General features: G+C 63.9%; 44 protein-coding genes, 2 tRNA genes and 1 pseudogene. 34 read left to right on the forward strand and 13 right to left on the reverse strand.

Translation table 11 applies throughout. The features are described from left to right. Positions 1-3: 3 nt before the first annotated feature. Positions 4-79: transfer RNA gene (locus HV744_RS31995), tRNA-Asn, on the reverse strand. Between the two features lie 116 nt (positions 80-195). After that, positions 196-519, reverse strand: coding sequence for a ferredoxin FdxA (fdxA, locus tag HV744_RS32000; RefSeq protein ID WP_006052862.1), 324 nt, complete (start codon positions 517-519; stop codon positions 196-198). A gap of 294 nt (positions 520-813) precedes the next feature. Between fdxA and pncB the strand changes: the two genes are divergently transcribed. The 5 genes from pncB to HV744_RS32025 all read left to right on the forward strand — a co-directional run bounded on the left by pncB (position 814) and on the right by HV744_RS32025 (position 6,821). Further along, entirely contained in the window at positions 814-2,010 is a 1,197-nt protein-coding gene (gene pncB / locus HV744_RS32005) for a nicotinate phosphoribosyltransferase (RefSeq protein WP_175153329.1), read from the forward strand. Between the two features lie 164 nt (positions 2,011-2,174). Beyond that, positions 2,175-2,837 (forward strand): LutC/YkgG family protein, encoded by a 663-nt coding sequence (locus HV744_RS32010; RefSeq protein WP_175153330.1) that lies wholly within the window; start codon positions 2,175-2,177, stop codon positions 2,835-2,837. 64 nt (positions 2,838-2,901) lie between these two features. Continuing rightward, the gene (locus HV744_RS32015; RefSeq protein ID WP_175153331.1) at positions 2,902-4,332 is read left to right on the forward strand and encodes a sodium:proton antiporter; all 1,431 of its coding nucleotides are present in this window, start codon (positions 2,902-2,904) and stop codon (positions 4,330-4,332) included. Positions 4,333-4,386: 54 nt separating this feature from the next. Then, positions 4,387-5,376 carry a 2-hydroxyacid dehydrogenase gene (locus HV744_RS32020; protein WP_175153332.1) on the forward strand — a complete coding sequence of 330 codons (990 nt, stop codon included), beginning with the start codon at positions 4,387-4,389 and terminating at the stop codon, positions 5,374-5,376. Then, a complete protein-coding gene (locus HV744_RS32025; RefSeq protein ID WP_175153333.1) occupies positions 5,373-6,821 on the forward strand; it encodes a DNA recombination protein RmuC in 1,449 nt (482 codons plus the stop codon). The genes HV744_RS32020 and HV744_RS32025 overlap by 4 nt, the downstream gene beginning before the upstream one ends. A 40-nt stretch (positions 6,822-6,861) precedes the next feature. On the opposite strand, the pseudogene HV744_RS32030 reads toward HV744_RS32025, so the two are convergent. The 6 genes and pseudogenes from HV744_RS32030 to HV744_RS32055 all read right to left on the reverse strand — a co-directional run. Next, positions 6,862-7,182, reverse strand: a pseudogene (locus HV744_RS32030) (GNAT family N-acetyltransferase); the annotation flags it as partial. After that, complete coding sequence (locus HV744_RS32035; RefSeq protein ID WP_074764961.1) at positions 7,182-7,457, reverse strand: hypothetical protein; 276 nt, start codon at positions 7,455-7,457, stop codon at positions 7,182-7,184. The gene HV744_RS32035 and the pseudogene HV744_RS32030, both read right to left, overlap by 1 nt. A gap of 79 nt (positions 7,458-7,536) precedes the next feature. Beyond that, on the reverse strand, positions 7,537-8,841 hold the full coding sequence (gene moeA / locus HV744_RS32040; protein ID WP_175153334.1) for a molybdopterin molybdotransferase MoeA: 1,305 nt from the start codon (positions 8,839-8,841) through the stop codon (positions 7,537-7,539). A 60-nt stretch (positions 8,842-8,901) separates the two neighbouring features. Further along, positions 8,902-9,528, reverse strand: a complete 627-nt coding sequence (gene mobA / locus HV744_RS32045) for a molybdenum cofactor guanylyltransferase MobA (RefSeq protein WP_175153335.1) — start codon at positions 9,526-9,528, stop codon at positions 8,902-8,904. 11 nt (positions 9,529-9,539) lie between these two features. Continuing rightward, on the reverse strand, positions 9,540-10,649 hold the full coding sequence (gene moaA, locus HV744_RS32050) for a GTP 3',8-cyclase MoaA (RefSeq protein WP_175153336.1): 1,110 nt from the start codon (positions 10,647-10,649) through the stop codon (positions 9,540-9,542). A gap of 210 nt (positions 10,650-10,859) precedes the next feature. Beyond that, complete coding sequence (locus HV744_RS32055; RefSeq protein ID WP_175153337.1) at positions 10,860-14,138, reverse strand: Rne/Rng family ribonuclease; 3,279 nt, start codon at positions 14,136-14,138, stop codon at positions 10,860-10,862. A gap of 731 nt (positions 14,139-14,869) precedes the next feature. On the opposite strand from HV744_RS32055, the gene HV744_RS32060 reads away from it, so the two are divergent. From HV744_RS32060 to HV744_RS32075, 4 genes are read left to right on the forward strand one after another with little or no spacing between them, the layout of a single operon-like run. Then, positions 14,870-15,895: an RluA family pseudouridine synthase gene (locus HV744_RS32060; protein WP_175153338.1), complete on the forward strand. Its 1,026-nt coding sequence runs from the start codon at positions 14,870-14,872 to the stop codon at positions 15,893-15,895. Beyond that, positions 15,888-16,547 (forward strand): HAD-IA family hydrolase, encoded by a 660-nt coding sequence (locus HV744_RS32065; protein ID WP_175153339.1) that lies wholly within the window; start codon positions 15,888-15,890, stop codon positions 16,545-16,547. The genes HV744_RS32060 and HV744_RS32065 overlap by 8 nt, the downstream gene beginning before the upstream one ends. Then, entirely contained in the window at positions 16,544-16,948 is a 405-nt protein-coding gene (locus HV744_RS32070) for a Rieske (2Fe-2S) protein (protein WP_175153340.1), read from the forward strand. Before HV744_RS32065 ends, HV744_RS32070 begins: the two co-directional genes overlap by 4 nt. 33 nt (positions 16,949-16,981) lie before the next feature. After that, positions 16,982-17,986, forward strand: a complete 1,005-nt coding sequence (locus tag HV744_RS32075; protein ID WP_175153341.1) for a S49 family peptidase — start codon at positions 16,982-16,984, stop codon at positions 17,984-17,986. An 85-nt stretch (positions 17,987-18,071) separates the two neighbouring features. On the opposite strand, the gene HV744_RS32080 is transcribed toward HV744_RS32075, so the two are convergent. Both HV744_RS32080 and HV744_RS32085 read right to left on the reverse strand, forming a co-directional pair. Further along, positions 18,072-18,791 (reverse strand): SAM-dependent methyltransferase, encoded by a 720-nt coding sequence (locus HV744_RS32080; RefSeq protein ID WP_175153342.1) that lies wholly within the window; start codon positions 18,789-18,791, stop codon positions 18,072-18,074. Next, complete coding sequence (locus HV744_RS32085) at positions 18,792-19,406, reverse strand: Maf-like protein (RefSeq protein WP_175153343.1); 615 nt, start codon at positions 19,404-19,406, stop codon at positions 18,792-18,794. A gap of 259 nt (positions 19,407-19,665) precedes the next feature. On the opposite strand from HV744_RS32085, the gene HV744_RS32090 reads away from it, so the two are divergent. The 22 genes from HV744_RS32090 (at position 19,666) to nagZ (ending at position 39,898) form a co-directional block, all read left to right on the forward strand. After that, entirely contained in the window at positions 19,666-20,310 is a 645-nt protein-coding gene (locus HV744_RS32090) for a DUF177 domain-containing protein (protein WP_175153344.1), read from the forward strand. 101 nt (positions 20,311-20,411) lie between these two features. Next, the gene (rpmF, locus tag HV744_RS32095; protein ID WP_006401275.1) at positions 20,412-20,591 is read left to right on the forward strand and encodes a 50S ribosomal protein L32; all 180 of its coding nucleotides are present in this window, start codon (positions 20,412-20,414) and stop codon (positions 20,589-20,591) included. A 171-nt stretch (positions 20,592-20,762) separates the two neighbouring features. Continuing rightward, a complete protein-coding gene (gene plsX / locus HV744_RS32100; RefSeq protein ID WP_175153345.1) occupies positions 20,763-21,869 on the forward strand; it encodes a phosphate acyltransferase PlsX in 1,107 nt (368 codons plus the stop codon). After that, a complete protein-coding gene (locus HV744_RS32105) occupies positions 21,869-22,858 on the forward strand; it encodes a beta-ketoacyl-ACP synthase III (RefSeq protein WP_175153346.1) in 990 nt (329 codons plus the stop codon). The genes plsX and HV744_RS32105 overlap by 1 nt, the downstream gene beginning before the upstream one ends. Before the next feature lie 103 nt (positions 22,859-22,961). Beyond that, a complete protein-coding gene (gene fabD / locus HV744_RS32110) occupies positions 22,962-23,897 on the forward strand; it encodes an ACP S-malonyltransferase (RefSeq protein WP_175153347.1) in 936 nt (311 codons plus the stop codon). Positions 23,898-24,022: 125 nt separating this feature from the next. Further along, a complete protein-coding gene (gene fabG / locus HV744_RS32115) occupies positions 24,023-24,769 on the forward strand; it encodes a 3-oxoacyl-ACP reductase FabG (RefSeq protein ID WP_175153348.1) in 747 nt (248 codons plus the stop codon). 153 nt (positions 24,770-24,922) lie between these two features. Further along, on the forward strand, positions 24,923-25,162 hold the full coding sequence (acpP, locus tag HV744_RS32120; protein ID WP_004197638.1) for an acyl carrier protein: 240 nt from the start codon (positions 24,923-24,925) through the stop codon (positions 25,160-25,162). Between the two features lie 219 nt (positions 25,163-25,381). After that, positions 25,382-26,620 carry a beta-ketoacyl-ACP synthase II gene (fabF, locus tag HV744_RS32125; RefSeq protein WP_175153349.1) on the forward strand — a complete coding sequence of 413 codons (1,239 nt, stop codon included), beginning with the start codon at positions 25,382-25,384 and terminating at the stop codon, positions 26,618-26,620. 116 nt (positions 26,621-26,736) lie between these two features. Continuing rightward, a complete protein-coding gene (locus tag HV744_RS32130; protein WP_175153365.1) occupies positions 26,737-27,120 on the forward strand; it encodes a hypothetical protein in 384 nt (127 codons plus the stop codon). A gap of 101 nt (positions 27,121-27,221) precedes the next feature. Beyond that, entirely contained in the window at positions 27,222-27,821 is a 600-nt protein-coding gene (gene rpoE / locus HV744_RS32135; protein WP_006051939.1) for an RNA polymerase sigma factor RpoE, read from the forward strand. An 82-nt stretch (positions 27,822-27,903) separates the two neighbouring features. Continuing rightward, positions 27,904-28,530 (forward strand): sigma-E factor negative regulatory protein, encoded by a 627-nt coding sequence (locus HV744_RS32140; RefSeq protein WP_175153350.1) that lies wholly within the window; start codon positions 27,904-27,906, stop codon positions 28,528-28,530. Between the two features lie 4 nt (positions 28,531-28,534). Continuing rightward, entirely contained in the window at positions 28,535-29,578 is a 1,044-nt protein-coding gene (locus HV744_RS32145) for a MucB/RseB C-terminal domain-containing protein (protein ID WP_175153351.1), read from the forward strand. A 35-nt stretch (positions 29,579-29,613) separates the two neighbouring features. Beyond that, positions 29,614-31,131: a DegQ family serine endoprotease gene (locus tag HV744_RS32150; RefSeq protein ID WP_175153352.1), complete on the forward strand. Its 1,518-nt coding sequence runs from the start codon at positions 29,614-29,616 to the stop codon at positions 31,129-31,131. Then, positions 31,128-31,391 carry a glutaredoxin family protein gene (locus HV744_RS32155; RefSeq protein WP_175153353.1) on the forward strand — a complete coding sequence of 88 codons (264 nt, stop codon included), beginning with the start codon at positions 31,128-31,130 and terminating at the stop codon, positions 31,389-31,391. The genes HV744_RS32150 and HV744_RS32155 overlap by 4 nt, the downstream gene beginning before the upstream one ends. A 203-nt stretch (positions 31,392-31,594) precedes the next feature. Then, entirely contained in the window at positions 31,595-33,388 is a 1,794-nt protein-coding gene (gene lepA / locus HV744_RS32160) for a translation elongation factor 4 (RefSeq protein ID WP_175153354.1), read from the forward strand. Positions 33,389-33,406: 18 nt separating this feature from the next. Continuing rightward, on the forward strand, positions 33,407-34,300 hold the full coding sequence (gene lepB, locus HV744_RS32165; protein ID WP_175153355.1) for a signal peptidase I: 894 nt from the start codon (positions 33,407-33,409) through the stop codon (positions 34,298-34,300). Positions 34,301-34,474: 174 nt separating this feature from the next. Next, positions 34,475-35,704: a ribonuclease III gene (rnc, locus tag HV744_RS32170; RefSeq protein WP_175153356.1), complete on the forward strand. Its 1,230-nt coding sequence runs from the start codon at positions 34,475-34,477 to the stop codon at positions 35,702-35,704. Positions 35,705-35,758: 54 nt separating this feature from the next. Then, positions 35,759-36,658 carry a GTPase Era gene (gene era / locus HV744_RS32175; protein ID WP_175153357.1) on the forward strand — a complete coding sequence of 300 codons (900 nt, stop codon included), beginning with the start codon at positions 35,759-35,761 and terminating at the stop codon, positions 36,656-36,658. Next, on the forward strand, positions 36,645-37,562 hold the full coding sequence (gene recO, locus HV744_RS32180; RefSeq protein ID WP_175153358.1) for a DNA repair protein RecO: 918 nt from the start codon (positions 36,645-36,647) through the stop codon (positions 37,560-37,562). Before era ends, recO begins: the two co-directional genes overlap by 14 nt. Next, the gene (pdxJ, locus tag HV744_RS32185; RefSeq protein ID WP_175153359.1) at positions 37,559-38,323 is read left to right on the forward strand and encodes a pyridoxine 5'-phosphate synthase; all 765 of its coding nucleotides are present in this window, start codon (positions 37,559-37,561) and stop codon (positions 38,321-38,323) included. The genes recO and pdxJ overlap by 4 nt, the downstream gene beginning before the upstream one ends. 26 nt (positions 38,324-38,349) lie before the next feature. Beyond that, a complete protein-coding gene (acpS, locus tag HV744_RS32190) occupies positions 38,350-38,799 on the forward strand; it encodes a holo-ACP synthase (RefSeq protein ID WP_175153366.1) in 450 nt (149 codons plus the stop codon). Between the two features lie 70 nt (positions 38,800-38,869). Beyond that, the gene (gene nagZ / locus HV744_RS32195) at positions 38,870-39,898 is read left to right on the forward strand and encodes a beta-N-acetylhexosaminidase (RefSeq protein ID WP_175153360.1); all 1,029 of its coding nucleotides are present in this window, start codon (positions 38,870-38,872) and stop codon (positions 39,896-39,898) included. A gap of 112 nt (positions 39,899-40,010) precedes the next feature. On the opposite strand, the gene HV744_RS32200 is transcribed toward nagZ, so the two are convergent. The 3 genes from HV744_RS32200 to earP all read right to left on the reverse strand — a co-directional run bounded on the left by HV744_RS32200 (position 40,011) and on the right by earP (position 44,238). Further along, positions 40,011-41,393: a sigma-54-dependent transcriptional regulator gene (locus HV744_RS32200; protein WP_175153361.1), complete on the reverse strand. Its 1,383-nt coding sequence runs from the start codon at positions 41,391-41,393 to the stop codon at positions 40,011-40,013. Between the two features lie 676 nt (positions 41,394-42,069). Continuing rightward, a complete protein-coding gene (efp, locus tag HV744_RS32205; RefSeq protein ID WP_012433870.1) occupies positions 42,070-42,627 on the reverse strand; it encodes an elongation factor P in 558 nt (185 codons plus the stop codon). 405 nt (positions 42,628-43,032) lie between these two features. Continuing rightward, positions 43,033-44,238, reverse strand: coding sequence for an elongation factor P maturation arginine rhamnosyltransferase EarP (gene earP / locus HV744_RS32210; protein WP_175153362.1), 1,206 nt, complete (start codon positions 44,236-44,238; stop codon positions 43,033-43,035). Positions 44,239-44,503: 265 nt separating this feature from the next. On the opposite strand from earP, the gene uvrC reads away from it, so the two are divergent. From uvrC to HV744_RS32225, 3 genes are all read left to right on the forward strand, one after another. Beyond that, positions 44,504-46,693 carry an excinuclease ABC subunit UvrC gene (uvrC, locus tag HV744_RS32215; protein WP_175153363.1) on the forward strand — a complete coding sequence of 730 codons (2,190 nt, stop codon included), beginning with the start codon at positions 44,504-44,506 and terminating at the stop codon, positions 46,691-46,693. 189 nt (positions 46,694-46,882) lie between these two features. Then, the gene (gene pgsA / locus HV744_RS32220; RefSeq protein ID WP_175153364.1) at positions 46,883-47,476 is read left to right on the forward strand and encodes a CDP-diacylglycerol--glycerol-3-phosphate 3-phosphatidyltransferase; all 594 of its coding nucleotides are present in this window, start codon (positions 46,883-46,885) and stop codon (positions 47,474-47,476) included. A 217-nt stretch (positions 47,477-47,693) separates the two neighbouring features. Then, positions 47,694-47,769, forward strand: a tRNA-Gly gene (locus HV744_RS32225).

A 47,769-nucleotide genomic window follows, 5' to 3' on the forward strand; every position in this document is an offset into this window, starting at 1 on the left:
TCTTGGCTCCTCGACCTGGGCTCGAACCAGGGACCTACGGATTAACAGTCCGGCGCTCTACCGACTGAGCTATCGAGGAACAGAACAACAACAGCAGAGAAGCGAAATTGTAGAAGCAGCTTAAGCGCCTGTCAATACCCTGCGTTCATCTTGATTTCATTCGATTCCGGCGGGGTGCGTGATGGGCGGCCGCGCTCAACGTACGAGCAGCGCGAGCTTTTCCTTCACGTCCTTGAACTCGTCGGCTTCCGGCAGCGGCGCCTTGGTCTTGGTGATGCTCGGCCAGTTCTTCGCCAGATCGGCATTCAGCTCGATGAAGTTCTGCTGGTCGCCCGGCACGTCTTCTTCGGCATAAATGGCGTTCACCGGGCACTCGGCTACGCACACGGCGCAGTCGATGCATTCGTCGGGGTCGATCGCGAGGAAGTTGGGACCTTCGCGAAAGCAGTCCACCGGGCACACATCGACACAGTCGGTATAGCGGCACTTGATGCAGCTTTCGGTCACAACGTGAGTCATTCAGGCAGCTCCTGCATGCGGAATCAGGGAAGGCGCAAGCGCCAAAAGCGCTATTGTAACGTAACGTCAAGAGGCGCATGCAGCATCGGGCAATGCCTTTTATATGTTTTCGTGATTAGTTTATGACGCGCCGCAAAGGGCACTTCCTTCGAGGCGCGTGGCGCGAGAGCCCGGCGGCGCGCTGAATCCGGACGCATTCGGGTAACATGCGTCAGGTCGGCGCGCACGGGCGTGCCACGTGCGCATGGGTTGAGTCAGCCCTTGCGTTTTTCCAGCGGTCCAGTTCGCACCATCATGATTATTACTTCGCTGCTCGATACCGATCTGTACAAGTTCACGATGATGCAAGTGGTGTTGCATCATTTTCCCGCCGCGAACGTGGAGTACCGTTTCCGCTGCCGCACGCCGAATGTCGATCTCGTGCCGTATATCGGCGAGATTCGTGACGAAGTACGCAAGCTCTGCGACCTGCGCTTCACCGACGACGAGCTCGACTACCTGCGGCGCATGCGCTTCATCAAGGGCGACTTCATCGAGTTTCTCGCGCTGTTCCATCTGAACGAGAAATACATTTCGATCGAGCCGTCGCCGAAGGGCAATGGTGAAATCGACATCGAGATCAAGGGACCGTGGCTGCATACGATCCTGTTCGAGATTCCGATGCTCGCGATCGTCAACGAGGTCTATTTCCGCAACACCCAGCAAAAGCCCGACTACAGCGAAGGACGCGGTCGCCTCGTCGAGAAGATCCAGTTGCTGGGCGCGCGTGCGGAATTCGCCGACTGCAAGATCGCCGACTACGGCACGCGCCGTCGCTTCTCGAAGCAATGGCACGAGGAAGTGATCCTCACGCTGAAAGACGGGCTGGGCGAGCAATTCGCCGGCACCAGCAACGTCTTCTACGCAATGAAGCACAGCCTCACGCCGCTCGGCACGATGGCGCATGAATACCTGCAGGCGTGCCAGGCGCTCGGCCCCCGCTTGCGCGACTCGCAGACGTTCGGCTTCGAAATGTGGGCGAAGGAATATCGCGGCGACCTGGGCATCGCGCTGTCGGATGTGTACGGCATGCAGGCGTTCCTGCGCGACTTCGACATGTACTTCTGCAAGCTGTTCGACGGCGCCCGTCACGATTCCGGCGATCCGTTCGACTGGGGCGAACGGCTGCTCAAACACTACGAGGCGAACCGCTGCGACCCGCGCACCAAGATCCTCGTGTTCTCCGACGCGCTCGACATTCCAAAGGTGCTGCAACTGTACGAGCGGTTCCGCGGCCGCTGCAAACTGGCATTCGGCGTCGGCACCAATCTGACCAACGACCTTGGCTACAACCCGCTGCAGATAGTCATCAAGATGGTTCGCTGCAATGGTCAGCCGGTGGCGAAGCTGTCGGATTCGCCGGGCAAGAACATGTGCGAGGACAAGGCCTATCTCGCGTATTTGCGGCAGGTGTTCGGCATCGCGCAGCCGGAGGAAGCGGCGGCGAAGTAACCCGGCTCATCCGTTGCTCATGCTCATGCCTTGATGCGCGCGGTGCTCAGTTTGGCCGCGCGTTCGACGCATGACAATATGCTGTTCGGCCAGGGTGTTCGCGCGGAGGGTGGCCGGTATAATCCTCGCCATATCGCATGGCTGTCGACACGAGGATTCCGTCTATGGACACATCGAGTGCCCGCCGCAACATCCTGGCGCGCATCCGCGCCGCGCAAGGGCGCGAGCCCGAGCCGAGCGCTGCCGAGCGCGAGGCCGCGGCGGACTATCTGGCGCGCCATCCATCCGGTCCGCGTCCGGAGATGCCGGCAGATCTGAGCGCACGCTTCATCGAAGAAGCGCAGAAATTGTCGACCACGGTCGACACGGTTCAGTCACTCGGCGACGTGCCGGCCGCGGCCTATCGCTACCTCACGCAACATGCGTTGCCGCTGCAGGCAATCGCCTGGCAAACGCTCCAGGATCTGCACTGGGCCGAAGCCGGCCTCAGCGTCGAATTCCGCAAACCGCAAGACGGCGACGTGGTCGGCCTCACCGGCTGCTTCTGCGCGACCGCCGAGACCGGCACGCTCGTGCTGCTGTCCGGGCCGCAGACGTACGCGTCAGCCGGCCTGCTTCCGGAAACGCACATCGCCATCGTGCCGGCTTCGCGCATCGTCTCGGGTCATGAAGAGGCGTTCGGCCTGATCCGCAAAGAGCGCGGCGAACTACCCCGCGCGGTGAATTTCGTCTCCGGTCCCTCGCGCACCGGCGACATCGAACAGACCATCGTGCTGGGCGCGCATGGCCCATACCGGGTGCATGTGATCGTCGTACAGGATGCCTGAACGGGCAACCCGGCTGCGTGCCAACGCGCACGCGGCGGCCCGCAATAACAAGGATTTCAACGATATGAAAGGGCATGCTGTGTGGGCGAGCATGTTGCTCGCCGCTGCATTGACGCTGGCCGGGTGGTCGCAACCGGCATCTGCCGCGACGCTCGACGGCGCGAGTTTGTCGGCGCTGTGGGGTCTGCCGTTCGCGGGCGTGCTGCTGTCGATTGCGCTGTTTCCGCTGCTCGCGCCGGCGTTCTGGCATCACCATTTCGGCAAGATCACGGCCGCGTGGGCGCTGCTGTTCCTCGTGCCGTTCGCGCTCAGGTTCGGTATGGGGGCGGCCTTCGGCGAGCTGGTGCACGCGATGCTCTACGAGTACATCCCGTTCATCGTTTTGCTGACGGCGCTCTATACCGTCGCGGGCGGCATCTGCGTGCGCGGCAATCTGCACGGTACGCCGCGCCTGAACACCGCGATTCTCGCGCTCGGCACGCTGCTGGCGAGCGTGATGGGCACGACCGGCGCGGCCATGCTGCTGATCCGTCCATTGCTGCGCGCCAACGACAATCGCCGGCACGTGGTCCATGTGGTGGTGTTCTTCATCTTCCTCGTGGCGAATGTGGGCGGCTCGCTGTCGCCGTTGGGCGATCCGCCGCTCTTCCTCGGCTTCCTGGAGGGCGTCAGTTTCTTCTGGACCACTACGCATCTGGCGTTGCCGATGCTGTTTGTCAGCGGCGTATTGCTGGCCGGCTTCTATGCGCTCGACTCGTACTACTTTCATCGGCATGGGGAGGAGCGCTCGCGCTTTCTCGATCCGACGCCTGAAGGGGTGCCGCTCGGCGTCGACGGCAAGATCAATTTTCTGTTTCTCGCCGCGGTGATCGCGCTGGTGCTGATGAGCGGGCTATGGCGGCCGCAGGTGGCGTTCGACGTGTTCGGCACGCAGGTGGCATTGCAGAATGCGGTGCGCGACGTCGCGCTGATCGGCGTCACCTTGCTGTCGCTCGCGTTGACGCCGCGCGCGGCTCGCGCGGGCAACGATTTCAACTGGGCGCCGATCGAAGAAGTGGCCAAGCTGTTCGCCGGCATCTTCGTGACGATCGCGCCGGTCATCACGATTCTGCGCGCCAGCGAGGCCGGTGCGTTCGCGGGCATCGTTCATCTGGTCAACGATTCCGCAGGCCAGCCGCGTGACATCATGTACTTCTGGGCGACCGGCCTGCTATCTTCGTTTCTCGACAACGCGCCGACTTATCTCGTGTTCTTCAACCTGGCCGGCGGCGATGCGCAGACGCTGATGACCACCGGCGCGACCACGCTCGCCGCGATTTCGGCCGGCGCGGTGTTCATGGGCGCCAACACGTATATCGGCAATGCGCCGAACTTCATGGTGAAAGCGATCGCGCAATCGCGCGGCGTGCGCATGCCGAGTTTTTTTGCGTATCTGGGCTGGTCCAGTGTGGTGCTGCTGCCGCTGTTCGCGGTCACCGGGTGGATCTTTTTTTGACGCTGATTTCGACGCCGAGGCACTTTCACTCGACGCGCTATACGGAGAATTGCAATGCAGAAGATCCTCGTCGCCCGTTCGATGTTTCCCGATGTGATCGAACGGCTCAAACAGTATTTCGACGTCGACTGGAATCAGGGTGACGTGTTGCCCGCCGACGAACTGAAGCGCCGTCTCGCGGATAAAGACGGCGCGCTGACCGCGGGCGAGCCGATCGACGCGGGCGTGCTGGCGGCGGCGCCGCGTCTGCGGGTGGTGTCGAACATGGCGGTGGGCTACAACAACTTCGACATGGCCGCGTTCAACGCCGCCAACGTGCTCGGCACCAATACGCCGGACGTGCTGAACGAGTCGACAGCCGACTTCGGCTGGGCGCTGATGATGGCCGCGGCGCGCCGCATCGCCGAATCGGAGCACTGGCTGCGCGCGGGCAAATGGCAGAAGTGGACGTATGACGGCTTTCTCGGTGGCGATCTGTACGGCTCGACGCTCGGCGTGATCGGCATGGGCCGGATCGGCCAGGCGCTGGCGCGTCGCGCGAAGGGTTTCAACATGCAGGTGATCTATCACAACCGTTCGCGCGTGGCGCCGGAGATCGAAGCGGAACTGAATGCCGCGTACGTGTCGAAGCAGGACCTGTTGCGGCGTGCCGATCATGTCGTGCTGGTTCTGCCGTACACGGCGGAAAACCATCACACGATCGGCGCGGCCGAACTCGCGCTGATGAAACCGACCGCGACGCTCACCAACATCGCGCGCGGCGGCATCGTCGACGACGCGGCGCTGGTCGAGGCGCTGCGCTCGAAACAGATCGCGGCGGCCGGTCTGGACGTGTTCGAGGGCGAGCCGCAACTGAATCCGGATCTGCTGAGCGTGCCGAATGTGGTGCTGACGCCGCACATCGCCAGCGCGACCGAAGCCACGCGCCGCGCGATGGCGAACCTCGCCGCCGACAATCTGATCGCCGCGCTGGGCGAAGGGCCGCGCGCCGGCCAGCCGCCGAATCCGATCAACCCCGGCGTGATGGGCAAGCCGCGTTCATGACGATGATTCTGGTCGCGGCCGTCGCGGTGCTGGCGGTCGTATTGGTCATCGCGTTGGCGCTGCTGGTGCGCATTCATGGCCGCGCGGACGAAAGCGAGCAGTTCGATCTGCTCAACGAGCGCATCGATATCGCAGCCGACGGGCAGGCGCACGCTTACGAGCGTCTCGAACGGCAATTGCGCAACGACATCACCGAAACCGCGCGGGCGTCGCGTACCGAGCAGAGCAGCGGTTTCGCGCACTTTCAACAGACGCTGGCCGCGCAGTTCAGCAGCATGACCACGGTGCAGGGCGGCAAGATCGACGGTTTCGCGCAGCAGCTCGATGCCGTGCGTCACAGTCTGCAGGTGCAGGCCCAGCAGGCGCGCGACGAGCAGGGCCGCACGCTCAAGCAGTTCGGCGACACGCTGAGCTTGCAACTGGGGCAGCTCACCGAGGCGAACGATCGGCGCTTCGCGGAAGTGCGCGCGACCATCGAACAGCGCTTGAAGGATATCGAGGCGAACAATTCGGCGAAGCTCGAGGAAATGCGCCGCACGGTCGACGAAAAACTGCACGCGACGCTCGAACAGCGTTTGGGCGAATCGTTCAAGCTGGTGTCCGACCGGCTCGAACAGGTGCATCGCGGACTGGGCGAGATGCAGACGCTGGCGGCCGGCGTCGGCGATCTGAAGAAGGTGCTCACCAACGTCAAGACTCGCGGCACGTGGGGCGAGGTGCAACTGGAAGCGTTGCTCGAACAACTGCTCACCGCCGATCAATACGCGAAGAACGTTGCGACGGTGCCGAAGAGCGCGGATCGCGTCGAGTTCGCGATCAAGTTGCCGGGACGCGCGGAGCAGGGCGGCGCGGCCACGCCCGTCTGGCTGCCGATCGACGCCAAGTTCCCGCGTGAAGATTACGAGCGTCTGATCGAAGCGCAGGAGCGCGCCGATCCGGTCGCGGTGGAAGAGGCGTCACGCGCGCTCGAAGCGCGGATTCGCGCGGAGGCGCGCACGATCGCGGAAAAGTATGTGTCGCCGCCGCACACCACCGACTTCGCGCTGCTGTTCCTGCCGACCGAAGGTCTGTACGCGGAAATTCTGCGCCGGCCCGGACTCACGGACCTGCTGCAACGCGACTATCGCGTGACGATCGCGGGACCGACCACGCTGACCGCGCTGCTCAATAGTTTGCAGATGGGCTTCCGCACGCTCGCAATTGAAAAGCGTTCGAGCGAGGTGTGGCAGGTGCTCGGCGCGGTGAAAACGGAGTTCGGCAAATTCGGCGACGTGCTGGCGAAGACCAGGGCGCAACTGGAAACCGTCACGCGTTCGATTGAAGCGGCGGAAACGCGCACCCGGATGATGAGCCGCAAGCTGCGTGACGTCGAGGCGTTGCCGGGCGACGCAGCGAGTGGCGTGCTCGGCGATGCGTTGTCGGGTGTGGATCCCGACGAACAATGAGACTGCGAGTTGAGCGCGGAGTTGGGGGGATCGGGTTGGCGGCAGCGAGGCGCCGCAGCAACGCGGTGCCCAGACCGCTGCCGCGTTGCGAGGGTTGCACGTAGACGTCTTCGAGATACAGCCCGCGCTTGCCGGCGAAGCTCGAATAATTGTGGAAGTACAGCGCATAGCCGACTATGCGTCCCGCGTCTTCCGCGACCAGCGCTTCGATCGAGGGCCGCGCGCCGAACAGCGCGTCATGCAGACCGTCTTTGGTCGCGACAAACACGTGCGTAAGGCTTTCGAATTCCGCCAGCTCGTACGTCAGCGCGAAGATGGCGCCGGTGTCCGCGGGCGCGGCGGCGCGGATCGTCGCGGGCATTACGCCTCTTCCGGCGCGTCGGTCAGGTGAATTTCAATGCCGCCAAAGCGCGATGCAACCCAGTTGTACGCGTGGCACGCAATCCACAACAGCACGAAACCGAGGATCGCATTCAGCAGCAGCGCGCTGAACACCGTGCTCAGTTCCACCGAGCCGTAGCGTATGAACGCGACCAGCACGCCGAGCAGCACGATCGGCACCGAGAACGTCAGGTACACGAGGATCAGTGCTTTGGCCGTCTGTCCAGGTGCGATGAACGAGATCTGTTTTTTCATGTAAGTCAAACCCGTATGTCTTGGTTGTAATGGGTCAAGCTGCAAATGACCGCTAGTGAAAGCCGAGCCGCGCGAGGCGTCAGATGAGACCGTCGAACAGCATGATTGCGACGCGCTCACCCTCGGCAATCGCGCCTTCGTCATGTCCGAGCACGATGAAGCAATTGGCTTCGCTCATCGAACTCAGCACGCCCGAGCTTTGCGAGCCGGTCGGCGTGACATGCCATTGGCCGTGCGCGTCCTGTTCGGCGACACCGCGCTGGAATTCGGTACGGCCGGCGTGTTTGCGAATGGCCTGACGGCTCGTCGCGTGAATCGTCGGCAGCGGCCGGGGCGTCGCGCCGGACATCAGCAGCAGCACCTCCCGCACGATCTGGTAGAACGCCACCATCACGGCGACCGGATTGCCCGGCAAACCGAAGAATAGCGCGGGAAGCCCGACGCCCGGCCGTTCGCCGGACCAGATGCGGCCGAAAGCGAGCGGCCGGCCAGGGCGCATCGCCATGCTCCAGAAGGCGACGTCGCCGAAGGTCTGGAGCAGTTGTTTGGTGAAATCGGCCTCGCCGACCGACACGCCGCCCGAGGTCAACACCACGTCGGCGTTCGCTGCGGCGCTGCGCAAGGCGGCTTCCAGCGCGGCGGGTTCGTCGCGCACCACGCCGAGATCGAGCGTGTCGAGGTTCAGGCGCCGCAGCATCGCAAACAGCGTGTAGCGGTTGCTGTCGTACACGGAGCCCGGGTCGAGCGGCTCGCCGAGCGAGCGCAATTCGTCGCCGGTCGAGAAGAACGCGACGCGCAAACGCCGCCGCACCTTCACTTCGCCGATCCCGAGCGACGCCAGCAAACCGAGGTCCGACGCGCGCACGATGCGGCCGGCCCGCAGCGCGGCATGGCCGCGGGCGAGATCTTCGCCGGCGCGGCGCCGGTTGGCGCCCGCCGCCACGGCGTCGGCCGCGAAGCGGATCGACGCGGAGTCGGCGCTGCATTCGACCAGTTCCTGCGGCACGACCGTGTCGCAGTCTGCCGGCATGCAGGCGCCTGTCATCACGCGCACGCATTGGCTCGCGTCGACGCGGCCCGCGAACGGATGCCCGGCCAGCGCTTTGCCGACGATCGTCAGGTGAACGCTGTCGGACGCACCAGTTGCCAGTGCCGCGCGCTGGAACGCGTAGCCGTCCATCGCGGAATTGTCGTGCGATGGGACGTCGATCGGCGACACGATATCGGCCGCGAGCACACGGTCGAGCGCGTCGCGCAACGCCACGCGTTCGACGGCCGCGACCGGCTCGGCCCACTGGCGAACAATCGCCTGAGCGGCCGCAACAGGTAGCGCGTGAGGATCGTACTGCGCGACGCAGCGGGAAAATTCGTTAAGCGTGGTCATGAAGAGCTGGGCGTCGCGACCGGAGACGGGCGCGGCAGTTGCCGCGCGGCCGGGCGGATTTCAACCGGGGCCTCGATCGCGTTCGAGGTCGGCGAGTTCTTGTAACGAGTTGGCATTGTAGAACGCGCGCTCGTCGGTAAAGACGACTTCCACCGTCTTGTGGCGTGCGTACCACGCGCGAACCTTGCGTTCGCCGGCATCCAGAAATGCCGACAGGTCGTCTGCGAGCCCCGTGCGCAGCAGCGCGAACACCGGATGGAGGGATGCCTCGCCGTGCACGCCGACGGTCGTGACGGTGGCGATATCGGCCTGGTTCGAGTCCAGCGCGTGCGCGAGGCGGGTGGCGAGGTCGGCGGGCAGCCAGGGGGAGTCGCAAGGCGCACTCAGCAGATACGGGGTGGTGCTCGCCCTCAGTCCGGCGAGCAAGCCCGCCAGCGGTCCCGGAAAGCCGGGCAGCGTATCGGCCACGATCGTCGCGCCGAACGGCGCGCCGAGTGCGGCGTAGATGTCGGGATGACGGTTGGCGCTGATCAGCAGCGCGCCGGTTTGCGGCGCGAGGCGCGTCAGCACATGAGCGGCGAGCGCCTCGCCGTGCAGCGGTTGAAGCCCCTTGTCGACCCCGCCCATGCGCATGCCGCGCCCGCCCGCGAGCAGCAGGCCGGTGATCTGTTCACGTGTGGGCTGCATGCGCCGGCCGCTCAGCCGCCGATGTACGACATTTCGACACGGCGGGCGGCCGCTTGGCTTGAATCGGCCGGCTGGCTGCCGCGCAATTGCGAGTAGCGGTCGCTGCGGCCTTGCCAGATTTCGGCGACGGCGGTGGCGATCGCGGCGTCGCTCGCACCGCTGCGCAGCAACGCGCGCAGGTCGTGACCGGACGACGCGAACAGGCACAGGTACAGCTTCCCTTCGGTCGACAGGCGTGCGCGCGTGCAACTGCCACAAAACGCGCGCGTGACGCTCGAAATCACGCCGATCTCGCCGCTGCCGTCCACGTAACCCCAGCGCTGCGCGGTCTCGGCGGCGCTGTGCGCTTCGAGCGGGACGAGCGGGAATTGCTCGGCGACGCGCGTCACGACGTCGGCGGACGGCAGCACTTCGGTCATGTTCCAGCCGTTCGACGTGCCGACGTCCATGTATTCGATAAAGCGCAGCACCGTGCCCGAGCCTTTGAAATGACGCGCCATCGGCACGATTTCGCTGTCGTTGGTGCCGTGCTTGACGACCATGTTGACCTTGAGCGGCGCGAGCCCCACCGCGTGCGCCGCAGCGATGCCGTCCAGCACGTCGGCGACCGCGAAGTCGGCGTCGTTCATGCGGCGAAACAGTGTGTCGTCGAGCGCGTCCAGACTGACTGTCACGCGGGTCAGGCCGGCGTCTTTCAGGCTGCGCGCCTTGCGCTCCAGCAACGAGCCGTTGGTGGTCAGCGTCAGATCGAGGGGGCGGCCCGCCGGGGTGGTCAGTTGCGCGAGCCGCTCGATCAGGAATTCGAGATTTTTACGCAGCAACGGCTCGCCGCCCGTCAGGCGGATTTTCTCGACGCCATGTGCGACGAAGAGCCGCGCCAGCCGTTCGATTTCCTCGAAGCTCAGCAACGCGCTGTGCGGCAGGAACGCATAGTCCTTGTCGAACACCGCGCGCGGCATGCAGTACACGCAGCGAAAGTTGCAGCGATCCGTTACCGAAATGCGCAGGTCGCGCAGCGGGCGCGACAGCGCGTCGTGCAGCACGCCACTGGGCGTCTGCACGGGGCCGGAAATGACCGGTGCCGCGCTGAGATCGGCAACTGGAATGATGCGTCGGGACATGAGGTGCTTCGTCTGGTGCTTCGTCTGGTGCTTCGGTGGACAGCTGGATATTCATTCTATCGGAAATGCCTCCGACGGCAGGCGGACTCCAGGCCTTGTCGGGGTTTACGGGGAGTGGCATGGCGCGGCGCATCCGGCCTGCCGTTGGCACATCCATAAGAGCAAAAAGCCCGCCGGTGAGGGCGGGCTTTTTGAGTGCGGCGGGGCAGCTTAGTGCGGGTGCTTGCCCGTTTCCACTTGCTGCATCGGCGCGCTGTCGAGCGGCGGCAACGGTTTGCGCTCACGCACCACGCGCGCCGGCTTGATGGTCTGCGCAGCAGCTTCCTGCGCGGCACGCAGCTTGGCGGCGTCGGTGTTCACCCAGACGAGACCGGCTTGTTCCAGTACCGGCTTCAGGGCTTCCGCCGACACGGCGCCGCTACGCGGTGCCTGCGGTGCAGCGGCGACAGGCGCCGGCTCGATCGCTGCCGGTTCTGCCGCCGGTGCAACCACTGCCGGTTGCGCTGCGACGATCTCGGCTTGCGGCGCCGGCGCACCAGCCAGTGCTTCAGCCACCACGGCCGGAGCCGCGGTTTCGATAGGAGCCGGTGCGGCTTGCGCTTCGACGGCCGGCGCAACTACCGGCGCTTCGACATGCGCTTGAGCCGGAGCTTCGGCACGAGCGACCGGTTCGACCAGCGAAACCGTCTCGCTGGCGGCCGGTGCGGCTTGCGCCGCCTCGACCGGCGCCACGGCGGCTTGCGCCACCGGTGCTTGCACGACCGGCTCTACCGCTGCCGGTGCGGTCGGTGCTTGCTCGACCGGTACCACCGTTTCCGTCTTCGCGGCCTTCTCGACGGGCAGAGCCGGCGTTTCAGTTGCAGCATGCAGTTCGGTCACGGCGACGGTTTCGGTCGGGACAGCGGCGACCACCACTTCCGCTGGCGTCACTTCCTTCGCTTCGCTAACCTCGGCCTTGTGCTCGACCGGCTGATGAGCCGTGCGCACCGGCGCTTCGTCGCTCACGCTGACGGTGTCGCCTTCGGCTTCCGCGACGTCCGCTGCGAGGTTGCCGTTCACGTCCTCTTCACGCTCACGACGGCCACCGCGACGGCCGCGACGGCGACGACGACGCTCTTCACCTTCAGGCGCCACCGCTTCCTGATCGACCGGCGCACCGTTTTCGCCCAGCGTGACCTGGCTGCGCGCCAGTTCGTCCGCTGCTTGCGCGTCGGGTTGCGTCGTCAGTGCATCCGTGGTTTCCGTTTGCTGCTTGCGGCGTTCGCCACGTTCAGCACGCTCGCCACGTTCACGGCGCTCGCCGCGCTCCTGACGTTCGCCACGCTCGGCGCGCGGTGCGCCTTCCACCGCTTCCGCACGGTCGGCGCCGCGATTGTCGCGATCACGGGCTTCGCGGCCCTCGCGACCTTCACGCGGCTCACGTGTTTCGCGCGGTTCACGCGGTTCACGGCCTTCGCGGGCCTCACGCGGCTCACGCGCTTCACGATTGCCACGCGGCTCGCGAGCTTCGCGCGGCTCACGGCCTTCGCGTGCTTCACGCACCTCACGGCCTTCACGCGGTTCGCGTTCTTCGCGACGCTGCGACGGCTGCTGGCCTTGAGCCTGACGGCCGCCGCCCGTGCCTTCGCCGCGGCCCGCCGTGCCACTACGGCGATTGCGGTTGCGTTCGCCGGTGCGCTCACCGCGCTCCGTGCGTTCGCCGCGTTGCGGACGCGCCTGCTTGTCGGTCGTAGCCGGTGCGACAGGCGCCGGTGCGGCCGGCTGCATGCCGAACAGATTCTTCAGCCAGCCGATGAAACCGCCGCTCGCCGGCGTCACCGCGACTGGAGCCGGGGCTGCCGCTGGACGAAGCGGCGCGCTCGGCGCCGGCTTTTCAGGCGTGATGCCCTTGACCGCCGCTTCCTGCTTCGGCTTCACTTCCTCGGTGCGCTTGCTGTAACCGGTTTCCGATTCCAGTTCGCGGGCCGCTTCTTCGGCCATCTTCCACGAAGCACGCGGATCGTCGAGGCGCGCATCGTCGTGACGCAGGCGCTCGAGCTTGTAATGCGGCGTGTCGAGGTGCTTGTTCGGGATCAGCACGACATTGACCTTGAAACGCGACTCGATCTTGTTGATTTCGGCGCGTTTTTCGTTCAACAGGAAGGCGGTCACTTCGACCGGCACCTGGCAATGGATTGCCGCGGTGTTTTCCTTCATCGCTTCTTCCTGAATGATCCGCAGCACTTGCAGCGCGGACGATTCGGTATCGCGGATGTGGCCCGTGCCGTTACAGCGCGGGCAGGTCACGTGGCTGCCTTCCGACAGCGCCGGGCGCAGACGCTGACGCGACAGTTCCATCAGGCCGAAGCGCGAGATCTTGCCCATCTGGACGCGCGCGCGGTCGTGCTTCAGCGCGTCTTTCAGGCGCTGCTCGACTTCGCGCTGGCTCTTGGCCGACTCCATGTCGATGAAGTCGATCACGATCAGGCCGCCCAGGTCGCGCAGGCGCAACTGGCGGGCGACTTCGTCGGCGGCTTCGAGGTTGGTGCGCGCGGCCGTTTCCTCGATGTCCGCACCCTTGGTGGCGCGCGCCGAGTTCACGTCGATCGCGACCAGCGCTTCGGTGTGGTCGATCACGATCGCGCCGCCCGAGGGCAGCGGCACCGTGCGCGAGTACGCCGTTTCGATCTGGTGTTCGATCTGGAAGCGCGAGAAGAGCGGCACGTCGTCGTGATACCGCTTCACCTTGCTGACGTTGTCCGGCATCACGATGTCCATGAAGGCTCGGGCCTGGTCATGGATTTCGGTGGTGTCGATCAGGATTTCGCCGATGTCCGGCTGGAAATAGTCGCGAATCGCGCGGATCACGAGGCTCGATTCGAGATAAATCAGCATCGGCTGGCCGCTGGAACCGCTTTGCGACGCGGCTTCGATCGCGCGCCACAGCTGCATCAGGTAGTTCAGGTCCCATTGCAGTTCTTCGGCGCTGCGGCCGATGCCGGCGGTGCGCGCGATGATGCTCATGCCTTCCGGCAATTGCAGCTGCGCCATGGTTTCGCGCAGTTCCTGACGGTCGTCGCCTTCGATGCGGCGCGACACGCCGCCGCCGCGCGGGTTGTTCGGCATCAGAACCAGATACCGGCCGGCGAGCGAGATGAAGGTGGTGAGGGCCGCCCCCTTGTTGCCGCGCTCTTCCTTTTCGACCTGGACGATCAGTTCCTGACCTTCTTTCAGCGCGTCCTGGATGCGTGCGGAGCGCATGTCGACGCCGTCGCGGAAATACTGGCGGGCGACTTCCTTGAACGGCAGGAAGCCGTGACGGTCTTCGCCGTAGTTGACGAAACAGGCTTCGAGCGACGGCTCGATGCGGGTAATGATGCCCTTGTAAATATTGCCTTTGCGCTGTTCGCGGCCGGCAGTTTCGATGTCGATATCGATGAGTTTTTGCCCATCGACGATGGCAACGCGCAGTTCTTCCTGCTGCGTCGCATTGAACAACATTCGTTTCATTGAACGACTCCAGAGCGGCTTAGCCTGCCCCCGGCTGCGCGGTTGTCAGTCGCGAGAGCCGGGAGGGCAGCGGCATGCCGCGCCTTATTGTGTTTTCACAAGCACGCTGGAGCGGGAAAATTGGCGGGAGAATTGCCTGAGAGGGCCCGGCCCCATTAAAAAATGGGCGCGGTGCCGCAGGGCACATGCGAACACGGCTTCAAATAACGACCCGACACGCCGCGGGTTCTGCCGGCAGACCTTCATAAGCCTTCATCCACTCGCGCCGGTGCGCCAACTGGGCGCGTGACCGGAGGGTCGAAGGCTGCGGTCATGCCGCAGTGGGAAGTTCGCGCAGGCGGCGCGTCTTTTCCTACTGGGGGTGTCTCGCCTCATTTTGACGTCGCCATGTCTTGTACTTTCTACAAAACGCCTCGGGCGCACGCCGTATTTTCGCAACCTGCAGCTTCGTACAGCAGGGCGTCAGACCGCCCGATATCGAAGCTGAAAGTTAGATTCTTTTTTACCAAAATTCCGTTACCGTCGAAGCCGACCTTGACCGAACGCGCCTGTGGGCGCCGTCCCTGCCGGGCACTGGCTTCGTGCGTGCAACTTGCTGCATCTCATTTGGGGGTGAGCAACCAGACCCCGGCGCAAGTAAAATAACGATTTATCGCTTGCACCTGCGCAATCCGCCCGAATTCCGGACACTGCGCCGGCCGCCGCAGACTGCTGGGCAAATTATATTCAGAATGAAAGAGTTAGGCAAAATATCCCAGAAATCGGTCGCAAGCGACCAGGTCTCGTTGATCGAGATCGACGACAGCGCGGCCGGACAGCGCATCGACAACTTCCTGTTGCGCGTCTGTAAAGGCGTGCCCAAGAGCCATATTTATCGCATCCTGCGCAGTGGGGAAGTGCGGGTGAATAAGGGCCGGATAGACGCGCAGTATCGTCTGGAGCTGGGCGATCTGGTGCGCGTGCCGCCCATCCGCGTCGCGCAGCCGAACGAGGCCGCCGCGCAAGCGCCGGTGCCGAGCGGCCTCTTCCAGATCATTTTCGAAGACGACCACCTGCTGGTCATCGACAAGCCGGCCGGCGTGGCGGTGCATGGCGGCAGCGGCGTCGCGTTCGGCGTGATCGAGCAGATGCGCGAGGCGCGGCCGCAGGCGAAATTCCTCGAACTGGTGCATCGGCTGGATCGCGAGACCTCCGGCATCCTGATGCTCGCCAAAAAGCGCAACGCGCTCGTCAATCTGCACGAGCAGATTCGCGAGAACAAAATGGATAAGCGCTACTATGCTTGCGTTCACGGCGAGTGGGCGAGCGACTGGGGGCGCCGCCGCGCGGTCAAGGAGCCGCTGCACAAGTATCTGACCGCGGACGGCGAGCGCCGCGTGCGGGTCCAGGCGGATGGGCTCGCGTCGCACACGGTGTTCAATCTGATCGACTGCTGGCCGGAGTACGCGCTGCTCGAGGCGGAGCTCAAGACCGGCCGCACGCACCAGATTCGCGTCCACTTGCAGCATCTGGAACTGCCGATCGTCGGCGACGCCAAATACGGCGACTTCGCGCTGAACAAGGCGCTGGCGCGCTCGAACGCCAAGCCGGGTCTGAAGCGCATGTTCCTGCACGCTTACCGGCTGAAGCTTGCGCACCCGGCCACCGGGGCAACGTTGCAGTTCGAGGCGCCGCTGCCGGCCGACTGCCGCAGCTTCATCGCGCAGCTCAACGAATTACGAAATGGGTCAAACCCGGAGACGACACCGCATGGCTAGAGAGCAATTTGATCTGATCGTCTTCGACTGGGACGGGACGCTGATGGATTCGACCGCGCACATCACGCGCAGCATCCAGGCGGCGTGCCGCGATCTCGGCTTGCCGGTTCCCGCCGACGAAGCCGCGAGTTACGTGATCGGCCTCGGCTTGCGCGATGCGCTGCAGATCGCCGCGCCCACGCTCGATCCGGCCGACTATCCGCGTCTGGCCGAGCGTTACCGTTTCCACTATCTGGTGAAGGATCAGACCACCGAGCTGTTCGCCGGCGTGCGCGCAATGCTGCAGGAATTGCGCGATCAGGGCTATCTGCTGGCCGTGGCGACGGGCAAGAGCCGCGTCGGGCTGAATCGTGCGCTCGACCAGTCGCACCTGACCAGCCTGTTCGACGGCACCCGCTGCGCCGACGAGACCTTCTCGAAGCCGCATCCCGCGATGCTGCATGAACTGACTCGCGAACTGGGGCAGGATCTGGTGCGCACGGTGATGGTCGGCGATACGACGCACGATCTGCAAATGGCGATCAATGCGGGCGTCGCGGGCATCGGCGTGACCTATGGCGCGCATCCGGCCGGCTCGTTGAGCGCGCTGTCGCCGAAATATGTCGCCTCGAGCGTGAGCGCGTTGTCCGCCTGGCTGCGAGAGAACGCATGAGCACGGACGCGGTCGACGCGGCGGCGCACGCCGTGCGCATCTGCGCGGCGCAGGAGCTGGTCGACGGCGGCGCGGGCGTGAGGCGCGCCGCGCGGCTCGGCAACGGCGACGCCGTGGTATTTTTTGTTCGCTATGACGGCCGTGCGTACGGCTATCTGAACCGCTGCGCCCACGTGCCCATGGAACTCGACTGGGCCGAGGGGCAGTTCTTCGAATCGTCCGGTTTATACTTGATGTGCGCGACACATGGTGCGATTTACGCGCCGGATACCGGCAAATGCGTCGGTGGTCCGTGCCGCGGCGGCAGATTGCGTCCCGTTCAGGTTGAGGAGCGGGATACGCCCGAAGGCCGCGCCGTGTTCTGGCTGCCTGATGGCGAACTGCGCCCGGCCACGTCCTGATTTTTCTCCCCTTCGATCTTTCCACAACCCCGCATGTCCGACAATCTGACTCCCGAGCCGAAGGATCCGTCCCCGACTGGCCACACCCGCACGCCTGCCGATGAGCCCGGCTGGGAACGGGCGGCGCTCGAGCGCATCGCGCTCGCGGCGATCACCGAACAGCGCGCGGCACGTCGCTGGAAGATTTTTTTTCGTTTCCTCTTTCTCGTCATCCTGCTGCTGGCCGTATGGGCTGCGATCAGTTTCTCCGGCGACCGGGTCGCGATCACCGGCCGTCACACGGCGATGATCGCACTTGACGGCGAAATCTCCGCAGATACGAATGCGAACGCCGAAGATATCAACGCGGCACTGCAAAGCGCGTTCGACGATTCGGGCACTGCCGGCGTGATCCTGCGCTGCAACAGCCCGGGTGGCAGTCCGGTGCAGGCGGGCATCATTTACAACGAGATTCGTCGCTTGCGGGCCAAGTATCCGGCGATTCCGCTGTATGTCGTGGTCGGCGACATGTGCGCGTCGGGCGGCTATTACGCGGCTGCGGCAGCGGACAAGATCTTCGTGGACAAGGCGAGCATCGTCGGTTCGATCGGCGTGCTGATGGACAGCTTCGGTTTCACCGGCTTGATGGACAAGCTGGGGATTCAGCGTCGTCTGCATACATCAGGCGAGAACAAGGCCTTTTTCGATCCGTTCTCGCCGGAAACGGCGAAGATGGACGAACATGCGCAAGTTATACTGGATCAGATCCACGCGCAGTTCATCGACGCGGTGCGTCAGGGCCGCGGCAAACGTCTGCATGAAACACCGGACATGTTCTCGGGCCTTTTCTGGACTGGCCAGAAGAGCGTCGAACTGGGCTTGGCCGACGGGTTCGGCGACCCCGATTATGTGGCGCGCGATCTTTTCAAGGCGCCGGATATCGTCGATTACACGGTAAAAGAGAGCATTACCGATCGCGTCGCGCGCAAGTTCGGCGCGGCGGTCGGCAATGGCGCCGTTCATGCGATGGCGCTGGGCGCAAAGCTGAACCTGCGTTGATCGGCCGTATGTAAAAGAGCCCCGCGCGATCGCTGACGATCGGGCGGGGCTTGGTTGTTTTCGCTTCTACGCGTTCCGGCCGGCGTCAAACCGCCAGAATCAGGAAGATGGCTGGCCGCTTATGCAGATCGATTGCCGGCTTCTTTTTCCAGTCAGTCACGGTGCGGCTGGCAATGGTTTCCGTCGCCAGCGTCAGGTCGACTGCCACGCACACGAGCGTGGACGGCGCGCACGTCGCCAGCAACGTGTCGAGCAACGCGCGATTCCGGTAGGGCGTCTCAATAAAAATCTGCGTTTGCTTCCCTTTGCGCGACTGTTGTTCCAGATCGCGCAGGCGCTTCGCGCGTTCGGTGGCGTCGACCGGCAGATAGCCGTGGAACGCGAAGCTCTGGCCGTTGAGCCCCGAAGCCATCAGGGCCAGCAGAATCGAACTCGGCCCGACCAACGGCACGACCTTGACGCCGCGCTCATGCGCACGGCGCACCAGCAGCGCGCCCGGGTCCGCGACCGCGGGGCAGCCGGCTTCGGAGACAAGGCCCGCGTCGGTGCCGGCGAGCAGCGGCGCGAGCAGCTTGTCGATCTCGCCGGCCGGCGTATTGACGTTCAGTTCGCGGATCTCGATTTCCTGGATCGGCCGTTCGGTGCCGACTTTCTTCAGGAACGCGCGCGTCGTTTTCGCGTTTTCGCCGATGTAATAGTGGAGCGCCGCCGCGCGGACGCGCACAGGCGCGGGCAGGACGGCGTCGAGCGCGTCGGTGTCGCCTTCGCCGAGTGTGTTCGGAATCAGATATAGCGTGCCGCTCATTTATGCCCTCAAAAGTGGATAGCCGACTGCCAGCAACATGCGCGACAGTGCGATCAACGGCAGACCGACGAGGGCGGTGGGATCGTCGGAATGGATGGCTTCGAGCAGCGCGATGCCGAGCCCTTCGGATTTGGCGCTGCCCGCCACGTCGTATGGCGTTTCGGCTAGCAGGTAGGCCTCAAGCGCGGCATCCGGCAGGTGGCGAAATTGCACGCGGGTAATCACGTCGGCGGTTTGCGCCGCGCCCGAGCCGCTGTCGAACAGACACAGCGCACTATGAAATAGCACTTCGCGGCCGCGCATCGCCTGCAATTGGGTGAGCGCTTTTTCGTGCGAGCCCGGTTTGCCGATTTGCAGGCCGTCGTAGGTGGCGACCTGGTCGGAGCCGATTATGAGCGCGGCGTCGGCGGCGCCGAGCCCGCTCGCTACGGCGCGCGCTTTGGCTTCGGCGAGCCGCAATGCGGTGACTTCGGGTGTTTCGCCGGCAAGCGGCGTTTCGTCGATGGCGGGCACGACGACATCGAACGGAACGCGCAGGCGTTCGAGCAGCTCGCGCCGATACGGCGAGCTCGACGCCAGAATCAGGCGTGGCGGGCGATTGGGGGAATCAGGCATGGTCAACCAACGGCTAGAGAGGCGAGGCGTACGGGGTTGCGCGGAGCTTCCGCGCGTACGGGCTTAAGTGTTTGACTCGAAAAGACAAAACGGATATGATTTTGGGCTTTTCATCGGTATGCTTGCGCTAGGCGAGTCTCGGTGCGTTCGGTTGAATTCAATCTGAACACCACGCCGTGGGGCTTCGCGGGCTGTCTCGCAAACCGGTTTAACTTCGCGGTTTACCTCCGGCGAAATCCTCGCCGACGCAGGAGCGCACATGACTCAACATCCTGGCAACCCTGCAGGTCTGTCCGACCCGCATGAGCTCGATCTGTTCGAATTTGCGCGGAGTGCGCGCCAGGCCGCGGGTGTCGTGCGCGTCTCGCAACTGCCGCGCATGTTAAACGAAGTCCCGGCAGAAGCGCCAGACCGCGATACCGCGTTCACCTGGCAAGCTGAAGGGGCGACGCAGCCGGAATTGCAGGATGACGGCACCGAGGGTCCTCAGCCTTATTTGAGGATGGCGATTCACGGTGCCGCATGGCTCGAATGTCAGCGGTGCATGACGCCGTATTCGCAGGCGTTCAACGTCGATGCAACTTACCGGATCGTCAACACTGAGGCGGAAGCCGAAGAGTTTCCGCTCGACGAGGATGAAGTCGAAGTGATCGTGGGCTCGCGCCAGTTCGATCTCGTCGACTTGATCGAAGAAGAGTTGCTGCTTTCCTTGCCGCTCGTGCCAAAACACGAGGTCTGTCCCGAGGTGCACGAGAGTCTCGTCTCTGGTGTGGCCGGTGCTGAAGGCGAGGGCGACGAAGCCGCGCCGGACCAGGCTGACGAGGGCGGCGAGCCCGAGCGGCCCAATCCGTTCGCGGCGCTCGAAGGTCTCAAGCGCGGTGAGCCGGGCGACAAGAAGCGCTGAACAGTTGCATGGGAGCGCGATGCGGGCGCATTGGCCATTCGGTCAATGGCGGAGACCCGGTCGGGCTGTGTTAGAATTCGGAAAATTTTTAGGAGTTAGTCATGGCAGTTCAACAAAACAAGAAGTCGCCGTCGAAGCGCGGCATGCACCGTTCGCACGATTTCCTGACGGCGGCGCCGCTGGCCGTGGAACCGAGCACGGGCGAAGTGCATCTGCGTCACCACATTAGCCCGAACGGCTACTATCGCGGCAAGAAAGTCGTCAAGACGAAGAACGACTAATCGTTTCACTGCGTTGCGCCCTTGGCGTTTCGCGTGGCGATTGGCTCGCTTGACATTTTCCCGGCTCGGCAAAAAGGCGGCATTCAACTGCCGCTTTTTTGTGTCGATCGCACTTGGCGCTTTAGCGCCTGCTGCGATCCCATGCAGGGCGCCTGAAATTCGTCGCACTCCATGACAGTAAAGCTCACGATAGATTGCATGGGAGGCGACCACGGTCCGTCCGTGACCGTTCCCGCTGCCGTCAACTTCGTTCGTTCGCATCCCGATGCGCAGTTGCTGCTCGTCGGCATTGAAAGTGCGATTCGTGCGCAGCTGAAGAAGTTGAAGGCTCAGGACCTGCCGGCGCTGACCGTTGTGCCCGCTTCCGAAATCGTCGCCATGGACGATCCGGTCGAGGTCGCGCTGCGCAAGAAAAAAGATTCGTCCATGCGCGTGGCGCTGAACCGCGTCAAGGAAGGCGACGCGCAAGCCTGCATTTCCGCCGGCAACACCGGCGCATTGATGGCGGTCTCGCGTTACGTGCTGAAGACGCTGTCGGGCATCGAACGCCCGGCGATCGCGTCCGCACTGCCGAATCCCAATGGCTACACGATGATGCTCGACCTGGGCGCCAACGTCGACTGCGAGCCGCAGCATCTGCTGCAGTTCGCCGAGATGGGGCACGCGCTCGTGTCGGCGCTCGAAGGCCGCGAGCGGCCCACCATCGGGCTGCTCAACATCGGCGAAGAAGTCATCAAGGGCAACGACACCATCAAACGTGCCGGTGAACTGCTGCGCGCGAGTACACTTAACTTTCACGGCAACGTCGAAGGTAACGACATCTTCAAGGGCACGGTCGACGTGATCGTCTGCGACGGTTTTGTCGGCAATGTCGCGCTGAAGACGTCGGAAGGTCTCGCGCAAATGTTGTCCAACATCATCAAGGAAGAGTTCGGCCGTTCATGGCTCACCAAGGTGATGGCGGTGCTTGCACTGCCGGTATTGATGCGTTTCAAGAAACGCGTCGATCATCGGCAATACAATGGTGCCGCGCTGCTCGGTCTGCGTGGACTGGTGATCAAAAGCCACGGTTCCGCCGACGCCTACGGGTTTGAGTGGGCTATCAAACGCGGGTATGATGCCGTCAAAAACGGCGTGCTGGAGCGCCTTGCGCGAGCGATGGAAGAGAACGCAGGTTCTCTCGAACAGGCTGCGCGCGACGCTAGCGGTGCGGGTCACGCAAGCCCGATCGCAGGCCAGCCTGCCGAGCCCTACGCTGCGCAATCCTCGAAGGCATAATGGCTCAATCCACAATTTATTCCCGCGTGCTGGGTACCGGCAGCTATCTGCCGCCTAACCGCGTCACCAATCAGGATCTGGCTGAACGTCTCGCCAGCCAGGGCGTCGAGACGAGCGACGAATGGATCGTTGCCCGCACGGGCATCCATGCGCGTCACTTCGCCGAACCTGATGTCACGACCAGCGATCTGTCCTTGATCGCGGCGCAGCGCGCGATCGAAGCAGCAGATGTCGATCCGCAATCCATCGACCTGATCATCGTCGCGACCTCCACGCCGGACTTCGTGTTTCCGAGCACGGCGTGCCTGTTGCAGAACAAGCTCGGCATCAAGAACCACGGCGCCGCGTTCGACGTGCAGGCCGTCTGTTCCGGCTTCGCATATGCAGTCGCGACGGCGGACAGCTTCATTCGCAGCGGTCAGCATCGCACGGCGCTCGTGATCGGTGCGGAAACCTTCTCGCGCATTCTCGATTTCAAAGACCGCACCACCTGCGTGCTGTTCGGCGACGGCGCGGGCGCGGTGATCCTGCAGGCGTCCGAACAACCGGGCGTGCTCGCCAGCGCATTGCACGCGGACGGCAGCCATTCGAACATTCTCTGCACGCCGGGCAACGTGAACGGCGGTGTGGTGGCCGGCAGCGCGTTCCTGCATATGGACGGGCAGGCAGTGTTCAAGCTCGCCGTCAATGTGCTCGAAAAGGTCGCGGTCGAGGCGCTCGAGAAAGCCAATCTGAAGGCTGGGCAGATCGACTGGCTGATTCCGCATCAGGCCAATATCCGCATCATGCAAAGCACCTGCCGCAAGCTCGGCTTGCCGCAGGAGCGCATGGTCGTCACGGTGGGCGAGCACGGCAATACGTCGGCAGCGTCCATTCCGCTCGCATTCGACGTCGCGGTGCGCGACGGCCGCATCAAGCGCGGGCAGAACGTGCTGATCGAAGGCGTCGGCGGCGGCTTCACATGGGGCGCGTCGGTTATCCGCTTCTGATAGCGGCGGCGCATCGAGGGGCGCTGTTCGCGGCGCCCGCGCGCTGGCGTGAGGTCGACGCCGCGCGCCGCCCGCATCTGATTAAATCGAATTTGGGGACGATATGAAATTTGCGTTCGTTTTTCCTGGGCAGGGCTCGCAGACGGTCGGCATGCTCAACGCATTCGCCGAACACGCAATCGTGCGCGAGACGGTTCAGGAAGCGTCCGACGCGCTCAATCAGGACCTCGGCAAGCTGATCGCCGAAGGCCCCGCCGAAGATCTGAACCTCACCACCAATACCCAGCCCGTTATGCTGACCGCGGCCTATGCGATCTATCGCGCGTGGCAGCAGGTTGGCGGCCCGGCGCCGGCGATCGTCGCGGGCCATAGCCTGGGCGAATACACCGCGCTGGTCGCGGCCGGCGCGATCGCGTTCCGCGATGCCGTGCCGCTCGTGCGGTTTCGCGCGCAAGCGATGCAAACGGCTGTGCCGGTCGGCGAAGGCGCCATGGCCGCGATTCTCGGCCTCGACGACGACACGGTGCGCGCGGTGTGCGCGGAAGCGTCGGTGGCGGGTGTCGTCGAAGCGGTGAATTTCAATGCGCCGGCGCAAGTCGTGATCGCGGGTCATAGGGCCGCGGTCGAAAAGGCTTGCGAAGTCGCCAAGGCAAAGGGCGCCAAGCGCGCGTTGCCGCTGCCGGTGTCGGCGCCGTTCCATTCGTCGCTGCTCAAGCCGGCGTCCGATCAGTTGCGCGAGTATCTGGCGAGCGTCAACGTGCAAGTGCCGGCGATTTCCGTCATCAACAACGTCGACGTCGCCGTGGTCAACGAACCGGCTGGGATCAAGGACGCGCTGGTGCGCCAGGCGGCCGGCGCGGTGCGCTGGGTCGAAAGCGTTCAGGCGATGGCGGCTCAAGGCGTCACGCACGTGATCGAATGCGGTCCGGGCAAGGTCCTTGCGGGTTTGACCAGGCGTATCGACGGCAATCTGGCGGGCGCGTCGGTGTTCGACCCGGCGTCGCTCGAAGAAACGCTGAAGCTCGTGACGGCAGGTTGAAGGCCGCGTCTCGTAGGCGCCGGAAGACCTGCGCTTAATAGACGCATCCAGCCGGACGCATCAAGCCGCATCACGCATCGGCATCAGGAATCAATCAGCCCTCCGAACGGGCATCCGGACGACAGATGGAAAAGACACTCGACAAGCAGATCGCAATCGTGACGGGCGCCTCGCGCGGCATTGGCCGTGCGATCGCATTGGAACTGGCGCGCCAGGGCGCGACGGTGATCGGCACGGCGACCAGCGAAAGCGGCGCCACGGCGATCACCGAAGCGTTTAATGCGGCCGGCGTGAACGGCCGCGGCGCGGTGCTCAACGTGAACGACGCAGCCGCGGCGGAAGCGCTGATCGACGGTACGGTGAAGGAATTCGGCGCGCTGCACGTGCTGGTGAACAACGCCGGCATCACGCAGGATCAGCTCGCCATGCGCATGAAGGACGACGACTGGGACGCGGTGATCGACACCAACCTCAAGTCGGTGTTCCGACTGTCGCGCGCGGTGCTGCGCCCGATGATGAAAGCGAAGGGCGGCCGCATCATCAACATCACCTCGGTGGTCGGCTCGTCCGGCAACCCGGGGCAGATCAACTACGCGGCCGCTAAAGCGGGCGTCGCGGGCATGACGCGCTCGCTCGCACGCGAGATCGGCAGCCGCAACATCACCGTGAATTGCGTCGCGCCGGGCTTCATCGATACCGACATGACCAAAGGCTTGCCGGAAGAGCAGCAGACCGCATTGAAGACGCAGATTCCGCTGGGCCGTCTCGGCAGCCCGGAAGATATCGCGCATGCCGTCGCGTTCCTGGCGTCGCCGCAAGCGGGCTATATCACTGGCACGACACTGCATGTGAACGGCGGAATGTACATGTAGTAACCAAATTCGGTTACTATCCGCGCCTTGATGCGTTTGCAAAAGCGTAAGGCGCATGCCTTGACATGAACCCGATGCGCTGCTTTTTGCCGGGTCAAACCTGATAAAATGCGCGCACCTGTATTTTTGAACTTCTTTTCCCTTGGAGGGGTAATGGACAATATCGAACAGCGCGTCAAGAAGATCGTCGCAGAACAACTGGGAGTTGCAGAAGCTGAAATCAAGAACGAAGCTTCGTTCGTGAACGACCTCGGCGCCGACTCGCTCGACACCGTTGAGCTCGTGATGGCCCTCGAAGACGAATTCGGCATGGAAATTCCGGATGAAGAAGCCGAGAAGATCACCACCGTTCAGCAAGCGATCGACTACGCTCGCGCGAACGTCAAGGCCTAAAGTCATTCGCGCCTGCGTTTCTGCGTTGGCGGCGTATGACGCCCTGCCGTGTCGGTTGCCGACGCCAGCAGGGTTGGCGCTTTTTGCCGTGCAGGAGCCAGCGATGTTGACAGCGCAACTTTTCGCGCGATTGCCGACTTAACAGCCACAGGGCACACAGGGCAGATTCCTGTGGCCGCTGTGGCTTTTGCTTTTGTCATCTATGAAAAAGGGGTTACCGTGAGCCGCCGTCGTGTTGTTGTTACAGGCCTGGGGCTGATTTCGCCTGTTGGCAATAATGTTGCCGACGGCTGGGCCAATCTGGTCGCCGGCAAGTCAGGTATTGCCGATATCACGAAGTTCGATGCGTCGAACTTTTCGACTCGTTTCGCCGGCGAGGTGAAGGGCTTCAATATCGAGGACTACATCCCCGGTAAGGAAGCGCGCCATATGGATACGTTCATCCATTACGGCGTGGCTGCGGGCATCCAGGCGATGCAGGACAGCGGCCTCGAAGTCACCGACGAGAATTCGGAGCGCATCGGCGTGGTGGTCGGTTCGGGCATCGGCGGCCTGCCGATGATCGAAGTGACGCAAACCGAGCTGCTCAATCGCGGCCCGCGCCGTATTTCGCCGTTCTTCGTGCCGGCGTCGATCATCAACATGATCTCCGGCCATCTGTCGATCAAGTTCGGCATCAAGGGTCCGAATCTCGCGATCGTCACTGCATGTACCACGGGTCTGCACTGCATCGGCGAGGCTTCGCGCCTGATCGAATACGGCGACGCCGACGTGATGATCGCGGGCGGTGCGGAATCCACCGTGTCGCCGCTCGGTATCGGCGGCTTTGCGGCGGCGCGCGCGCTGTCGCAGCGCAATGACGACCCGGCCACCGCGAGCCGTCCGTGGGACAAGGATCGCGACGGTTTCGTGCTGGGCGAAGGCGCGGGCGTGATGGTGCTCGAAGAGTACGAACACGCGAAGGCGCGCGGCGCGAAGATTTACGCCGAAGTCGGCGGCTATGGGATGAGTGGCGACGCCTATCACATGACCGCGCCACTGGAAGACGGCGACGGCGCACGCCGCTGCATGCTGGCCGCGATGAAGAATGCGGGCATCAATTCAGATCAGGTGAATTACCTGAACGCGCACGGCACGTCCACGCCGCTCGGCGACCTGGCTGAGACCACCGGCATCAAGCGCGCCTTCGGCGATCACGCCAAAGACATGGTCGTGAACTCGACCAAGTCGATGACGGGGCACCTGTTGGGCGGCGCCGGCGGTCTGGAGTCGGTGTTCACCGTGCTGGCCGTGCATCATCAGGTGTCGCCGCCGACCATCAACATCTTCAATCAGGATCCGGCCTGCGATCTCGACTACTGTGCGAACACCGCGCGGGAGATGAAGATCGACGTCGCGCTGAAGAACTCGTTCGGCTTCGGCGGCACGAACGGCACGCTGGTCTTCAAGCGCGCCTGATCGCCTGAAAGCGGGTGACGCGCCAGTCGACGACGCCGACTCTGCCGGCGTTCCCCCTTGCACCGGCAACGCCCGAAGGAGCGACGCAGCGGATTGTGCTCCGTCGCTCCTTCGCCATGCGCGTTGCGTTGGGGATCTTCGTGCTGACTGCGACGTCGGCCGCTTACACCGGCATCGCGTCGCATCTGGGCGCGTGGCAGGCCGTTCCGTTGACGCTCGCCGTGGGAGCGCTGCTGACGCTTTGCGCGATCAGGCATGAGCGGGCGCAGCCGGTTACGCTAAGAATCGGGCGCGACGAGCTAGCCGTCTGGGGCCGGGCAGGCACGCTGCTGGCGCGGGGGCGGATTGCCGGCTGTGCGCAGTGGAGCGACCGTTTGCTGGTCCTCGCGCTCAAGCCGGAACAGGGGCGTGCGAGCACCTTGCTGCTTGCCGCCGACGCACTTCCGGCGCCCGTCTTCCGGGAACTGTCGGTGCTGGGCCGACGTGCCGCCGGCGCCTGACTGTAACGACTGTAACCGCTGTTACCGGAGTAACGTACCCAAATGATGGGGAAGCTACAATGGTGCCCCGCCATGCGCCCTATAGTTAACGGATTTATCAGGTGAGCGAAAAAGAAATTGATCAGGTGCTGGTCGAACGCGTCCAGAAGGGCGACAAGGCCGCGTTCGAGCTTCTGGTCTCCAAATACCACCGCAAGATTCTCCGGCTGATCTCGCGCCTCGTGCGGGATCCCGCCGAAGTGGAAGACGTAGCGCAGGACGCCTTTATCAAGGCGTATCGGGCGTTACCGCAATTTCGCGGGGAATCGGCCTTTTATACGTGGTTGTACCGGATTGCGGTCAACACGGCAAAGAACTACCTTGCCACCCAGGGGCGGCGCGCACCGACTTCGACCGAAGCAGATGCTGAAGAAGCTGAAACTTTCTCGGACGCCGACCAACTAAGGGATATCAACACGCCTGAGTCGATGTTGATGAGCAAGCAGATCGCTGAGACGGTCAATGCTGCGATGGCGGTTTTACCGGAAGAGTTGCGCACCGCCATTACTCTTCGTGAAATTGAAGGTTTGAGCTACGAGGAAATCGCTGAGATGATGGGTTGCCCAATCGGCACCGTCAGATCACGAATTTTCCGCGCTCGCGAAGCCATTGCGGCAAAATTGCGTCCGTTGCTTGACACACCCGAAGGCAAGCGCTGGTAATTCCCAGCCGGCCGACCGGGGCATGGGTGCAATATCTGGATTAGTGGTGTCACTACGGGGTATTCGTAAGATGGGGAGCATCATGGGGTCGGTCTCGATGCAATCGCAAGCCAGTTCGCGCGGCGAGCGTCTGTCAGCTTTTGTGGACGGTGAGCTGTTCGGCGAAGAGCATCTGAATCTGGACAAGTTTCTTTCCGGGCTGGACGGCGAAGATCGCGCCGCGTGGTCGAGCTATCACCTGATCGGCGACGCGTTGCGTTCCGACGATCTGGCGTTCAGCCCCGCGACGAGCAGTGCGTTCCTGAACGGTTTCGCCGCGCGCTTCGAAAGCGAGGCGCACGTGCTTGCGCCCGCCGCAATACCGGTCGCGCGCCGCTTGCTGGCGCTGCGCCGCCGTGTCGTGCCGGCTTTTGCCGTGGCTGCCGCCGCGGTCACGCTGACGTGGATTGTCGTGCCGCAACTGCAAGGCGTGCCGGGCGGTCCGGGTGCGCAGATCGCGTCGATCCAGTCGCATGGCGATTCGGTGCAGCGCGTGGCGATCGCGTCGGTGCCTGCGGCAGTCCAGCCGATCGCGCAGGACGCCAACATCATCCGTGACGCAAGTCTCGATCAATATCTGGAAGCCCACCAGCAATTCGCGCAACAACCGGTCATGGCGGGCTCGATGCCGGTGATTCGCGCTGCCTCCGTCTCTACGCAAGGCCAATAGTTTGATGCAGACTCTGCGGTTGAATAAAACGACTATCTGGGGGCGGCTGCCGGCATTTCTGTTCTGCGCAGCCGTATTGTTGTCCGCTACACCGCGGGTCTTTGCACAAACCGCCGATCCGCTTGTCGCCCGTCGCACGGCTGCGGATCTGCTCGATCGCATCCATCAGGCCGCCCAGCAGCAAAACTACGAGGGCGCGTTCGTCTACCAGCGTGGCAATTTCGTGCAGACGTCGCGGATTGCGCACTACGCGACCCACACGGACGGCGAATTCGAGCAGCTCGAGAGCCTCGACGGCAAGCCGCGCAAAATGCTGCGTCATAACGACGATCTCTACACGTTCGTGCCGGAGCGGCGTCTGTTGGTGGTCGAGAAGCGCCAGAACAAAGACGCGTTCCCAGCATTGCTGGCAGTGAGCGGCGAGCAGGTCCTGTCCGTCTACGAACCCAAGCTGCTTGGAGACGACCGCGTCGCGGGCATCGACAGCCAGGTGATAGAGCTCGATCCGAAAGACGCGTATCGCTTTGCCTACAAGCTTTGGGCCGACAACAAGACCGGCCTGCTGCTGCGTGCACAGACCCTCGACCCGAACGGTCAGGTGCTCGAACAGCTGTCGTTCTCGCAGGTTCGCATCGGCGTGCCGGTCGACAAGGCGGGCATCGTCAACGGCATTCGTAATACGGCAGGGTGGACGATGGTGCGTCCGCCAGTCGAGCCGGTCGACATGGCCGCGCAAGGCTGGCAGTTCGCGCCGACGGTGCCGGGCTTCCGCATGATTCGTCAATTGCGCCGTCCGATGGCCGCGCGTGAAGCAGGCCAGCCGACTATTCCGGTGGATCAGGCCGTATTTTCCGACGGTCTTGCGGCCATTTCGGTGTTCGTCGAGCCGGTCGAGAACAACACGCGCAAGGAAGGCTCGGGTAGCAGCGGCGCCACGCACGTGCTCGTCAAGCGCCGCGGCGACTTCTGGATTACTCTGCTTGGTGAAGTGCCCCAGACCACGTTGCAGCAATTTGCGGCTGCCATAGAATACAAGGCTCCGAAGTAACCCTCCGAATCCTGAATCCCTCGGCTTGCTACGATATGACGACTTTCTCGGTGCGCAAATTCCTCGCGGCCGCGGTGGTAGCGGCGTGTTTGCCGCTCGTACCGCATACGGCGTCGGCGGCTCCTGCTGCCAATCTGCCCGACTTCACCGATCTGGTCGACAAAGTCGGACCGGCGGTCGTCAACATTCGCACGACCACGCGCGTGTCGAACAGCAGTACCCGCGGCGGCCTGCCGCCGGGTATGGACGACGGCGACATGTCGGAGTTTTTCCGTCGCTTCTTCGGCATTCCGATGCCGCAGTCGCCGCAATCACCCGGTGCGCCGCGCGGCGGTGACAACGGCGGCGGCAGTGGCGGCAGCCAGGACACGCCGGATAGCAACGAACCGGAACAGAACAGCGGTGTCGGCTCGGGCTTCATCCTGTCGGCGGACGGCTATGTGATGACCAATGCCCATGTCATCGACGACGCGGACACCATCTACGTCACGCTGACCGACAAGCGCGAATTCAAGGCGAAACTGATCGGCGTCGACGACCGGACCGACGTCGCCGTCGTGAAGATCAGCGCTGCGAACCTGCCGACCATCACGATCGGCGATTCGAACAAGGTGCGCGTGGGCGAGTGGGTGGTCGCGATCGGCTCGCCGTTCGGTCTCGAGAATACCGTGACGGCCGGCATCGTCAGCGCGAAGGGGCGCGATACCGGCGACTATCTGCCGTTTATCCAGACCGACGTGGCCGTCAATCCGGGCAATTCGGGCGGTCCGCTGATCAACATGCAGGGCGAGGTGATCGGCATCAACTCGCAGATTTACAGCCGCACCGGCGGGTTCATGGGCATCTCGTTCGCGATTCCGATCGACGAGGCGATGCGCGTGGCCGATCAGCTGAAGAGCCAGGGCAAGGTGGTGCGCGGCCGTATCGCGGTGGCGATCGGCGAAGTCACCAAAGACGTCGCCGATTCGCTCGGTCTGCCCAAGGCGCAGGGCGCGCTGGTCAGCAGTGTCGAACCGGGCGGCCCGGCCGATAAGGCCGGCGTGCAGCCGGGCGACATCATCCTGAAGTTCAACGGTCATTCGGTCGACACGGCAACGGATCTGCCGCGCATGGTCGGCGATACGAAGCCTGGCACCAAGTCGACGATCACGATCTGGCGCAAGGGGCAAACGCGCGATCTGCCGGTCACGATCGCCGAGATGCAGCCGGACAAGACCGCGAAGGCGGATCAGAAGAAGCCGCAGCCGCCGAAGCAGCGCGCGACGAACGTGCTGGGTCTCGCCGTTAGCGATATCCCCGCGGATCAGCTGAAGGCGCTGAAGCTCCGCAACGGCGTGCAGATCGACGCGGTGGACGGGCCAGCAGCACGCGTCGGCCTGCAAAAGGGCGACATCGTTCTGCGGGTGGGCGACACGGACATCACGAGCGCGAAGCAGTTCGACGAACTCAGCTCGCACCTCGATTCGCAGAAGATGGTTGCGCTGCTGGTGCGTCGTGGCGAGAACACGCAGTTCGTGCCGATCCGTCCGCGTAGCGCCAGCACGCAGAAATGACAGAGGCGGCGCCGCTCACGCTTTATGGGCGCGCGTGGTGCCATCTCTGCGACGATATGCGCGCCGCGCTCGATCCGTTGCTGGCTGAATTCGGCGCGCAAGTCGAGGTGGTCGACGTCGACAGCGATCCGGTGCTGGAAGCCCGTTACAACGAACTGGTGCCGGTTCTAGTCTGTGATGGCGTCGAACTGTGCCACTATCACCTCGACGTAGCGCGGGTCCGTATCGCACTAGCCGCACGTGTCGCGGCGGCCCCCTGAGATTGCTCAGGGGTTCAACGACTGCGCAAACGCGCGCTGTTCTCACCCAGTTTCACGCCTCTCCTGAGCCGTCTTTTCCGCCCGGGCTTCGCAAGATGCGCCGGGCGATAGCCTTTTCGGCTAAAATAGATAGGTTTTTCACCTACTTACAAGGCGTGCTCCGCTGTTGTCCGAGCGCGCCTTTTTCGCTTGATCGGCACTGAATGGATCATATTCGTAACTTCTCGATCATTGCGCACATCGACCATGGCAAGTCGACGCTCGCCGATCGCATCATCCAGATCTGCGGTGGCCTGTCCGACCGCGAGATGGAATCCCAGGTGCTCGACTCGATGGATCTCGAGCGCGAGCGCGGCATCACCATCAAGGCACAAACCGCCGCACTGACGTACCGCGCCCGTGACGGGCAGGTCTACAACCTGAACATGATCGACACGCCGGGCCACGTCGACTTCTCGTACGAAGTCAGCCGCTCGCTGTCCGCATGCGAAGGCGCGCTGCTGGTCGTCGACGCGAGCCAGGGCGTGGAGGCGCAAACCGTCGCCAACTGCTACACGGCGATCGAACTCGGCGTCGACGTGATTCCGGTGCTCAACAAGATCGACCTGCCGGCTGCGAACCCCGAAAACGCGATCGCCGAAATCGAAGACGTGATCGGCATCGACGCGGCCGACGCCACGCGTTGCAGCGCGAAGACCGGCCTGGGCGTCGAAGACGTGCTCGAGGCGCTGATCGCGAAAGTACCGCCGCCGAAGGGCGATCCTGAAGCGCCGTTGCAGGCGCTGATCATCGACTCGTGGTTCGACAACTACGTCGGCGTCGTGATGCTGGTGCGCATCGTCAACGGCACGCTGCGTCCGAAGGACAAGATCCGCATGATGGCGACCGGCGCGCAATATCCGGTCGAGCACATCGGCGTGTTCACGCCGAAGTCGAAGAATCTCGAATCGTTGTCGGCGGGGCAGGTGGGTTTCATCATCGCCGGCATCAAGGAACTGGCCGCGGCGAAGGTGGGCGACACCGTCACGCTGGTGAACCGGCCGGCCCCCGAACCGCTGCCCGGCTTCAAGGAAGTGAAGCCGCAGGTGTTCGCCGGCCTCTATCCAGTCGAAGCGAACCAGTATGACGCGCTGCGTGACTCGCTCGAGAAGCTCAAGCTCAACGACGCGTCGCTGCAGTACGAGCCGGAAGTTTCGCAGGCGCTCGGTTTCGGTTTCCGTTGCGGCTTCCTGGGTCTGCTGCACATGGAGATCGTGCAGGAACGTCTCGAGCGCGAGTTCGACATGGACCTGATCACCACGGCGCCGACCGTGGTGTACGAAGTCCTGCAGCGCGACGGCACGACCATCATGGTCGAGAATCCGGCCAAGATGCCGGAGCCGTCGAAGATCGAAGAAGTGCGCGAGCCGATCGTCACCGTAAATCTGTACATGCCGCAAGACTACGTCGGCTCGGTGATCACGCTGTGCACGCAAAAGCGCGGTACGCAGATCAACATGCAGTATCACGGCCGTCAGGTGCAGTTGACCTACGAAATCCCGATGGGCGAAGTCGTGCTCGACTTCTTCGATCGTCTGAAGTCGATTTCGCGCGGCTACGCGTCGATGGATTACGAGTTCAAGGAATACCGCGCGTCCGACGTCGTGAAGGTCGACATGCTGATCAACGGCGACAAGGTGGATGCACTGTCGGTCATCGTGCACCGTTCGCAAAGCCAGTATCGCGGCCGCGAAGTGGCGGCGAAAATGCGCGAGCTGATTCCGCGTCAGATGTACGACGTGGCGATTCAGGCCACCATCGGCTCGAACATTATTGCGCGCGAAAACATTAAAGCGTTGCGTAAGAACGTGCTGGCAAAATGCTACGGCGGTGACATTTCGCGTAAGAAGAAGCTGCTGGAAAAGCAGAAGGCAGGCAAGAAGCGAATGAAGCAAGTGGGCTCGGTCGAGATTCCGCAAGAGGCTTTCCTCGCGATCCTGCGTGTCGAAGACAAATAAGTTGAATAACGGAACGCTATGAATTTTGCGCTGATTCTTTTTGTGCTCGTCATTTTGACGGGCGTCGCATGGGTCGCGGACAAACTGGTTTTCCTGCCGAAACGGCGCCGCGCGGCAGAAGCCGCGGTCGCCGAATTCGACCGCCAGCAGGAGCGCATCGGCGAGCGTTTCGCCGATGAAAACGCGGCGCAAACGCGTGCGCGTCTGCGTGACGACAAGCTGCGTCAGCCGTGGTGGCTCGAGTATTCGGCGAGCTTTTTCCCGGTGATTCTGGTGGTGTTCGTGGTGCGCTCGTTCGTGGTCGAACCGTTCAAGATTCCGTCAGGTTCGATGGTGCCGACGTTGCTGGTGGGCGACTTCATCCTCGTCAATAAATTCGAATACGGCATCCGCCTGCCGATCACCAATACGAAGATCACCGAAGGCCGTCCGCTCTCGCGCGGCGACGTGGTGGTGTTCCGTTACCCGAAAGACGAATCGGTCGACTACATCAAGCGCGTGATCGGCCTGCCGGGCGACGTCGTCGAGTATCAGGACAAGAAACTCACGGTCAACGGCAAGCTGGTGCCGGAAACGCCGCTGCCCGATTACCTCGACGAAGAACGCCTCGGTTACGCGAAGCAGTTTGAAGAAGATATCGACGGCCGCAAGAACGCGATTCTGAACAATCCGGCCGTGCCGCCGTTCATCGTCGGCGCCGAAGATTTTCCGTATCGCGACAACTGCACGTACAACGCACGCGGCGTGATTTGCAAAGTGCCGCCGGGCAATTACTTCATGATGGGCGACAACCGCGATAACAGTGCGGACAGCCGTTACTGGGGTTTTGCGCCGGACAGGAATATCGTCGGCCGCGCATTTTTTATCTGGATGAACTTCAGCGATCTGCGACGCATCGGCTCATTCCATTGAATTCGTCTGCGTCGATTGCACGACACGCCGCGCGGCTGGCCGTACCTCGGTCATGTCAGTCGCGGCGTGTTGTTACGCTACTTTAAGAACCCGCGGTAACGTCGCTTCACCACGCTTTTTCCGCAGGCCGCCCCACGTTTTCGCCGGGTCCGGCGCCCGCGTTATACTCTGCCCATGCCCCTATCTCCGTTGGAAAGCCGACTGCGCTACGAATTTCGCAATGCGGAATTGTTGCGCCAGGCTTTAACGCACCGTAGTCATAGTTCCACGCATAACGAACGGCTCGAGTTTCTCGGCGACTCCGTTCTAAATTGCGCGGTGGCTGCGCTTTTGTTCCAACGTTTCGGCAAACTGGACGAAGGCGATCTGTCGCGCGTCCGCGCCAATCTGGTGAAGCAGCAGTCGCTGTATGAAATCGCTCAGGCCCTCAATATTTCGGAAGGCTTGCGGCTCGGCGAGGGCGAACTGCGCAGCGGCGGCTTCCGCCGGCCGTCGATCCTCGCTGACACGCTCGAAGCGGTGCTGGGTGCGGTGTTCCTCGACGGCGGCTTCGACGCCGCCCAGACGGTCATCAAGCGCCTCTATGTGCCGATTCTCGATCACATCGACCCGCGCACGCTCGGCAAGGACGCGAAGACGCTGCTGCAGGAGTATCTGCAGGGCCACAAGATCGCGCTGCCTACGTACACGGTCGTCGCGACACATGGTGCGGCGCACAATCAGCAATTCGAAGTCGAATGCACGGTGCCGAAGCTGGACGTGAAAGTGTCCGGTTCCGGCGCGAGCCGGCGCGCGGCGGAGCAGGCGGCCGCCAAGAAGGCGCTCGACGAAGTGATGGCCTCGGCGCCCGCTGTCGTCGCCAAGCCCAAGCGCTCGAAGGGTGCCCGCGCGGCGAAAAACGTCGAGCCGGAGATTGTGCCCGGCGTCACGGGTGTCCAGACCGCGCTGGATTTGCGCAGCCCGGAGCGCAAGGGCGAACGCGGCACGGCGCGCGGCGAGCCGCGCGCGGCTGCCGCAGCGGACCCCGCCGCTGAAAAGCCCACTGCTGAAAAGGCCGCCGCCGAACGCTCCACGCTGACCGCGGCAGGCGCGCCGCTTGCCGTCATTCGCGCCGCGCACGTCGAGTACAGCGGCCATGACAAAGCCGAGCGTGCCGAGAAGCTCGAGAAATCGGACAAGGCGACCGCTCACGCGAGCGACAGGTCCGCTGACAAAGCAGCAGCGGACAAACCGGCCGAAGGCAGAGCCGAAGCCGCTCCCGCGCGCCACGCAGACCGCCAGCGCGGCCGCGAAGCCACACCCGGTGCAGCCGCCGTGTCCGCGCCAGGCGCACCGGCACCCACCGAACACGAACCCGGCGTAGCCGACGCGGTGCAAACGCGCGTCGCCGATGCGGGCCATTGATTGCCGTCGGCGCGCCATTCCCGCGTGTCGATCTGAACTTGCCGTAGCCCGAATATGAACGCTCCCACTCCCACTGGTTTTCGCTGCGGCATGGTCGCGATCGTCGGCCGCCCTAACGTCGGCAAGTCCACGCTGATGAACGCGCTGGTCGGCCAGAAAGTCAGTATCACGTCGCGCAAGGCGCAGACCACGCGCCATCGCATCACCGGCATTCACACGCTCGAAGACGCGCAGTACATCTTCGTCGACACGCCGGGTTTTCAGACCAGGCACAGCGGCGCGCTGAACCGCTCGCTCAATCGCGCGGTCACGTCCACGCTGACCTCGGTCGACGCGATCCTGTTCGTGATCGAGGCCGGCCGCTTCGGCGCGGACGATCAGAAGGTGCTCGACCTGATCCCGCCGTCGGTGCCCACGCTGCTGATCGCGAACAAGCTCGATCGCGTGTCGGATAAGGACTCGCTGTTCCCGTTCATGCAGCAGGTCAGCGCACTGCGCCAGTTCAACGAGATCGTGCCGCTGTCGGCCAGGAATCCCGACGACATCAAGCGCCTGATGGCGACCGTCAAGCCGTTCCTGCCAGAAGGCGCGCCGATCTATGGCGAAGACGACCTGACCGATCGCAGCGAGCGCTTCCTTGCCGCGGAAATCCTGCGCGAAAAAGTGTTCCGCTGGACCGGCGACGAACTGCCGTACACGAGCACCGTGCTGATCGACAAGTTCGAAACCGAAGGACGCCTGCGCCGCATTTTCGCGACCATCATGGTCGACCGCGACACGCACAAGGCGATGATCATCGGACAGAAGGGCGCGAAGCTGAAGCAGATCAGCACCGAAGCGCGCCTCGACATGGAAAAGCTGTTCGACGGGCCGGTCTATCTGGAAACCTTCGTCAAGGTGAAGAGCGGCTGGGCCGACAACGAAGCCGGACTTCGTGCGTATGGGTACGAATGACGCGTGGATGACGCTGAATTCCGACGCTGCGCCGGACGAGCCGGAACCGGCCGCGCCGGCGAGCGAGCCGTCCCGGCCCGCTCGTAGCACCAAAAAATCCTCCAGCAAAAGCGCCGAGGGCGCCGAAGGCGAGCCGCGTAAGACTCCAACCCGCGCTTCGACCCGCCGCGCGCCGCGCACCTCCGCTTCCGAATACCGGATCACGGAGCAACCCGCTTTCGTTCTGCATAGCTACCCGTATCGCGAGACCAGTCTGATCATCGACGTGCTGTCGCGCGATCACGGCCGTCTCGCCTTGGTCGCGAAGGGTGCGAAGCGCCCGCACTCCGCGCTGCGCGGTGTGTTGCAGACGTTCCAGCCGCTCGCGCTGTCGTGGTCCGGCAAATCCGAAGTGCGCACGCTGACCGGCGCCGAATGGGTCGGCGGCATGCTGCCTCTGACCGGCGGCGCGCTGCTCTGCGGCTTCTACGTCAACGAACTGCTGGTCAAGTTCTGCGCGCGCGAAGACCCGCATCCCCAACTGTTCCATCACTACGTCGTCACGATGACGCGTCTCGCGCACGACGAGCCGCCCGTGCAGGTGTTGCGCTCGTTCGAACGCGTGCTGCTGCGCGAAACCGGTTACGCGATGGCGCTCGACCGCACCGTCGCGCGTCAAGCGGTGTTGCCCGAAGGCCGCTACGTGTTCGATCCGGAGCGCGGCGTGCGCGAAGCGTCCGACGAGTGGCCCGCGCAATGGCCGGTGGTTGCCGGACAAACCTTGCTCGATATGGAACAGGACGATTACCATCGAGCGCAGACCGTGGCGCAAAGCAAAACGCTGATGCGCTTTCTGCTCAACACTTACCTTGGCGGCACGCCGCTCGCGACGCGCCAGATCCTGATCGACTTGCAGAACTTATGAGCTTCTTTCTTACGTCGCCGACTGTGATTGACCTCGGCGTGAATATCGATCACGTCGCTACGCTGCGCAACGCGCGCGGCACGTCTTACCCCGATCCGATCCGCGCGGCGCTGATGGCCGAGGAGGCCGGCGCGGACGTGATCACGCTGCATCTGCGCGAAGATCGCCGTCATATTGTCGACGCCGACGTGCGCAAGCTGCGGCCGCTGCTGAAGACGCGCATGAATCTCGAATGCGCGGTGACGCGGGAAATGCTCGACATCGCCTGCGAAGTGCAGCCGCACGATGTGTGCCTCGTACCGGAAAAGCGCCAGGAGCTGACCACCGAAGGCGGGCTGGACGTGGCCGGCCAGTTCGAAGCGGTGCGTGCCGCGTGCCAGCAACTCGCCGCAGCCAATTCGCGCGTGTCGCTCTTCATCGATCCGGACGAAACGCAGATACGGGCCGCGCATGAGGCCGGCGCGCCGGTGATCGAACTGCACACCGGCCGTTACGCGGAAGCGCACGACCCCGCCGAACAGCAGCGCGAATACGAGCGTGTGGTGCGCGCGGTCGAATTCGGCGCGACGCTCGGCATCAAGGTCAACGCGGGCCACGGCCTGCACTACACCAACGTGCAGCAGATTGCCGCGATCGAAGGGATCGTCGAGCTGAATATCGGTCACGCGATCGTCGCGCATGCGATCTTCGCGGGCTGGGACAACGCGGTGCGCGAGATGAAGGCGATCATGGTCGCCGCCCGTCTCGGCGCGCGCGCCTGATGCGACCCGAACCGGCGGTCTCGCGCATGGCGATCTACGGCATCGGTACCGACATCGTTCAGGTCAGCCGCGTGGCCGCGGTCATGACGCGCACCAACGGCCGTTTTGCGGAGAAGGTGCTTGGTCCGGACGAGCTGCGTGTCTATCACGCACGTACGGCACGTTCGGCGGCGCGCGGTCTCGCGTTTCTCGCCACGCGGTTCTCGGCGAAAGAAGCGTTCTCGAAAGCGATCGGCCTCGGCATGCACTGGCCGATGACCTGGCGCGCGCTGCAAACGCTCAACAAGCCGAGCGGCGAGCCGATGGTGGTCGCTTCCGGCGAGCTGGCCGAATGGCTCGACGCGCGCGGCATCACGGCGCGCGTCACGATCAGCGACGAGCGCGATTACGCGGTGTCGTTCGTGATCGCGGAGACAGCGCAAGCGGGCGGGGCGCACGCCGCCGACACGCCGCCCACGCCGGGTAGCGCCGGATAAAAAATACTTTGAACGCGGCCCATGCCGGCCGCGTCGTTCCTTGCCCAACGCTTTCTTCTGGCGGAATTCGATGAAAACCACTCCCGGACCGGTGATGCTCGACGTGGTCGGCAAAACGCTGAACGACGATGACAAGCGCCGCCTTGCCCATCCGATGACCGGCGGCGTGATCCTGTTCGCGCGCCATTACGAGAGCCGCGCGCAACTGATCGCGCTGACCGATTCGATCCGCGCGATCCGCAAGGATCTGCTGATCGCCGTCGATCACGAAGGCGGCCGCGTGCAGCGCTTTCGCACCGACGGCTTCACGGTGCTGCCGGCGATGGGCAAGCTCGGCGCGCTGTGGGACCGCGACGTGCTGCACGCCACCAAGGTGACGACCGCGGTCGGTTATATCCTCGCGGCGGAGTTGCGCGCGTGCGGCATCGACATGAGCTTTACGCCGGTGCTCGATCTGAACTACGGGCAATCGCAGGTGATAGGCGACCGTTCGTTCCACCGCGATCCGCGCGTGGTGGCGTTGCTCGCGAAGAGCCTGAACCACGGCCTCGCGCTGGCCGGCATGAGCAATTGCGGCAAGCACTTCCCGGGACACGGCTTTGCACATGCGGACTCGCACGTCGCGATGCCCATCGACGACCGTTCGCTCGACGAGATCCTGCGCGACGACGTCGCGCCGTATGACTGGCTCGGCTTGTCGCTAGGAGCGGTGTTGCCCGCGCACGTGGTCTATCCGCAAGTCGACTCGAAGCCGGCCGGTTTCTCGCGGATCTGGCTGCAGGACATTCTGCGCAAGAAGCTGCGCTTCGAAGGCGCGATTTTCAGCGACGACCTGTCGATGGAAGCCGCGCGCCAGGGCGGCACGCTGACCGAGGGCGCGAGCGCCGCGCTGCAGGCCGGTTGCGACATGGTGCTGATCTGCAATCAGCCGGATGAAGCGGAGAAGGTGCTGGATGCGCTGCGCTTCACGCCGTCGAAGGAATCGCTGCGGCGCCTGAAGCGCATGCGGCCGCGCGACAAGGCGCTGACGTGGAGCAAGCTGGTCGCCGAGCCGCGCTATCTGGAAGCGCAGGCGTTGCTGCGCAGCGCGTTCGCATAGATCGCCAACGCTGCGCGAGTATGGCCGATGAATGAAGAAACGGCGCCTTTGATTAAAAATCAAGGCGCCGTTTTTTTTATCGGCTTCAGCCAGCCGCAACAGGCCGTCGAACTCAGTTCAGCCGCATGCGTTGCAGCTTGTTGTACAGCGTCTTCGGACTGATCCCCAGCAGCGATGCCGCGCGGTGACGCGTACCGCCGACCGCATCGAGCGTCGCGCGAATCAGCATTTCCTCGACGTCCGCGAGCGGCGTGCCGACGGTGACCTGCACGCGGCTGCCGTTCAGATCGCGGCCGTTCGCCAAACCCGCGTCGTCGGCGCGCAGCGACTCCAGCACGTCGCCCGACGCGAGATACGCACGCCGTACGCGCTCCTGCAATTCACGCACATTGCCCGGCCATTCGTACGCGAGAGATTCGCGCAGGAAGTTCGGCCCGATCTGCTTGGCGACCTCGGAGGTGCCGCGCGCGGCCGCCTCGTGATTCAATTCGTCGACCACCGCCTGAGCGATCAGAGCCGGATCGTCGCCGCGTTCGCGCAGCGGCGGAAGCATCACCGCGGCGGCTTCAAGGCGCAGCGCGAGCTCCTGATGCAGGCTGCCGTCGAGCACCGCCGCGCGCGGCGGCTTGCGCGTCGATGCGATCAGCCGGAAGTCCGTCGCGACCTGATTCGTGCCGCCGACCCGCATGAACGTTTGCGAGTCGAGCGCACGCAGCAGTGCTTCCTGCTGGGCGCGCGGCAACCCGGCGATTTCGTCGATGAACAGCGTGCCGCCGCTGGCCTGTTCGAACAGGCCCGGTTCGCGCTGCTCGGAGGCGCCGAACGCACCGCGTTCGTGACCGAACAGCAGGCTCTCGAGCGAGCGATGCGCGCCCAGGCCAGCCGCGCTGCGGCAATCGAGCGTGACGAACGGACCTTTGCGGCGCCGGCTCATATCATGCAGCGTGCGCGCCGCGGTCTGCTTGCCGGTGCCGGCTTCGCCGGAAATCAGCACGGCGGCTTCAGTCGGCGCAATCCGTTCGATCGTGTCGTACACGTGCTGGATCGCGCCGCTGCGGCCGAGCATCGAGCCGAACCGGCCGAGCTGGCGCAACGACGCGCGCAGCGTCTGCACTTCCTCGGTCAGTTCGTACGGACGCGGAATCCGTGCGAGCAGACTGCGCAAACGCGGGATGTTGACCGGCTTGAGCAGGTAGTCCCAGATGCCGTGCCGCAGACCCTCGATCGCGCTCTCGACCGTGGCATTGCCGGTCATCACGATCACGGGCAGCGCGCCGCCGGGCGGCTGCGCGGGCAGATGCTGCAGCAGATCGAGCCCGCTGCCGTCCGGCAGATTCAGGTCGACCAGCACGACGTCGGGAATGAAGCGGGTCAGCGCCGTCCGGGCTTCGGCGATCGTGGTCGCGGTGTCGACGGAGAAGCCGTCGGCGGCGAGGATGGCGGACAGGCCGGACAGGCTATTGGGGTCGTCTTCAACAATCAGGGCGTGTGGCATGGCGAGCGCAATTTTTTAGATGAATGGAATACCCGCTGCGCTGCGCCCCTAGCTCGACTGGCGCGCGTGATGCGGGCGCGATGGCTGCCCGGTACGGGGTCGGATGCCGCGCCGCGGGGCCGGCGCATGCCGCCCGGCGGCATACCAGCGGCCGACGGGTTGACATCGACGCAATGCCCGGCATGCAGCGGCATGCCGGACGGCAGACGGGACGAGCGGCGATTCGACTCACGTAGTTCTGGTCCTTTTGCTATTCACAGGGACGCCCGTGCTGCGCCGTTTGGTGCTATCTGGCACGGATAACGCGGGCGGGGTGCCTGTAGTTCTTTCATCCGGTCTGTCAGAAATCCCGGTTGTTGCCTTCAGCAATGTCGTTATTCATGCTGCGTCTCCCGAGTTGAGGAAAATAAGCCGTACCGGCGTAGCTTCAGATCAAGCATGGACTGTGCCACGGATATTTGCTATGACTTATCAATGGTTTGTCCGATGCCGGGCGGGAAGATTGGGACGACGGATTGGCAATTTCGAGAAGCTTGCCGGTAAAGTTTTCCTCAACCATACACGGCGGGACAGAAAAGAAAAAGCGCCCAAATTGGGCGCTTTTTTTTGCCACTTTTTTCGCAGCGCCGGCGTTGCCGCGGCGCTGGATTCAGGCGTGCAGGCGTTGCTGCGCGATTTATGCGCGGCTGCGGTACTCGTGCGTACGCGTGTCGATTTCGATCTTGTCGCCGATGTTGCAGAACAGCGGCACTTGCAGTTCGAAGCCGGTGTTCAGTTTGGCGTTCTTCAGCACCTTGCCCGACGACGTATCGCCCTTGACAGCCGGTTCCGTGTAGATGATCTCGCGGACCAGCGTGGTCGGCAGTTCGACCGAGATGGCCTTCTCGTTGTAGAACACGACTTCGCAAGCCATGCCGTCTTCGAGGTAATGGAGGGCGTCGCCCATCATTTCGCCTTCGACTTCGAACTGGTTGTAGTCGGCGTCCATGAACACGTACATCGGGTCGGCGAAGTACGAGTACGTCACTTCCTTGCGCTCCAGCACGACGACGTCGAACTTGTCGTCTGCCTTGTACACGCTTTCCATGCCTGCGCCGGTCAGCAGGTTCTTGAACTTCATCTTGACGACGGCGGAGTTACGGCCCGATTTGTTGTATTCGGCCTTTTGCACGACCATTGCGTCTGCGCCGATCATCACGACGTTGCCGGTGCGGAGTTCCTGTGCGGTCTTCATAAAACTGTCCTGTACGAAATAAGTAGCTTCAACTTTTGCTCAACGGCATACGGCGCAAGCGGCTTCGGCGCTTCGCTCACTACGAACCGCGCCGCGTGGAAGCGGCGGCGGGACCTGAGTGAGTGAAGCGTGGCCGGCTTGCAGCGGGGACCGACGGCGGGACCGCGTTGCGCAGCCCGGTGAATTCCGCCATCCCCAACAATCCGTTACCTGCTTTTTACCCTGTGCGGGCGTGTACACGAGTGGCGCCGATCCACAACATACGTCCCTTTTTTGACATTTGCGCCACTTCCCGACGGTTGGGACGCGTCATGCACCTTTCGATGCCGGGCTTGGCCAGTCAGGCTGACCTGGTTCGCTGCTGAGATCGGGCCGCGCTTGCGTCGTCGGCCTTTGGATAACCGCTTATTTTAACTGAGTTTTTGCGAACAAGGCCAGATTTCCGGCGAGGTCACCCACCTGGGCGAGTTCGCCGGCCCATTCGGCCGCGCGCTGCTTCAGCGCCGGGTAGTGGCGCTGGAATTCCGCCCAGTCCGGTCGGCCCGCGCCGTTCCACGCATGCCAGAAGCGCGCGAGGGCGTCCCGCGCGGCGGCGGGCAGGGTGCGGGCGTAGTGCGCGAGCGCGGCATCGAGCTTCGGCAGATGGGCATCGTCGGCTTGCGGGTAGATGTGCCAGACGAAGGGCTTCGCGGCCCATTGGGCGCGCACGAACGAGTCTTCGCCGCGCACGAAATTGATGGCGCTCGCCCACAGCAGCGCGTCGTAGCCGGCTTGCGCGGTAAAGGCGAGGGCGTGCGCGCTGAGGTTGCCGCGCGTCGCGTGCGTGCCGGCGGTGAATGAAGGCGGACCCGAAGGCAAACCGAAAAAGCGCGCGACCGCGCCGGAGATGCGGCCTTCCGGCACCAGCAGCACGACCGGCCCGGCACTGTCGCGCCATTGTTCGAGGAGGCTGTCGACGGCGGGGTTTTCGTAGGCGAACAGCGAGACGACGGTCGCCTCGGCGGGTGGCGGTGGGTGGCCGGTGGTTTGCCGCCACCATGCTTCGCGCGCCGCCGGCGATGCCTCGAAAGCGGCGCGCGCGGCGTCGAGATGCCGCTCCTTCAGCACGCCGCCGGTGCCGGGGCCGAGTCCCGGGAAAAAGAACGTTTTGGTCAGCGGATAGCGCGGATGGGGAGACGGACGCAGATGAAAATCCGCGACCCAGTCCTCGGCGCTCAGATATTCGAGGTTGAACCACACCGGCGTGCGCGCGCGCGCCGCCATCGCGGCGACATAAGTCGGCGGCAGTTCGCAGCCGAACGCCTCGATCACGACGTCGGCCACTTCGAGCGTATCGCCCGCATGGGCCGGCTCGTGCCAGTGTTCGACGACGATCCCGCCGACCGTCTGCCGCGCGCGATCCAGCGCCAGCGACGGGCATAGTTTCTGGAACGCATGCAGGTCGTCGACGAACACGCGCACCTGCCAGCCGTGCTCGCTCGCGAGTTGACGCGCGAGGCGCCAGCACACGCCGATGTCGCCGAAATTGTCGATCACCGCGCAGAAGATATCGCAGGCGATTGCGGTGGCGGCGGCAGCGGGTTGTTCGGAAATATGCGGATCGGAGGACATGGTGGCCTGGGTGGCGGATTCGAACGGTTGATGCGGCGGAAGCGCCGAAGCGGCGGACTACCCCGCAGCCTCCGCGTCGCCGCGCCCCTTCCGGAGCGCCGCCGAAGCGTTGCCGGATTCGGCGCACCGCAGGGTTCGGACGCACCCGGAATGTTCTAAACTGGCGATTCTAAAGCCTCGTTCACGATTGCGCGCGCCCGTTTCGTCCGCGCGCGCGGCACGCGGCGCAAGGCCTCGCGAGACTGTCCCACCCAATCGATCCTGCATGACCGAACCCGAAGCAACCGACGCTTTCGAGCCGAAAAAAGCGCTCGCCCAATTGCCGCATCTGCCCGGCGTCTATCGTTATTACGATACCCACGGCGCCGTGCTTTACGTGGGCAAGGCGCGCGATCTCAAGAAGCGCGTGTCGAGCTACTTCACGAAGACGCTGCTGTCGCCGCGTATCGCGATGATGGTGACGCGCATTGCGCGCATCGAGACGACCGTCACGCGCTCCGAGGCCGAAGCGCTGCTGCTCGAAAACAATCTGATCAAGGCGCTCGCGCCGCGTTACAACATTCTGTTTCGCGACGACAAGTCGTATCCGTACCTCAAGCTGAGCGGCCACAAGTTTCCGCGCATGGCCTATTACCGGGGTTCGGTGGATCGCAAGAATCAGTACTTCGGACCGTTCCCGAGCGCGTGGGCGGTGCGCGAGAGCATCCAGATCCTGCAGCGGGTGTTCCAGTTGCGCACCTGCGAAGACTCCGTGTTCAACAACCGCACGCGGCCCTGCCTGCTGCATCAGATCGGCCGCTGCACGGCGCCGTGCGTCGCGGCGATCAGCGAAGAGGATTACGCGCGCGACGTCGCCAACGCGTCGCGCTTTCTGCTCGGCCGCCAGGGCGAGGTGATGAAGGAGCTCGAGCAGAAGATGCACGCGTTCGCGAGCGAACTGAAGTTCGAGCAGGCCGCGGCGGTGCGCAATCAGATGAGTTCGCTGTCGACGGTGCTGCATCAGCAGGCGATCGAAGTCGGCAGCGACAGCGATGTCGATATTCTCGCGGTGGTCGCGCTGGGCGGGCGCGTCTGCGTGAATCTCGCGATGGTGCGCGGCGGACGGCACCTGGGCGACAAGGCGTATTTCCCCGCGCACGTGGAAAGCGCGTTGACGGCGGACGAGGGCGGTCTTGAAGAGGGCGGCGAAGACACGACGCTGGCCGGGGCCGCCATGAGTTCAGGCCCGGTTGTGGAACAAAACGCGAGCGATGAAGCTGAATCGTCCGATACCGCCGATGCCCTCGCGATCGCGCAGGACATGCCACCGGAAGACGAAGAGGCTGAAGAGGCCGAAGCCGACAATACCGACGACGCAAACCCCACCGCGTCCGCAGCGTCGAAGCCGCGCAAAGGCCGCGCATCGGGCGGGATCGAATCAGAAGTGCTCGAAGCGTTTATCGCCCAGCATTACCTGGGCAATCGCGTGCCGCCCGTGCTGGTGGTCAGCCACGCGCCGGCCACGCGCGAACTGGTCGACGTGCTGATCGAGCAGGCCGGCCACAAGGTGACCGTGCTGCGTCAGCCGCAAGGACAGCGGCGCGCGTGGCTCGCGATGGCCGAGCAGAATGCGCGGCTCGCGCTGGCCCGCCTGCTGTCTGAGCAAGGCTCGCAACAGGCCCGCACGCGCGCGCTGACCGACACGCTCGGCATGGAATGCGACGACCTCGCGCACCTGCGCATCGAGTGCTTCGACATCAGCCACACGATGGGCGAGGCGACGCAGGCGTCGTGCGTGGTGTATCACCATCACAAGATGCAGTCGTCCGAATACCGCCGCTACAACATCACCGGCATCACGCCCGGCGACGACTACGCGGCGATGCGCCAGGTGCTCACGCGCCGCTACGAGAAGATGGTCGCGCAAGCCGCCGCGAATGCCGCCGACGAAGCCGCCGAATTGCAAAGCGACGCGGCCGCCGATCCGTCGCTCGCCGCGGATGCCGCGGAACCGGTTGCGGCGGGCGGGATCCTGCCGACCATCGTGTTGATCGACGGCGGCAAGGGCCAGGTCGAGATCGCGCGCCAGGTGTTCACGGAGCTGGGCCTCGATACGGGGATGCTCGTCGGCGTCGCGAAGGGCGAGGGCCGCAAGGTCGGCCTCGAAACCCTGATCTTCGCAGACGGCCGCGCGTCGCTCGAACTCGGCAAGGAAAGCGCTGCGCTGATGCTGGTCGCGCAGATTCGCGACGAAGCGCACCGCTTCGCGATTACCGGCATGCGCGCGAAGCGCGCCAGGACGCGTCAGACCTCGCGGCTCGAAGAGCTCGAAGGTGTGGGCGCGAAACGGCGTCAACGGCTACTCGCGCGCTTTGGCGGATTGCGCGGCGTGGTCGCCGCGAGCGTCGAGGATCTGGCGAGCGTCGAAGGGATTTCGCAGGCGCTCGCGGAGCAGATCTACCGGCAATTGCACTGAACATGGCGTGTCGGGTCGGCCGCTCATCGGTGAATGAGCGGCCGGTCAACGGCTAATGAATGGCCTACAAAATGCCCGACAAGCGGCGCCAGCATCGCCCGCGCGCCAGTGCCCCCGCGCCGCTTTGCTTGTGGCAGGCCCTGTGACACGGCACAATTGCATCTCACTCGTCAGACGCTGCGCCTGCCCATGCCGTTTAATTTCCCGATTTTCCTGACCTGGCTGCGGATCGTCCTGATTCCGCTCGTCGTCGGCGTGTTCTATTTGCCCGACATGATGATGAGCCCCGCGCACCGCAATCTGGCGGCCGCGACGATCTTCATTCTGGCGGCGCTCACCGACTGGTTCGACGGCTTTCTGGCCCGCAAATGGAATCAGACCTCGGCGTTCGGCGCGTTTCTTGATCCGGTCGCCGACAAGCTGATGGTGACAGCGGCGCTGCTGGTGCTCGTGCAACTCGCGCGGATCGACTCGGCGATTGCGCTGGTGATCGTCGGGCGCGAGATCGCGATCTCGGCGCTGCGCGAGTGGATGGCGCAGATCGGCGCGTCGAAGAGCGTCGCGGTGAATTCGCTCGGCAAGTTCAAGACCGTCTGTCAGATGGTGGCGATTCCGATGCTGCTGTTCTACGGCCCGTTGCCGCTCGGTGGCGGCGTGGTGGTCGACACGCGCGTGTGGGGTCTCTGGCTGATCTATCTGGCCGCGTTCCTGACGATCTGGTCGATGCTCTACTACATGAAGCTCGCGTGGCCGCAGATCCGCGAGCGAGGCGGCGTCGCGTGAGGGTCGAAGGTCAGTCGATGGTGGTCGCGAGGCCGCGTGAGTGTGCGCGAAGGCCGTCGAACCATGAGCGAAATCTTTTATTAAAGACATTCGCAAAAGGGGTTGACACGTTTCAGTCGTTTCTCCATAATCTCGTTTCTCCGATGCACGCAGTTTGAGGCGACGGACGCAGTAAGAGAGTAGTTGCAGTAAATAAGGCAGTAGTTAGCAGCACGATGCGGGAGTAGCTCAGTTGGTAGAGCGCAACCTTGCCAAGGTTGAGGTCGCGAGTTCGAGCCTCGTCTCCCGCTCCA

Origin of the sequence: Paraburkholderia ultramafica (assembly GCF_902859915.1) — a bacterium.
GTDB lineage: Bacteria > Pseudomonadota > Gammaproteobacteria > Burkholderiales > Burkholderiaceae > Paraburkholderia > Paraburkholderia ultramafica.

Coding starts and splice junctions, on each gene's coding strand:
- acpP (WP_004197638.1), top strand. CDS start 24,923: ATGGACAATATCGAACAGCGCGTCAAGAAGATCGTCGCAGAACAACTG.
- pncB (WP_175153329.1), top strand. CDS start 814: ATGATTATTACTTCGCTGCTCGATACCGATCTGTACAAGTTCACGATG.
- lepB (WP_175153355.1), top strand. CDS start 33,407: ATGAATTTTGCGCTGATTCTTTTTGTGCTCGTCATTTTGACGGGCGTC.
- HV744_RS32150 (WP_175153352.1), top strand. CDS start 29,614: ATGACGACTTTCTCGGTGCGCAAATTCCTCGCGGCCGCGGTGGTAGCG.
- plsX (WP_175153345.1), top strand. CDS start 20,763: ATGACAGTAAAGCTCACGATAGATTGCATGGGAGGCGACCACGGTCCG.
- moaA (WP_175153336.1), bottom strand. CDS start 10,649: ATGTCCCGACGCATCATTCCAGTTGCCGATCTCAGCGCGGCACCGGTC.
- HV744_RS32010 (WP_175153330.1), top strand. CDS start 2,175: ATGGACACATCGAGTGCCCGCCGCAACATCCTGGCGCGCATCCGCGCC.
- HV744_RS32155 (WP_175153353.1), top strand. CDS start 31,128: ATGACAGAGGCGGCGCCGCTCACGCTTTATGGGCGCGCGTGGTGCCAT.
- mobA (WP_175153335.1), bottom strand. CDS start 9,528: ATGCAGCCCACACGTGAACAGATCACCGGCCTGCTGCTCGCGGGCGGG.
- HV744_RS32105 (WP_175153346.1), top strand. CDS start 21,869: ATGGCTCAATCCACAATTTATTCCCGCGTGCTGGGTACCGGCAGCTAT.
- rpmF (WP_006401275.1), top strand. CDS start 20,412: ATGGCAGTTCAACAAAACAAGAAGTCGCCGTCGAAGCGCGGCATGCAC.
- HV744_RS32020 (WP_175153332.1), top strand. CDS start 4,387: ATGCAGAAGATCCTCGTCGCCCGTTCGATGTTTCCCGATGTGATCGAA.
- HV744_RS32060 (WP_175153338.1), top strand. CDS start 14,870: ATGAAAGAGTTAGGCAAAATATCCCAGAAATCGGTCGCAAGCGACCAG.
- fabG (WP_175153348.1), top strand. CDS start 24,023: ATGGAAAAGACACTCGACAAGCAGATCGCAATCGTGACGGGCGCCTCG.
- era (WP_175153357.1), top strand. CDS start 35,759: ATGAACGCTCCCACTCCCACTGGTTTTCGCTGCGGCATGGTCGCGATC.
- HV744_RS32140 (WP_175153350.1), top strand. CDS start 27,904: ATGGGGTCGGTCTCGATGCAATCGCAAGCCAGTTCGCGCGGCGAGCGT.
- efp (WP_012433870.1), bottom strand. CDS start 42,627: ATGAAGACCGCACAGGAACTCCGCACCGGCAACGTCGTGATGATCGGC.
- moeA (WP_175153334.1), bottom strand. CDS start 8,841: ATGACCACGCTTAACGAATTTTCCCGCTGCGTCGCGCAGTACGATCCT.
- HV744_RS32065 (WP_175153339.1), top strand. CDS start 15,888: ATGGCTAGAGAGCAATTTGATCTGATCGTCTTCGACTGGGACGGGACG.
- HV744_RS32085 (WP_175153343.1), bottom strand. CDS start 19,406: ATGCCTGATTCCCCCAATCGCCCGCCACGCCTGATTCTGGCGTCGAGC.
- acpS (WP_175153366.1), top strand. CDS start 38,350: ATGGCGATCTACGGCATCGGTACCGACATCGTTCAGGTCAGCCGCGTG.
- pdxJ (WP_175153359.1), top strand. CDS start 37,559: ATGAGCTTCTTTCTTACGTCGCCGACTGTGATTGACCTCGGCGTGAAT.
- rnc (WP_175153356.1), top strand. CDS start 34,475: ATGCCCCTATCTCCGTTGGAAAGCCGACTGCGCTACGAATTTCGCAAT.
- HV744_RS32025 (WP_175153333.1), top strand. CDS start 5,373: ATGACGATGATTCTGGTCGCGGCCGTCGCGGTGCTGGCGGTCGTATTG.
- HV744_RS32075 (WP_175153341.1), top strand. CDS start 16,982: ATGTCCGACAATCTGACTCCCGAGCCGAAGGATCCGTCCCCGACTGGC.
- HV744_RS32015 (WP_175153331.1), top strand. CDS start 2,902: ATGAAAGGGCATGCTGTGTGGGCGAGCATGTTGCTCGCCGCTGCATTG.
- HV744_RS32035 (WP_074764961.1), bottom strand. CDS start 7,457: ATGAAAAAACAGATCTCGTTCATCGCACCTGGACAGACGGCCAAAGCA.
- HV744_RS32130 (WP_175153365.1), top strand. CDS start 26,737: ATGCGCGTTGCGTTGGGGATCTTCGTGCTGACTGCGACGTCGGCCGCT.
- HV744_RS32090 (WP_175153344.1), top strand. CDS start 19,666: ATGACTCAACATCCTGGCAACCCTGCAGGTCTGTCCGACCCGCATGAG.
- fabD (WP_175153347.1), top strand. CDS start 22,962: ATGAAATTTGCGTTCGTTTTTCCTGGGCAGGGCTCGCAGACGGTCGGC.
- lepA (WP_175153354.1), top strand. CDS start 31,595: ATGGATCATATTCGTAACTTCTCGATCATTGCGCACATCGACCATGGC.
- HV744_RS32055 (WP_175153337.1), bottom strand. CDS start 14,138: ATGAAACGAATGTTGTTCAATGCGACGCAGCAGGAAGAACTGCGCGTT.
- nagZ (WP_175153360.1), top strand. CDS start 38,870: ATGAAAACCACTCCCGGACCGGTGATGCTCGACGTGGTCGGCAAAACG.
- uvrC (WP_175153363.1), top strand. CDS start 44,504: ATGACCGAACCCGAAGCAACCGACGCTTTCGAGCCGAAAAAAGCGCTC.
- HV744_RS32145 (WP_175153351.1), top strand. CDS start 28,535: ATGCAGACTCTGCGGTTGAATAAAACGACTATCTGGGGGCGGCTGCCG.
- HV744_RS32070 (WP_175153340.1), top strand. CDS start 16,544: ATGAGCACGGACGCGGTCGACGCGGCGGCGCACGCCGTGCGCATCTGC.
- earP (WP_175153362.1), bottom strand. CDS start 44,238: ATGTCCTCCGATCCGCATATTTCCGAACAACCCGCTGCCGCCGCCACC.
- recO (WP_175153358.1), top strand. CDS start 36,645: ATGGGTACGAATGACGCGTGGATGACGCTGAATTCCGACGCTGCGCCG.
- pgsA (WP_175153364.1), top strand. CDS start 46,883: ATGCCGTTTAATTTCCCGATTTTCCTGACCTGGCTGCGGATCGTCCTG.
- HV744_RS32200 (WP_175153361.1), bottom strand. CDS start 41,393: ATGCCACACGCCCTGATTGTTGAAGACGACCCCAATAGCCTGTCCGGC.
- HV744_RS32080 (WP_175153342.1), bottom strand. CDS start 18,791: ATGAGCGGCACGCTATATCTGATTCCGAACACACTCGGCGAAGGCGAC.
- fdxA (WP_006052862.1), bottom strand. CDS start 519: ATGACTCACGTTGTGACCGAAAGCTGCATCAAGTGCCGCTATACCGAC.